Source organism: Anabaena sp. UHCC 0204, assembly GCF_009711975.1.
Classification (GTDB): Bacteria; Cyanobacteriota; Cyanobacteriia; order Cyanobacteriales; family Nostocaceae; genus Dolichospermum.
Map to the genome: position 1 here is coordinate 109,095 of NZ_VIKW01000010.1, position 54,453 is coordinate 163,547.

At 36.6% G+C, this 54,453-nt stretch carries 55 protein-coding genes, 1 tRNA gene and 1 pseudogene; 33 read left to right on the plus strand and 24 right to left on the minus strand.

Going from position 1 to position 54,453, the window contains the following annotated elements:
* From FJR04_RS11015 to FJR04_RS11025, 3 genes are all read left to right on the plus strand, one after another.
* On the plus strand, window positions 1-183 hold a 183-nt coding region (locus tag FJR04_RS11015; protein ID WP_168494544.1), incomplete at its 5' end, for a tetratricopeptide repeat protein.
* 251 nt (window positions 184-434) lie between these two features.
* Window positions 435-722 (plus strand): BrnT family toxin, encoded by a 288-nt coding sequence (locus FJR04_RS11020; RefSeq protein WP_168494663.1) that lies wholly within the window; start codon window positions 435-437, stop codon window positions 720-722.
* Window positions 703-924, plus strand: a complete 222-nt coding sequence (locus FJR04_RS11025; RefSeq protein ID WP_168494546.1) for a hypothetical protein — start codon at window positions 703-705, stop codon at window positions 922-924. Before FJR04_RS11020 ends, FJR04_RS11025 begins: the two co-directional genes overlap by 20 nt.
* Before the next feature lie 28 nt (window positions 925-952).
* Here FJR04_RS11025 and FJR04_RS11030 read toward each other — a convergent pair whose 3' ends face one another.
* Both FJR04_RS11030 and FJR04_RS11035 read right to left on the minus strand, forming a co-directional pair.
* On the minus strand, window positions 953-1,231 hold the full coding sequence (locus tag FJR04_RS11030) for a BrnA antitoxin family protein (protein ID WP_168494548.1): 279 nt from the start codon (window positions 1,229-1,231) through the stop codon (window positions 953-955).
* Entirely contained in the window at window positions 1,194-1,475 is a 282-nt protein-coding gene (locus FJR04_RS11035; RefSeq protein WP_168494550.1) for a BrnT family toxin, read from the minus strand. The genes FJR04_RS11030 and FJR04_RS11035 overlap by 38 nt, the downstream gene beginning before the upstream one ends.
* 84 nt (window positions 1,476-1,559) lie before the next feature.
* Between FJR04_RS11035 and FJR04_RS11040 the strand changes: the two genes are divergently transcribed.
* From FJR04_RS11040 to FJR04_RS11065, 6 genes are all read left to right on the plus strand, one after another.
* A complete protein-coding gene (locus FJR04_RS11040; RefSeq protein ID WP_016953185.1) occupies window positions 1,560-1,769 on the plus strand; it encodes a hypothetical protein in 210 nt (69 codons plus the stop codon).
* A 277-nt stretch (window positions 1,770-2,046) separates the two neighbouring features.
* Entirely contained in the window at window positions 2,047-2,268 is a 222-nt protein-coding gene (locus tag FJR04_RS11045) for a hypothetical protein (RefSeq protein ID WP_168494552.1), read from the plus strand.
* A gap of 109 nt (window positions 2,269-2,377) precedes the next feature.
* On the plus strand, window positions 2,378-2,587 hold the full coding sequence (locus tag FJR04_RS11050) for a type II toxin-antitoxin system HicB family antitoxin (RefSeq protein WP_168494554.1): 210 nt from the start codon (window positions 2,378-2,380) through the stop codon (window positions 2,585-2,587).
* A complete protein-coding gene (locus FJR04_RS11055) occupies window positions 2,580-2,807 on the plus strand; it encodes a type II toxin-antitoxin system HicA family toxin (protein ID WP_168494556.1) in 228 nt (75 codons plus the stop codon). Before FJR04_RS11050 ends, FJR04_RS11055 begins: the two co-directional genes overlap by 8 nt.
* A gap of 79 nt (window positions 2,808-2,886) precedes the next feature.
* Entirely contained in the window at window positions 2,887-3,111 is a 225-nt protein-coding gene (locus FJR04_RS11060) for a type II toxin-antitoxin system HicA family toxin (protein WP_168494558.1), read from the plus strand.
* Complete coding sequence (locus tag FJR04_RS11065) at window positions 3,108-3,335, plus strand: type II toxin-antitoxin system HicB family antitoxin (protein WP_168494560.1); 228 nt, start codon at window positions 3,108-3,110, stop codon at window positions 3,333-3,335. The genes FJR04_RS11060 and FJR04_RS11065 overlap by 4 nt, the downstream gene beginning before the upstream one ends.
* Window positions 3,336-3,535: 200 nt before the next feature.
* Here the strand turns inward: FJR04_RS11065 and FJR04_RS26635 are convergent.
* A pseudogene (locus FJR04_RS26635) lies at window positions 3,536-3,757 on the minus strand (DUF86 domain-containing protein); the annotation flags it as partial.
* Window positions 3,754-4,044: a nucleotidyltransferase family protein gene (locus tag FJR04_RS11075; RefSeq protein ID WP_168494562.1), complete on the minus strand. Its 291-nt coding sequence runs from the start codon at window positions 4,042-4,044 to the stop codon at window positions 3,754-3,756. The pseudogene FJR04_RS26635 and the gene FJR04_RS11075, both read right to left, overlap by 4 nt.
* 119 nt (window positions 4,045-4,163) lie before the next feature.
* On the opposite strand from FJR04_RS11075, the gene FJR04_RS11080 reads away from it, so the two are divergent.
* The 3 genes from FJR04_RS11080 to FJR04_RS11090 all read left to right on the plus strand — a co-directional run bounded on the left by FJR04_RS11080 (window position 4,164) and on the right by FJR04_RS11090 (window position 4,990).
* Window positions 4,164-4,364, plus strand: coding sequence for a hypothetical protein (locus FJR04_RS11080; RefSeq protein ID WP_168494564.1), 201 nt, complete (start codon window positions 4,164-4,166; stop codon window positions 4,362-4,364).
* A 66-nt stretch (window positions 4,365-4,430) separates the two neighbouring features.
* A complete protein-coding gene (locus tag FJR04_RS11085; protein WP_027403705.1) occupies window positions 4,431-4,655 on the plus strand; it encodes a DUF433 domain-containing protein in 225 nt (74 codons plus the stop codon).
* Window positions 4,652-4,990 carry a DUF5615 family PIN-like protein gene (locus FJR04_RS11090; RefSeq protein ID WP_168494566.1) on the plus strand — a complete coding sequence of 113 codons (339 nt, stop codon included), beginning with the start codon at window positions 4,652-4,654 and terminating at the stop codon, window positions 4,988-4,990. The genes FJR04_RS11085 and FJR04_RS11090 overlap by 4 nt, the downstream gene beginning before the upstream one ends.
* 69 nt (window positions 4,991-5,059) lie before the next feature.
* On the opposite strand, the gene ilvB is transcribed toward FJR04_RS11090, so the two are convergent.
* The 6 genes from ilvB to ppc all read right to left on the minus strand — a co-directional run bounded on the left by ilvB (window position 5,060) and on the right by ppc (window position 12,882).
* On the minus strand, window positions 5,060-6,952 hold the full coding sequence (gene ilvB / locus FJR04_RS11095; RefSeq protein ID WP_168494567.1) for a biosynthetic-type acetolactate synthase large subunit: 1,893 nt from the start codon (window positions 6,950-6,952) through the stop codon (window positions 5,060-5,062).
* A 135-nt stretch (window positions 6,953-7,087) separates the two neighbouring features.
* On the minus strand, window positions 7,088-8,344 hold the full coding sequence (locus FJR04_RS11100) for an MFS transporter (RefSeq protein ID WP_168494570.1): 1,257 nt from the start codon (window positions 8,342-8,344) through the stop codon (window positions 7,088-7,090).
* A gap of 31 nt (window positions 8,345-8,375) precedes the next feature.
* Window positions 8,376-8,954 carry a hypothetical protein gene (locus FJR04_RS11105; RefSeq protein ID WP_168494572.1) on the minus strand — a complete coding sequence of 193 codons (579 nt, stop codon included), beginning with the start codon at window positions 8,952-8,954 and terminating at the stop codon, window positions 8,376-8,378.
* Window positions 8,955-9,148: 194 nt separating this feature from the next.
* On the minus strand, window positions 9,149-9,436 hold the full coding sequence (locus FJR04_RS11110; RefSeq protein WP_168494574.1) for a DUF4090 family protein: 288 nt from the start codon (window positions 9,434-9,436) through the stop codon (window positions 9,149-9,151).
* Window positions 9,437-9,496: 60 nt separating this feature from the next.
* Entirely contained in the window at window positions 9,497-9,754 is a 258-nt protein-coding gene (locus tag FJR04_RS11115; RefSeq protein ID WP_168494576.1) for a hypothetical protein, read from the minus strand.
* Window positions 9,755-9,876: 122 nt separating this feature from the next.
* Window positions 9,877-12,882, minus strand: a complete 3,006-nt coding sequence (gene ppc / locus FJR04_RS11120; RefSeq protein ID WP_168494665.1) for a phosphoenolpyruvate carboxylase — start codon at window positions 12,880-12,882, stop codon at window positions 9,877-9,879.
* 646 nt (window positions 12,883-13,528) lie between these two features.
* On the opposite strand from ppc, the gene alr reads away from it, so the two are divergent.
* The 9 genes from alr to FJR04_RS11165 all read left to right on the plus strand — a co-directional run bounded on the left by alr (window position 13,529) and on the right by FJR04_RS11165 (window position 26,795).
* Window positions 13,529-14,716, plus strand: a complete 1,188-nt coding sequence (gene alr, locus FJR04_RS11125; RefSeq protein WP_168494577.1) for an alanine racemase — start codon at window positions 13,529-13,531, stop codon at window positions 14,714-14,716.
* Between the two features lie 111 nt (window positions 14,717-14,827).
* Window positions 14,828-14,909: transfer RNA gene (locus tag FJR04_RS11130), tRNA-Leu, on the plus strand.
* A gap of 172 nt (window positions 14,910-15,081) precedes the next feature.
* Window positions 15,082-15,258, plus strand: coding sequence for a hypothetical protein (locus FJR04_RS11135; RefSeq protein WP_168494382.1), 177 nt, complete (start codon window positions 15,082-15,084; stop codon window positions 15,256-15,258).
* A 315-nt stretch (window positions 15,259-15,573) separates the two neighbouring features.
* A complete protein-coding gene (locus FJR04_RS11140) occupies window positions 15,574-16,047 on the plus strand; it encodes a MerR family transcriptional regulator (protein ID WP_168494579.1) in 474 nt (157 codons plus the stop codon).
* Between the two features lie 37 nt (window positions 16,048-16,084).
* Window positions 16,085-19,108 (plus strand): Eco57I restriction-modification methylase domain-containing protein, encoded by a 3,024-nt coding sequence (locus FJR04_RS11145; protein WP_168494581.1) that lies wholly within the window; start codon window positions 16,085-16,087, stop codon window positions 19,106-19,108.
* Between the two features lie 3 nt (window positions 19,109-19,111).
* Window positions 19,112-19,765, plus strand: coding sequence for a hypothetical protein (locus tag FJR04_RS11150; RefSeq protein ID WP_168494583.1), 654 nt, complete (start codon window positions 19,112-19,114; stop codon window positions 19,763-19,765).
* Window positions 19,766-20,707: 942 nt separating this feature from the next.
* Window positions 20,708-21,205, plus strand: coding sequence for a chemotaxis protein CheW (locus FJR04_RS11155; RefSeq protein ID WP_168494585.1), 498 nt, complete (start codon window positions 20,708-20,710; stop codon window positions 21,203-21,205).
* Window positions 21,206-21,268: 63 nt separating this feature from the next.
* Complete coding sequence (locus FJR04_RS11160; RefSeq protein WP_168494592.1) at window positions 21,269-23,884, plus strand: methyl-accepting chemotaxis protein; 2,616 nt, start codon at window positions 21,269-21,271, stop codon at window positions 23,882-23,884.
* A 28-nt stretch (window positions 23,885-23,912) separates the two neighbouring features.
* A complete protein-coding gene (locus FJR04_RS11165) occupies window positions 23,913-26,795 on the plus strand; it encodes a hybrid sensor histidine kinase/response regulator (protein ID WP_168494594.1) in 2,883 nt (960 codons plus the stop codon).
* Between the two features lie 100 nt (window positions 26,796-26,895).
* Here the strand turns inward: FJR04_RS11165 and FJR04_RS11170 are convergent, their stop codons facing one another.
* The 3 genes from FJR04_RS11170 to FJR04_RS11180 form a co-directional block, all read right to left on the minus strand.
* Entirely contained in the window at window positions 26,896-27,297 is a 402-nt protein-coding gene (locus FJR04_RS11170; protein ID WP_168494596.1) for a hypothetical protein, read from the minus strand.
* Window positions 27,261-27,593 carry a hypothetical protein gene (locus FJR04_RS11175; protein WP_027401341.1) on the minus strand — a complete coding sequence of 111 codons (333 nt, stop codon included), beginning with the start codon at window positions 27,591-27,593 and terminating at the stop codon, window positions 27,261-27,263. The genes FJR04_RS11170 and FJR04_RS11175 overlap by 37 nt, the downstream gene beginning before the upstream one ends.
* Before the next feature lie 125 nt (window positions 27,594-27,718).
* Complete coding sequence (locus FJR04_RS11180) at window positions 27,719-29,875, minus strand: polyribonucleotide nucleotidyltransferase (RefSeq protein WP_168494598.1); 2,157 nt, start codon at window positions 29,873-29,875, stop codon at window positions 27,719-27,721.
* Window positions 29,876-30,571: 696 nt separating this feature from the next.
* Between FJR04_RS11180 and FJR04_RS11185 the strand changes: the two genes are divergently transcribed.
* The 5 genes from FJR04_RS11185 (at window position 30,572) to FJR04_RS11205 (ending at window position 36,757) form a co-directional block, all read left to right on the plus strand.
* Window positions 30,572-30,988, plus strand: a complete 417-nt coding sequence (locus FJR04_RS11185; RefSeq protein ID WP_168494600.1) for a XisH family protein — start codon at window positions 30,572-30,574, stop codon at window positions 30,986-30,988.
* The gene (locus FJR04_RS11190; RefSeq protein ID WP_168494602.1) at window positions 30,976-31,311 is read left to right on the plus strand and encodes a XisI protein; all 336 of its coding nucleotides are present in this window, start codon (window positions 30,976-30,978) and stop codon (window positions 31,309-31,311) included. Before FJR04_RS11185 ends, FJR04_RS11190 begins: the two co-directional genes overlap by 13 nt.
* A 426-nt stretch (window positions 31,312-31,737) precedes the next feature.
* On the plus strand, window positions 31,738-34,929 hold the full coding sequence (locus FJR04_RS11195; RefSeq protein ID WP_168494603.1) for a DEAD/DEAH box helicase: 3,192 nt from the start codon (window positions 31,738-31,740) through the stop codon (window positions 34,927-34,929).
* A gap of 73 nt (window positions 34,930-35,002) precedes the next feature.
* Window positions 35,003-35,917, plus strand: a complete 915-nt coding sequence (locus FJR04_RS11200; protein WP_168494667.1) for a DUF4351 domain-containing protein — start codon at window positions 35,003-35,005, stop codon at window positions 35,915-35,917.
* A 3-nt stretch (window positions 35,918-35,920) separates the two neighbouring features.
* The gene (locus FJR04_RS11205) at window positions 35,921-36,757 is read left to right on the plus strand and encodes an SWIM zinc finger family protein (protein WP_168494605.1); all 837 of its coding nucleotides are present in this window, start codon (window positions 35,921-35,923) and stop codon (window positions 36,755-36,757) included.
* A gap of 123 nt (window positions 36,758-36,880) precedes the next feature.
* Here FJR04_RS11205 and FJR04_RS11210 read toward each other — a convergent pair whose 3' ends face one another.
* Window positions 36,881-37,528: a hypothetical protein gene (locus FJR04_RS11210; protein ID WP_168494607.1), complete on the minus strand. Its 648-nt coding sequence runs from the start codon at window positions 37,526-37,528 to the stop codon at window positions 36,881-36,883.
* A gap of 166 nt (window positions 37,529-37,694) precedes the next feature.
* Window positions 37,695-38,342, minus strand: a complete 648-nt coding sequence (locus FJR04_RS11215; RefSeq protein WP_168494609.1) for a sigma-70 family RNA polymerase sigma factor — start codon at window positions 38,340-38,342, stop codon at window positions 37,695-37,697.
* Window positions 38,343-38,945: 603 nt separating this feature from the next.
* Here FJR04_RS11215 and FJR04_RS11220 point away from each other — a divergent pair.
* Together FJR04_RS11220 and FJR04_RS11225 are read left to right on the plus strand one after the other, a co-directional pair.
* Window positions 38,946-39,176, plus strand: coding sequence for a hypothetical protein (locus FJR04_RS11220; RefSeq protein WP_168494611.1), 231 nt, complete (start codon window positions 38,946-38,948; stop codon window positions 39,174-39,176).
* Window positions 39,177-39,746: 570 nt separating this feature from the next.
* Complete coding sequence (locus FJR04_RS11225) at window positions 39,747-39,965, plus strand: hypothetical protein (protein ID WP_168494613.1); 219 nt, start codon at window positions 39,747-39,749, stop codon at window positions 39,963-39,965.
* 232 nt (window positions 39,966-40,197) lie between these two features.
* Here the strand turns inward: FJR04_RS11225 and FJR04_RS11230 are convergent, their stop codons facing one another.
* The gene (locus FJR04_RS11230; protein WP_168494615.1) at window positions 40,198-40,905 is read right to left on the minus strand and encodes a Uma2 family endonuclease; all 708 of its coding nucleotides are present in this window, start codon (window positions 40,903-40,905) and stop codon (window positions 40,198-40,200) included.
* Window positions 40,906-41,013: 108 nt separating this feature from the next.
* Between FJR04_RS11230 and FJR04_RS11235 the strand changes: the two genes are divergently transcribed.
* The 4 genes from FJR04_RS11235 to FJR04_RS11250 all read left to right on the plus strand — a co-directional run bounded on the left by FJR04_RS11235 (window position 41,014) and on the right by FJR04_RS11250 (window position 44,028).
* Entirely contained in the window at window positions 41,014-41,205 is a 192-nt protein-coding gene (locus FJR04_RS11235; RefSeq protein WP_168494617.1) for a DUF2862 domain-containing protein, read from the plus strand.
* An 86-nt stretch (window positions 41,206-41,291) separates the two neighbouring features.
* Window positions 41,292-42,392, plus strand: coding sequence for an ArsA family ATPase (locus FJR04_RS11240; protein ID WP_168494619.1), 1,101 nt, complete (start codon window positions 41,292-41,294; stop codon window positions 42,390-42,392).
* A gap of 62 nt (window positions 42,393-42,454) precedes the next feature.
* Window positions 42,455-43,489: a chlorophyll synthase ChlG gene (gene chlG, locus FJR04_RS11245; protein ID WP_168494621.1), complete on the plus strand. Its 1,035-nt coding sequence runs from the start codon at window positions 42,455-42,457 to the stop codon at window positions 43,487-43,489.
* Between the two features lie 269 nt (window positions 43,490-43,758).
* Entirely contained in the window at window positions 43,759-44,028 is a 270-nt protein-coding gene (locus FJR04_RS11250; protein WP_168494669.1) for a hypothetical protein, read from the plus strand.
* A gap of 67 nt (window positions 44,029-44,095) precedes the next feature.
* Here the strand turns inward: FJR04_RS11250 and FJR04_RS11255 are convergent, their stop codons facing one another.
* The 7 genes from FJR04_RS11255 to sufB all read right to left on the minus strand — a co-directional run bounded on the left by FJR04_RS11255 (window position 44,096) and on the right by sufB (window position 52,789).
* Entirely contained in the window at window positions 44,096-45,052 is a 957-nt protein-coding gene (locus FJR04_RS11255; RefSeq protein WP_168494623.1) for an alcohol dehydrogenase catalytic domain-containing protein, read from the minus strand.
* A gap of 18 nt (window positions 45,053-45,070) precedes the next feature.
* Window positions 45,071-45,880 carry an inositol monophosphatase family protein gene (locus FJR04_RS11260; protein ID WP_168494625.1) on the minus strand — a complete coding sequence of 270 codons (810 nt, stop codon included), beginning with the start codon at window positions 45,878-45,880 and terminating at the stop codon, window positions 45,071-45,073.
* Window positions 45,881-45,977: 97 nt separating this feature from the next.
* Window positions 45,978-47,411, minus strand: a complete 1,434-nt coding sequence (locus FJR04_RS11265; RefSeq protein ID WP_168494627.1) for a BCD family MFS transporter — start codon at window positions 47,409-47,411, stop codon at window positions 45,978-45,980.
* A 368-nt stretch (window positions 47,412-47,779) separates the two neighbouring features.
* Window positions 47,780-49,045, minus strand: a complete 1,266-nt coding sequence (locus FJR04_RS11270) for a cysteine desulfurase (protein WP_168494629.1) — start codon at window positions 49,043-49,045, stop codon at window positions 47,780-47,782.
* Between the two features lie 121 nt (window positions 49,046-49,166).
* Complete coding sequence (gene sufD, locus FJR04_RS11275) at window positions 49,167-50,483, minus strand: Fe-S cluster assembly protein SufD (RefSeq protein ID WP_168494631.1); 1,317 nt, start codon at window positions 50,481-50,483, stop codon at window positions 49,167-49,169.
* Window positions 50,483-51,268 carry a Fe-S cluster assembly ATPase SufC gene (gene sufC / locus FJR04_RS11280; protein ID WP_168494671.1) on the minus strand — a complete coding sequence of 262 codons (786 nt, stop codon included), beginning with the start codon at window positions 51,266-51,268 and terminating at the stop codon, window positions 50,483-50,485. Before sufC ends, sufD begins: the two co-directional genes overlap by 1 nt.
* Window positions 51,269-51,349: 81 nt before the next feature.
* Entirely contained in the window at window positions 51,350-52,789 is a 1,440-nt protein-coding gene (gene sufB, locus FJR04_RS11285) for a Fe-S cluster assembly protein SufB (protein WP_168494633.1), read from the minus strand.
* Between the two features lie 230 nt (window positions 52,790-53,019).
* On the opposite strand from sufB, the gene sufR reads away from it, so the two are divergent.
* Complete coding sequence (gene sufR / locus FJR04_RS11290) at window positions 53,020-53,691, plus strand: iron-sulfur cluster biosynthesis transcriptional regulator SufR (protein WP_168494635.1); 672 nt, start codon at window positions 53,020-53,022, stop codon at window positions 53,689-53,691.
* 203 nt (window positions 53,692-53,894) lie between these two features.
* Here the strand turns inward: sufR and FJR04_RS11295 are convergent, their stop codons facing one another.
* Window positions 53,895-54,170, minus strand: coding sequence for a hypothetical protein (locus FJR04_RS11295; protein ID WP_168494637.1), 276 nt, complete (start codon window positions 54,168-54,170; stop codon window positions 53,895-53,897).
* Window positions 54,171-54,453: the final 283 nt, after the last annotated feature.

The window sequence follows — 54,453 nt, forward strand, 5'->3', positions numbered from 1 at the left end:
GGTGCAATTGATGATTTTACTCAAGCTATCACAATTAATCCTCAATATGCCAAAGCCTATAACAACCGGGGACTTGCTAAATCTGATTTAGGAGATAAAATAGGTGCAATTAAAGATTTAGAAACTGCAAAACAACTCTATCAACAACAAGGTAATACACAAAATGCTCAAAAATCACAATAATTATTGAAAAAAATTACAGGAATTACTGAATAAATTGTAACTTAATATTCTCATCCCTGAATTTACCTTCTATTCTCTACCAATGCGTTAAACTAATCAAAAACAACCAAACTAACACCACAACGACTAGCTGCTGCTGCTAACCGAGAATCAAGAATTGCTAATGATGTATAAATCTCTATAGCAGTTAACAAATAACACTTCAACATCAAGTATAATTTTAATGATAAAAACTTGAATGATAGGTTTATATAAGGGTAAAATTTGAATGGGATGAAAATAAAGCGCAAATCAACATCAACAAACATGGAGTGAGTTTTGAGGAAGCAAAAACAGTATTTGATGATCCATTTGCCTTGATATTTGATGACTTAGCTCATTCTTTCGGAGAAAAAAGAGAGATTATTATTGGTTATTCAAATCAAAATCACTTACTTTTAGTTTGTTTTACCGAAAGAGAAAGTAATTTAATCCGTATTTTTAGCTGTCGTTTAGCCACTAAAAAAGAGAGACAAGACTATGAACAAAACACCAATTAATCAGCAAGATGATTTTGATGCTGATGATTTATTACCAGAGTACAATTTTGATTATACTAAAGCTCGTCCTAATCGTTTTGCTACTACCTCAGAAAAGAGAATTACAGTAATTCTTGATCCCGATGTCGCTAAAGTTTTTCAAACATCAGAAGCAGTAAATCGTGCTTTACGTTGTTTATTATCTGCTATCCCTGAAAAATAAAGCGATTAATTAATTGATTGAACATAGATTAGGATTGGTGTGTTTGCATATAATCTCTCAATAAAGCATTAATTTGATTTTGATAAGATTCTCCCTGAGATTTAAACCACTCAATCACGTCTTTATCAATATTTAACATTACTGGTTCTTTTTTTGGTATAGATTTTGTCCGACGATGGACTGTTGCTTTGGCAAATTGAGAGGGGGTAATCTCTGGACAATCAGAAAAATCAATATCTTCATCTTCCATTGTCTCTAATCTTTGCCAATCAGTTAGCGATTTGTTCAAAATAGGTTCGTTGTTCATATTTGGTGGCTTTCCTAGCTGATATAATTCTGATGATATCCTCACGTTCAGTATAAACAATAACTATCACCCATCCCTGAAGAAGTCCTAAAGCAATAAATCTTTGTTCATTATAGTTAAAACGATCATCTTCTATAATAACATTGTCATTTTCAAAAATGATCACGGCATCTACAAAATCAATGCCATGTTTACGAATATTATTTAAACGTTTGTTTTCATCCCATTCAAATTGTAACGCCATAATTTATTGATTAATGCCATTATAAATTAGAGTTATAAATAGCCATCATAAACCCAATTGATTATATTAGGAATAATGAAAACTATGGAAATCAATAATATCATGGATGATACAGAAATTAAAATCAAAGGCATCAAAGCACTATATGAATCTCTTGGTTCAGCAGCAGCTATGCGTTTTTTAACGTTGCTACACAAAACCCCTACTGATTATGTAGAAATCTCAAAAACGATATATCAAGATCAAAGTATTGAGGAAATTTTTGCTAGAGCAAAACAAAATTGGCAAGATTAATTATATCAATAGTTTATAGGGGTTTAGCAATCCTAAATCCCTACCTTTTATGTTATAATAGAGTACAAAAAAAGAGTCCTTTATCAGATTATTCAAAAATATGAAAGGATATATCCAAAATCAAACAATTATTCTCCAAGACAGTTTACCCGATACCTTACACAATGGTGATGAAGTGGAAATTGTCATCATTCCCCACATATAATATTAAACATTTTCTGAATATTGAAGGTTTAAACCCTATGATACCAGATAATATTTTATCAAAAATAAGACTATGAACAAAACACCAATTAATCAGCAAGATGATTTTGAATCAGATGATTTATTACCAGAGTATAATTTTGATTATACTAAAGCTCGTCCTAATCGTTTTGCTACCACCTCAGAAAATAAAATTACTGTAATTCTTGATCCTGATGTTGCTCAAGTTTTTCAAACTTCAGAAGCAGTGAATCGTGCTTTACGTTGTTTGTTATCTGCTATTCCTGAAAAATAAAGCCATTACAGCATTGAATATGATTGATATTCTGTAAGAGTTTAGCAATCCTAAACCCCTATTATTAATGTTAAAATAAACCTAGATGTAAACCTCAATAACAAGACCTATGAAAACTCACAGTTTTACAGTGATTGTTTACAAAGAAGATGATATGTATATCGCTGAATGTCCAGAAGTTGGTACAGTAGATCAAGGAGAAACAATAGAACAAGCAATAATAGGTTTAAAAGAAGCAACACGACTTTATTTAGAAGAATTTCCTTTACCAGAAACCTCTCCTAGATATGTGACTAGCATAGAGGTTACTTGTGCCTAAATTACCACGAATTTCTAGTAAAGAAGCAATTCGGACTTTAGAACGTCTGGGATTTTATCAAATTAGACAAACAGGTAGTCATGTAATCATGAAAAAACAAACAATTAATGGTGAAGTTGGTTGTGTTGTTCCACTACATCCAGAATTAAAAGTAGGTACATTAAGCGGTATTCTTAAACAAGCACAAGTCACACCTGAAGAATTTATAGAAAATCTCTAAAAAGTATATCTCTAATTTAGACAAAGAAAAGATTGATGAACTATTAGCACCTACAAAAATATAAGATTTCTGTTGAAAAATGCCTAAAAAAATTAGAGAATTAAAAAGTTTACTCAAAAAAGCTGGGTTTATTAATCGTTCAGCAAAAGGAAGTCATACCCGGTGGTATCATCCTTTATTACCTAGTGATCCGATTACCATATCTGGTAAAGATGGAGATGATGCTAAACTATATATAGAAAAAGAAGTTACCGAAAAATTAGCTAAATTAAAATCAATTCAAGAAGAGGATTCAGCAGAATGAATTTACCTTACACCATAATTATTCAATGGAGTAGTGAAGATAAATGTTATTTAGTTCATTTACCAGAATTTCCTACTCAAAAATATCATACTCATGGTGATACTTATGAGGAAGCTGTTAAAAATGCTCAGGAAGTTATAGAAATGCTAATTGCCGAATATCAAGAAGATGGTAAAACTTTACCTCTAGTTAAATCTTTAGAACAATTAACCAATGTGGCTTGATTAATTTATCATCAAAAAAACCATGCGTAAACAAACTATTCAATATACATCACCATTAGATGCTTTATTTGCCGTTACTAAACGACTAAGTATATATGAAAATCAACAAAACATGGATTCTGAAGAATTTTTCCATCAATATGTTCAATAATTTGCCAAACTAAATTAAGATTCACCTTTAAATAATCATGAATTAAAACATCTCGTAAACCCGCCATTTGTTGCCAAGGAACATCAGAATATTTACTTCTCAACTCAGGTGATAATCTTTTTGTTGCTTCCCCAATGATTTCAAAATTGCGAATTACAGCATCTTGAATCATTTTGGTTTGCATAAATTCCTCTTTACCCGCTTTCGTATATTCTTCTATTCGTTCAATACATTCTTGAATATTACTTAAATATAAACGCTCATCTTTCATAACGGTACAGCCTCACTTAATACTTTATCTCTAATTAATTCATGTAAATTGCCAGGTTCAGCAATATCTACTTTTCGTCCTAGCAATGCTGCTAAATCCTGCATTAAGGCAATATAATCAAATAAACTACTTTGCGGTTTTAATTCTACTAAAAAATCTACATCACTATCTGGTGTTGCTTCACCTCTAGCAACTGAACCAAAAACCCTCATATTATAAGCACCATATTTAGTGGCAATTTTTAATATTTCTTCTCGAAATGGTAGTAATAATTCTTCAATTCCCATAAACCATAAGTTATTTTAAAAACATTAACCGTCTCTATTTTATTAGATTGGACAGTATTTTGTCAATTTCAGACAACAATAAATTATACTAACAATATTACCTCAACTCCTTGAAAAATATGAAAAGATACATCCAAAATCAAACTATTATTCTCCAAGACAGTTTACCCGACACTTTAAAAAATGGTGATGAAGTGGAAATTGTCATCATTCCCATCAAAAAACGTAAGTATCATTTTCCTACATTTAAACTGGATATCAAAGAAGAATATTTAGACAGAGAAAAGATTTATGGACTACGAACACCCAGTAAAATATAAGATTGCTGTATCGCTATACCTAAAATATGCTAAAATATCTTTTAGTATGACCTTTAATTAATTATTATGAATGAACTATTAACTCGTATTACACAAATACCTGGTCAATGTGGAGGTCGTCCTTGCATTCGGGGAATGAGAATTAGAGTTAGCGACATTTTAGAAATGTTAGCAGAAAATGTCAGTGTAAATGAAATTTTAGAAGACTTTCCCGATTTAGAACTAGAAGATATTCAAGCTTGTCTGATATTTGCTGCAAGACGTACTGATTTTGTTAGATTAACAGCATGAAAATTTGGATTGATGCACAGTTACCTCCAACATTAGCAGATTGGATTATAAATACTTTTACTATCGAAGCATTTTCATTAAAAGAAATTGGTTTACGTGATGCTAAAGATATTGATATTTTTGAAGCTGCAAAAATAGCTAATGTGATAATTATGACAAAAGACAGTGATTTTGTTGACCTGGTTTGTCGGTTGGGTACACCTCCGCAAATTATTTGGTTAACTTGTGGAAATGTGACTAATCGTAATTTGCGTCAACTTCTGAATTTCACTTTAGATGATGCGTTGGAAAAATTACGCCAAGGAGAAATGATTGTAGAAATCAATAAATCTTGATCCTGATGAAGAATAAAGTGAGCTTTACTGTAAGGGTAAAGCATAACGCTAAACCCCTACAAAATCTAACTACAACTTTGTCCCACACTCACCACAAAAATTATGACTGGGGAGGTTTTGTGTCCCACAATTGCTGCAAGAAATTGATTCAACAGCGGTTCTGGGTATAGGCTTAGGCAAACCAACCATTTGCGAATTATTCTTACCCGGAGCTACCATGGGATAGCAGTTTTCATCTCTGGTAACGTGGACATTCACAATCACTGGTCCATTGTGCGCGAGCATTTCGGCAATTTTATCTGCCAATTCTTCCCGCTTGGTAATTACCATCCCCTTGATGCCATAAGCCTGTGCTAGAAGCTCAATATCAGGCATTCCGACTTCCATGTTAGAAGATGAATAACGCTGTCCGTAGAAGGCTTCTTGCCACTGTCGCACCATGCCTTGCCAACCGTTATTTAAGATTAAAGTCTTGACATTAATGCCATATTGTGCTAATGTTCCCAACTCCTGCAAGCACATTTGGAAACTGGCATCACCACTGATACAGATCACCTCATCATCAGGGAATGCTACCTTTACACCCATAGCCGCAGGGACACCAAAACCCATTGTTCCTAAACCGGCACTAGAAATCCAGCGTCTTGGTCCATTTTTGAGGAATTGGGCTGCCCACATTTGATGTTGACCCACATCTGTGGTGTAAAATGCTTGGGGGGCTTGAGTACCGACTTCCACAATTACCTCTTGGGGGGAAATGCTGTCGGCATGATGGGGGACAATTAAAGGATAATCTTGCCGCCAACTGTTAATTAAGTTTAACCATTCTTGGTTTTGGTTAGGTGTGGCTTTGGTATTTGCGTCTTTACATCGCCGTAATAGGTCTTTTAAGACGTTTTTAACATCACCAACAATGGGAACTTCGGGAACACGGTTTTTACCGACTTCTGCGGGGTCAATATCAATATGAATGACTTTAGCTAAAGAGGCAAATTCATCTAATTTACCTGTAACTCGGTCATCGAATCTAGCACCAACGCAAATTAATAAATCGCAATCTGTAACGGCAAAGTTGGCATAAGCTGTACCGTGCATTCCCAACATTCCCAAGGAAAGGGGATGATGTTCGTCAAATGCACCGATACCCATTAAGGTAGTGGTGACAGGGAGATTAAATAATTCTGCTAGTTGTTTAATTTCTTCGTGGGCATTAGCAGCGATCGCTCCTCCCCCAACATACAACAATGGGCGGCGACTTTCCTGAATTAATTGAATGGCTGCATTAATTTGGCGGGGATTTCCCTTCACAGTAGGACGATATCCCGGTAATTTAATTGAACCTGGTTCTACAGGGACATAATCAAATTCTTCCAAAGCCACATCTTTGGGAACATCAATCAAAACGGGTCCGGGTCTACCAGTGCTGGCAATATGAAAAGCTTCAGCAACAATCCGCGCCATATCTTTGGCATCACGGACTACATAAGAATGCTTAACAATGGGTAAGGTAATCCCGTAAATATCTGTTTCTTGGAAAGCATCTGTCCCAATAGAAGCCCTGGGGACTTGTCCCGTGACTACAATCATGGGAATAGAATCCATATAGGCTGTAGCAATACCTGTAACTAAGTTAGTTGCCCCAGGTCCAGAAGTACCAAAGCATACTCCCACTTTACCAGTAGCACGGGCGTAGCCATCAGCGGCGTGAGATGCACCTTGCTCATGTCTAACTAAGATATGCTGAACCGTACCCGTTGCTTCTATTTTATAGAGGTCATCATAAATCGGGAGAATTGCGCCACCGGGATAACCAAAAATATGCTCAACACCATGACGGAGGAGACTATCTATCAAAGCAAAACCGCCAGATGCCCGTTGGGGTGCGGTAACTGACGATTTAGAAACAGGAGACTGCTGATTATTTTCAGATTTTGGGAGACTGATTTGAGAAGAAGATCGCACGGTTAACCTCAAAATATAGCTAAAATTAACGCTTAAATTCTGTCTTTAAGACTTCATTTTAATTTAAAAATTCTCACAATTGTAGAGAAAACTGCATTGATCAGCATTGAGAATAGACTATAGATTGTACAGTTTTTAGATTACATCTTGCAATACTCTGCGAGTATTTTGCCAAGACCAAACACCGACAACCCCAACTACTATACACATTCCCAATAACACTGCCGATAAACCAAAGCCATTAACTAGCTTTGTTGTAATTAATAAAGGTGCAGTGAGAGCGATATTAATAGCATGATTTTGAAAGCCAAAAACCTTACCGTGCATTTCTGGTGGTGTTTGTTGTTGAATTAAAGTTTGCATTGGCACGTTAACAAAAGCTGCACCCACACCTAAAAAGATACAAAGTCCTAATGCTACGGGTTGATTATTCACAAAAATGAACAAACCCAAGGAAAATGCCATCATCAAAAACCCAATTAAAGGTAAGGGTTTGTGATGGAATCTATGGCCAGAATGTCCCAAAATAGCCGCACCTATCACCATACCGACTCCAGCCGCAGCCACGAAAGAGCTAAATTCTTCTGGTGCTAAGTTTAATCTTGCGGCCATACCAATTGCTAATTCTATCAATGCGGCAAACACGCAATATAAAGTCACAATTTGCAACATGGCATTCCACACTAGCCGATTTCTTTTGAGGTAGCGCAGTCCTTGTAAAAATTCAGCCCAGGGATTAATTGCCGGTGTAGTTTTATCAGTATCTCTGTGTTCTTGAAAATGAATCGGCATCATAATCAAGGCGGAAAGTATGTATAAACAGCCAACTACCAATTCTTTACCAAAGCCTTTGTTGAAGCTTTCCACCCAATTTAACATGGGATTAGCCACGGCATTACCGATAATTAATGCTGCCATCATTGTGCTGCTAAATAAGGCATTGGCAGCCATTAAACTCTCTCTTTTTACCAACAGTGGAATTGAAGCTTGTTCTGCTGGGGCAAAAAACTGGGTGATGGTGGATATGCTAAAGGTGAAGAGTAACAGAATGGCAAATTCTCGTGGTAAGAAGGGAATTAACAGCATTAATACCCCACGCACTGCGTCTGAACCTACCATAACCAGTTTTTTTGGTACACGGTCAACGATAACACCACCAGCCGAGCCAAACAACATGGCTGGAACGGTAAATGCCATATACAAATAAAAGCGTCCGTCTCCTGCTACATTATCAGTAGGTAAGTAGAGTTGGAGTAAGGCAATCATTAAGACAAAGAATACCTTATCTGCCAGTTGAGAAATAAGTTGACCAATCCATAGGAGCATAAAACCCCGGTTTTTGAGCAGTGCTGTAAAACCGTTATTAACAGTGGTAGGTTCAGTGGGAAACATCAGATACTTGGGAATGGGGAATAAATAATCACTATTTCTCTTTATAACGTTCTAATAGACGATTGAGAAATTCAGATGCACTCAGGTAGTTTTTGGGTGGAGAGAAGCCAACAGAAGGGTTTACCCATTGGCCTTGGACAGATTGGGGGGAGTGCCACATTGATAAATGGTCAACTGCTGGCTCGGCGTAAAAGTTATTTTCTCCTAAACCAAGATAAGCTGAAGTCCAGTGAGTAAAATAATCATGACTTAAACGATGAATAGGGAAGTTACCCGCAAGAGGGACTCCCCAACCATCAATAGCAATAAAGGCTTGAACATGACCTCCCAAAAGTTGCCACCCTGTAGCCGCACCTATACCTCCAACTACACCAGCACTAAAGCAAATGAATATAACAGGCGATTCTAACTTATTACCGAGGCGATAGCTAGGCGCTCCGAAGGAATCGCACAAAAAATGTAAAATATGAAATGTTGATAAAGTTAAATAACCTTGTCCTGGATAAATCAGTATATCTACTGCCTTTGTATGGTCTTTATTTAAGCATCTTTGAATAAAGCTGACCGTTAATTCTGGTTCATGAATTCCCGGACAAATAATTATGGGCATTTACTTTTGACGAAGTTATGATCTTTTGTCAGTTGTCAGTTGTCAGTTGTCAGTTGTCAGTTGTTAAGAAGTTTTTCCTGCTCCCCCGCTCCCCTACTCCCCTGCTCCCTTGCTCCCTTGCTCCCCTGCTCCCCTGCTCCCCTGCTCCCCCGCTCCCCTGCTCCCTACGTTGCTTCAACGACTATTTTAAACACCTACTTACCACCGTAGAAGAAGGCAATTTCTTTTTCTTTCAAAGGGGCAAAACCAGCATCAACCAGTTTTTGATCAAGTTCAGTTTGGGGAATATGTTTAGCACCAATGCGGACAATACGAGAACGCATAGTATTAGATACACCGCTACGTTGTCTATTGCCTTCTAATCCCATAACTTCTTCATACAAGTCTAACTTAGCTATGGGAATAGGAGAACCATCAAAATCAATACCGCGATCAATTGCTCTATCGATCGCACCAGCACCTGTGGTAGTTTCAGTAGTCATGGCAACTTATTTTCAAAGATATGGAAATATTTTACCAGGGAAGAGGCAGGGAGAGGAATTTTACCAATGGCTAGATTTACGAGTGATTAACCCACCGACAAATGCCCCTAAAATTGTCCCTGTCCATAGTCCCGTTGTGCTACCTTGCCAACTTGCTCCCGGAGTTACTAAAAAACTGCACATTTCTTTTAATCCCCAAGCCTGGTTTTGACATTTTTGGCTATGGAGAATAACGGTAATTTGTCCAGCTATTAAACTACCAAAAAAACCGGAAGAAAGTGCTAAAAAGGTACAAATAAGAATGCGTTTTTTGATCATATTAATTAGGAAACAGGGAACAGGAGGAAACAGGGAACAGGGATCAGGAAACAGAGAGATATTTATTAAACTTCTTGTCTTCTTTTTACTGTCACCTGTCACCTGTAACCTGTCACCTTCCATCAACCTGTATTTCTCATGCCGGCGGCAATTCCGTTAATGGTTAATAATGCTCCTCTGAGTAATTCTCCTTTGCTGTAACGAGAGTGAATTACGCCTGTTGTGGGGGCATTTTTGGATTGACGTAGACGTTTGAGCAGGGAAACTTGGATAAATCCTAAAGGCACAATTGTTCCGTTTCGTAGTTGTACAGAACGCTGTAATACTGGATCACCATCTAAGAGTTTTTCATGTCCAGTAATTTTTAGAACTAAATCTCTAGTTAGAAAGAATTCGCTGGAAATTTGTCCAAACACATTCTCAAATCGAGGTTTGTCTTCTGGGTTAGACAATTCATCAACATAATGACGTGCCATTTCCATGTCTACTTTTGCTAAAGTCATTTCGGCTTTAGAAATTACCATTTTGAAGAATGGCCATTTGAGGTAGAAATAGCGGAGTAATTTCAAATGTTGTTCTGGTTCTTCATCCAGAAATTTTTGTAAAGCTGTACCAATTCCATACCAAGAAGGTAGTAAAAAGCGGGTTTGTGTCCAACTAAATACCCAAGGAATTGCTCGCAGACCACTTAAATCTTTTTTACCAGATGGACGACGGGCTGGACGTGAACTAATTTGCAATTGGCTGATTTCTTCTATGGGGGTGACTTGATGAAAGAAGTCAATAAAATCAGGTTGCTCGTAGATGAGATTACGATAGTGCTGACGCGACGCATGAGCTAACTCTTCCATAATCTCGTTCCAAGGTTCAATATCATCAAACCCTGTTCCTAGTAAACTGGCTTGAATTACTGCTGTAGTGATGGTTTCCAGGTGATACAAAGCCAAGTCTAACAAGGAATATTTAGAAGCTAAGACTTCCCCTTGTTCAGTAATTTTAATCCGGCCACTAATACTGTGACCTGGTTGCGCTAAAATCGCTTCATAAGCAGGACCGCCACCACGTCCGACAGAACCGCCTCGTCCGTGGAAAATCCGCAGATTTACACCGTAACCTTCGGCAATTTTTTGGAGTGATTTTTGGGCTTTATGAATTTCCCAGTTACTACTTAAAAAACCAGAGTCTTTATTACTATCAGAATATCCCAGCATGACTTCTTGTAAGTTGGGATTGAGGATAGAAATGGATGGTGGTGCTTGTTCATTACTGTCCATGGCTGCATAACCACCTGCTAACATTGCCCGATATAAAGGCAGTTCAAACAGTTGGCGCATCACGCCTCTAGAGCGTTGCAAATCTTCTACTGTTTCAAACAAAGGAACGACGCGAATTGTTCCTACTGCAATCACAGGATCAAATAAACTCGATTCTTTGGCTAATAGTAAAACTTCTAGTACGTCGCTGACTTCGCGGCACATACTAATAATGTAAGTTTGACAGATGTTGATGCCAAATTCTTGTTGGAGCGATCGCAAAATTCGGAAAGTTTCAATTACATCATTGGTTTTTTCCGAAAATGGTAATTCAGCGGGAATCAATGGCCTGCGAGTTTGCAATTCTCCTGTTAACCAAGCTATTCTTTGTTCTTCTGATAGTTCGTTGTAGGGTTGGGGTAAAATCTGCAAATATTCGAGAATTTCATTCAACGCATCAGCATGACGGGATGATTCTTGACGAATATCTAATTGGGTAAGATTAAAGTCAAATATTTCGACTTGACAAATCAGATTTTCCAATTCTCGACAACTTAAACCTGTTTCTGTTAAGTTGCGTTGAATTAACAATAATTCTGTTAAGAATTCCGAACCCGAACGGTACATGGGTGCATCTTCATTCTGTGGCGTTTCCCGATTATACAAAGATAAATTGCGATCGCGGGTATTTTCTAGCCGTCTGAGAATATAAGATAACTTGAGACGATAGGGTTCTTGGCGAAAACGCAACGCCAAAGCATCATAAACATCACTTAATTGAGATTGATCTAACTCTAAAGATTCTAGTAAATCTGGGAGAACATCACTCCAGTGCATAGATACACTCAATAATGTCACTAGCTCTTTGATTGACTTAATATACCGCTCTAACACCATTTTCCGCTGATAACAAGCGGTTTTCCAAGTTACTTCCGGTGTCACTGATGGATTACCATCTCGATCTGAACCTACCCAAGAACCAAAGGAGCAAAAATTTGTACTTGGTGGTTGTAACCAGGGAAAGGTTTCCCCCAGAGAATATTTGAAGCGTTTATATAGTTGCGTAATTCCATCAAATAATACTTCTTGGAAGTAGTGAAGAGCATAATCTACTTCATCTAAAACTGTCGGTTTAAATTGATGAAGTTCATCAGTGCGCCACCAGAGGCGAATTTCTTCCAGTAATCTTTCCTTGATTTCTAATGTTTCCCAAGGATAGCTACCAGCGCGGGTTTGTGCTTCATCCATTTTTTGTAAAAGATGTACCACCTGACGCTGTTTATCTCGGATAGTATGACGGACAATTTCTGTAGGGTGAGCCGTGAAAACTAACCGGATATCTAGTTGAGAAATGAGGCGTTGAATTTGTTGAGGCGGAACATTCAACTGAAATAATAGGGGAAATAAAGCTGCAAAAGTCCCTTTCTGTGCAGTTTCTGCTGTCAGTAAGTCGCTACCTATTTCTTTCGTAATCGGTAGATCTTCTTCTCGTTGGTTAGTGGCATAAATGATACTAGGGAAAACCCCCTGATCAGGTTGATCAGCGTAGCGGTTTAATTGCTGCTTTTGTTCATATTCCTGCTCAACAATGTTAATCAACTGAAAATATAGAGCAAAAGCACGTGCAGCGCGAATTGCTTCATTGATATTCAATTGTTCGATTAGTTCAACTGCTGATGCGGCCTGGTCATTTGTAGCTTGTCCTTCTGGCGAACATAGATCCCTAAGTTGGCGTAAAAGCTCCACCATGTTTTGCCCGCATTCTTGCCGGAGGACGGTTTCCCACAAATCTTCTACTACCTGTAGACGATGACGTAAGAATAATTCCGAGTGCAGCACCGGAAAATCAATATTTTCAGCTTTCATACTTTTCATAATACTCATAAAGATACTCAAAACGCCTCATTCACTTTATTTGAGCATCTAATATCAAGCTGTTAGCTTTTTTAGACGATACTCACAAGTTACTCATTTTAACTTTTAACTGCTTTTGATTCATTTTGAGTAGGAAGACCCTATTAAATACAAGATACGAAATAAATTAAAAAATCTTTTTCGTTCTTGCGTTCTACCTGAATCATCATGAATTATTTTGATGCACTTAGGTATTCTTTCCAATAGTATTACTATTTCCGAAATGCCTACTAGCTATTTTAGAATAAAGCTCACCTATTCCCGCAAGGAGGCTCACACTGTATGCGAAGCATACAGTGTAGGTAGTTTACTCAATGCTAGACCGGAGAAAACACAAAAGAAGACAATGTTAATTGTTATGTAGGAGTATGGCTGATACTACACTGCGCGATTAGAAGTTAAGTATGGATGCAGGAATTGTGGAGTAGAGCTTGTGTCACCTAGCACCAATGTAATTAGTAATTACTCCCGATTACCTATTTCCTCATCTAGTGGGACGACTATCTTGTTCCCCGTCCCGGATCAGAGTTAAACTTCCTGATTAGAGTGATATAAGCTTCTAGGGGATCTGAGAAGCTAGATATTGGTGTGATAGGAGTGAAAAGCAATGTTAAGTGGTAAGCAAACCCCCATTTTTGCTGATTCTCAGGAGAGTGATACTTATGCCTGGTTTTCTCAGCGGGCTTGGGTAGAAATTGATTTAGGGGCGTTGTCTAATAATGTCAGGCAGTTGGTAAAATTTTTATCACCAAGTACCGAATTAATGGCTGTTGTCAAAGCAGATGCCTATGGACATGGGGCGCTAACAGTTGCAAAAACTGTTTTAGCAGCGGGTGCTACTTGGTTGGGTGTAGCGACAGTTCCTGAAGGTATACAGTTAAGAGAAGGTGGCATTAAATCCCCGATTTTAATTTTAGGGGCAACTCATACAATAGAACAAATTCAGGCGATCGCCCATTGGCAACTTCAGCCTACATTATGTAGTCCTAAGCAAGCTTTAGAATTTTCTAATACATTAGAAACTATTAACTATAATTCTCCCCTACCTGTACACATTAAATTAGATACAGGAATGTCTAGATTGGGTACAAATTGGCAACAAGCAGCAGAGTTTGTCCAGTTGATACAAGGATTACCCCATTTGGATATTGCTAGTATTTATTCCCACTTTGCCACCGCAGATAGTCCAGATCCAACAATCATGCAAGAACAGCATAGACGATTTGAGGAAGCGATCGCTCAAATCAAAGCTAGAGGCATCAAAATTCCCAGTTTACATTTAGCTAACTCAGCCGCTACCCTCGCAAATCCAAAATTACACTATGACATGGTACGAGCAGGTTTAGCTATTTACGGACTCTATCCTGCACCCCATTTAAAAAATAAAATTCAACTGCAACCTGTTTTACAACTCAAAGCGCGAGTTACCCAAGTTAAAACAGTGGAAGCAGGAACTGGAATTAGCTACGGACATCATTTTATAACTTCTCAAGAAATGCGTGTTGCTGTCGTAGGTATTGGTTATGCAGACGGAGTTCCCCGGAATCTTTCTGACAAAATGCAAGTATTAATCCGTGGTAAGCGTGTTCCACAAATTGGCGCAATTACCATGGATCAAATCATGTTAGATGTCAGTTCTATCCCCGATTTGCAAGAAGGAGAAATAGTCACCTTACTGGGAGAACAAGGAAAAGAACACATATCCGCAGATGATTGGGCAAAGCAGTTAAACACCATTTCTTGGGAAATTCTCTGCGGCTTCAAGCACCGTCTACCGCGTGTAGCTATCATGTAGAAGATGGGGAATATGGGGAAAAATCAACAATACCCCATCCCTATAATTTGAAAATTTGACTTTTTTACCTATTGCCATAACTAATTTATTATGCTAACATAAGTAATTAATGCGGATATGGCGAAATTGGCAGACGCGCTAGATTTAGGTTCTAGTTCCGAAAGGAGTGAAGGTTCAAGTCCTTTTATCCGCACTTTTAATGAATAGTTTAGCTGAAAAAGCACTGAGCAAGATATGTACAGTGACTAATTAGTGTCGTTGTTATTTATCTACAACATGAATTGCGGACAAATAACAACGGCTTGGCTGTCCTGCAAAACGAGGATCAGTTATTAGAGGTTGGCAAAGTTGACTAACAACGGTAGATGGAAATTTGCCAACTGGCGGAATTTGACCAGCAAGCAGCATTAGAGGCACTTAGTCAGGGACAAAGTGTGATTCCTTTTTGGGGCGATCGCGAAGCGATGCTGCAAGCAGTTCGCGTGCATCAACAATTGGGAGATAATCTCAAAAGCTTTAGCAATGTTGTAGAAAATTATTAATTCATATTTTCCTAACTACATAGTATTCAATACTTAATTTTAAGAAATAATTGTTACTTAAAATGAGTTGCTTAACCGCTGAAAATTCTCTAATTTGCATACCATAATTTTACGTAACTCTTGTGGGGTAGTCGTCCTGTCCTTCCTGGATGTGCAAATCAGAAGCGCGACAGCTTGAACCGGCATTAAAGTTAACATTTTTAAACAACTAGTTAAAAAAATCTTGTTTTAGGGTATGTTAAAAACAAGTGTTTAAAATCTAACCTAAAATTTAAACAAAATAGTTCTGTATGTTATATGGAGTACAAGTTTTTTATGGCTAGTGGATTTACTAGACAAGAAACCATCGCTTTGACTAGCATAAACTCTGGCAGACTAAGTTACTTAGACCGCACTGGGTTAGTAGTACCAGAGAAGTTTGGTAATCCTCAGCACCCTAAAGTCGTTTATAAGTGGCAGCAAATTCTAGAAATTAAAACTATTGAAAGATTGAGAGAGAAACTTTCATTACAGGAAATTAGAAAAGTTTTAGATTTTTTAAAGTCAAGAAATTATGAATACTCATTTTTTCAGCATCGGCTAGTTTTTGTTAATTCCCAACTTTATCTAATTGAAAATATGCAAGATTTCGGGTTGATGATTTTAGAAACATCTGGAAAAAATCAGGGACAAGTCGTAATTAACGAAATTGGAGAAATTGGAGATGTAATGACAGAATTAGCAATAGAAGCTGAAAAACATCATGTTTTAGATTTTGACAAACGCACAGGAATAGTTTTAAAGAGGTAAGAGAAACACATACAAGAAGGGTAAGGAGAAACCAGTAATGAATTCTAACATAGCTGCAAATGAAATATATCAGCGAGTAATGGAGCATACTGGCTTCTATCGTCATGGTTTACCAACTACAGGAGTTATAGAAGCGGAAGATATTCGCAAGAATTTAGAAAAACGTATTAAATACAGTGCAGTAATTAATCCTGAGCAAATTAACGCTACAGCAATATATGAATTATCTGGTTCACCTTGTATTTATTTTACTCAATTAAATGAAGCTAACCCTATAGAGTTAGCTAGATTACATAAACTTTGTTGGAATCATGGTTTAGCCCCAATGTTGTGGGTAATTACTCCTGATGAAGTTTTACTTTATAACTCTTATTCTCAACCTAAACAACAAGATAAAATTAATCTAAATCGGAATTTAATTGAGAGATTTGCAACAACAGAAAGCGACTTAAAACGTATGAATAAATACGCTAGTCGTTTGCAAATTGAATCTGGTGAATTTTGGCAGTGGGAAAAAGCCAAGCAAATTGATCGTCAACAAAGAGTAGATTCAGTTCTTGTCAAAGATTTAAATGTCGCTGAGAAAGAATTGACCGAAAATCAAAAATTAGATCGTCAATTTGCTCACGCGCTTTTAATACGTTCTGTTTTTGTTGCTTATTTGCAAGATAGAGGTATTTTAAATCAAGACTTTTTTAGCAATCGCTTTGGAGTAGAATCGTTTAACACATTACTAAATAATAAAATAGCAACTTATAATTTGTTTGAGTGGTTGCAAACAATTTTCAATGGAGATTTATTTCCTGTTTCTCCAGAAGAAAAAAATGCTGTAGACAAAAAACATCTTGAAGTTGCACAAAGTTTAATAGGTGGTGTAGAAGAAATAGCAACAGGACAACAACGTTTATGGCAATTTTATGATTTTAAAGTCATTCCCATAGAGTTGATTAGTTCAATTTATGAAAGTTTTATTTATGCTACAGATGCTAAATCAGCAAAAGCAAATAGTACCCATTATACACCTCTTAATTTAGTTGATTTGGTGCTGTCTGAAGTATTTAGAGAACTAGATGGTAATGCTAAAGTTCTAGACTTGTCCTGTGGTTCAGGTGTATTTTTAGTTGAATCTTTGCGGAGATTAGTTGTTAAGCGTTGCGGTAATGGAGAAATACCGACTCGTCAGCTAATTCGGGAAACTCTCTATAATCAAATTTTTGGTGTAGATATTGAACAAAAAGCGGTTCAAATTGCTGCTTTTAGTCTATACCTCACTGCTTTAGAATTAGATTATGAATTAGAACAAAATCGTCAATTAACACATGATTTGAAATTTGAAAAGCTGATTGGTAAAAATTTATTTACTAGTGACGTATTTAATGAAGAAGCAGAATTTAATAAAGTAGAAGTATTTGCACAAAAACAATTTCATGCAATTGTTGGAAATCCACCTTGGACAAAATCAACATTAAACAAATTAGCAGAAAAATATTGTAAGCGTAAACGTCCTGATTCTGGTTATCCAAATGGCTATCCTACGGCTCAACGTACACCTCCAGATCAAGCATTTTTTTGGCGTATTGGCGACTTTACCAACGATAAAACTTGCATTGGTTTAATTTTGCATGGTAAACCATTTTTTAGTAATGATGAAGCAGCTAAAAAAGCAAAAGAATCCTTGTTAATGAGGTTTAAGCCAAAAGTGATTGTTAATTTATCTAAGTTGCGTTTAGATAAATTATTTCCAAAATCTAAAGCTCCAGCAATGATTTTCATAGCAGAAGGGAAGCGTTCAGAACAGAGAGATTATTTTTATTTTGTCTGTCCAGAACGTTCGATAGATTTCCGCCGACATGGGATTGTAGAAATTGGTGCAGAACATATTAAAAAGCTGCCAGTTTTTAGCACAGCATTGGACTCAGATATGCTGAAACTTGCTACTTGGGGTAATGCTAGAGATATGTACTTAATTCAAAAATTAAGCTCACTTTCCAAAATTGAAGAAATAGCAGAAAATTATCCTAAGAGTGGATTTTTCCCAGGTAATGAAGAAAGTGAAACTCCAAAGGAATTACTTGGTAAAAAATGGCTACCTTCTGGTAATATGCCTAGATACGAAATTGATGCGACAGAATTGGATATCTTACCATATAAAAAAATAGATGCTCCACGTGATCCTAAAATTTACAAAGCACCCTTAATTATTATTTCTGAGAAAGTAAAGTATAATAGTATTTGTGCTGCCTTTAGTGAAGAAGATATTGTTTATACAAAAAGTTATTCAGGAATACCATTTTCCAAAAATTTAGTACATTTAGCTCATTATTTGAATGGAGTGATTAATTCATCAATTGCCAGTTACTTTATCTTCATGACTTCTTCATCATGGGGTATAGAACGTGAAACAATTATGACACAGGATTTAGTACAACTTCTTGTTCCTAAACCTAATGAAGATAATGAAGGATTGATTACTCAAATTATTAAGATAGAAGGTAGATTGCGCGAATCTCCCAGTAAATCTGTTGAAAAAGATTTTAAAAAACAACTTGATAAAGCTGTATTTGATCTCTATGATTTAAATGATGATGAACGTATTTTAGTTGAAGATACAACGCAAATCACGATTGATTTATATATGAATCGTGAAAAATCAGCAGCATTAAAAAAACCTAAAGCTAGTGATTTAGAAGCATACACTTTGAGTTTTATGAGTGTGATTGAACCATTTTTTGACACGCTCAAAGAAAGAAGTATAGCTGCGGATATATTTGATATTGCTAATACACCATTACAGGTGGTTAAATTTAGTATAGTACCATATCCAGGTCGTGAACAAATTGTACAAACTATTCAGGCTGAGGATTTGATAACTGTGCTGCAAAGTATTGCGAAACAACTACCACCAAAATTTGGTGATCGTGTTTTTACACGACGCAATTTAAAAGTTTATGTAGGTGAAAATATATATATCATTAAACCTTGTCAACTTCGTTACTGGAGTCGTTCTGCTGGGTTGAATGATGCTGATTCTGTTTTACTTGAAAATTTAAGGATGAAATAAGTTATGTTCCCATTGGATGATTCAGGTACTGTTGGACAACCATCATTTATTAACCGAAGAGACATTATTGCAACAGTATTTGATATTATCCAAGCAGCTTGGATTCAAGTATGTCAAAAACCAGAGATTAATATTAAAAGTGATGAACCAATCATAGCGGGAGCTTTACATAATCAAATGTGGATAGAAAAGGAAAATCGTGAGATAAAAGGACCCCCAATAATTGTAAATGAAGCTGCAACAAGACGTTCTCAACGCAGTCTTAAACCTGATGGTTTTATTGATTTTAAAATGGTTTATTCCTGGGATATGGAAGATTATTTTGGTATAGAGTGTAAGCGAGTTAGCAGTACAAAACCAAATAGACATTTAGCAAAAGATTATGTTATAGAAGGTGTAAAAAGATTTGTTGAAGGAACATATAGCATAGGTCATGACTATGCAGCAATGTTAGGTTTTGTGATTGACGGGAAAGTTAATGACTGTATTGATTTAATTTGCGATCGCCTGAATAAATATAAAAATGATATATGCTTAAAAGAAGATTGGGTTGATGAGCAAAGTTTTGGAACAACACAAAATATATATCGTACTCGTCACCTGCAAAATGGACAAGATATAATGTCTATCCTCCATTTATTTCTTGTCGTTAGTTAATTCTGATACTTCCAGCCTGATAGTCACAGATAGTTGGTAACATTAGAGTGTTCTGGGGCGATCGTATCCCCCCGTTTCCTTAAACTGCCACTCAATCTGGTGACAAGGCGTTTCCGCATAACAAGCTCCAGGTTCATGCTGCATACCTTAATGGGTGGTAACATCTCCGCTAACCTCTGAGCATCTACTTCGGGCTTGCTGACTAGGACGAGGATTAAAATGAAACCTTTCCCACCGTGTTACTACAGCAGCAATCCCAGCCAAATTACCCAACCCAGCAGCAGATAAATAATTAGCCCTAAATCAACCTAGAAAATGGCTCAGGCTTTCCCCTGGATAAGGTTGGACGATAAAAACCCAAGGCTATTGGATAAGTAATTGATAATTTGTGATAGGTGATTGGTGATACAATTCCAGTCTTAATCCTGTACATCCTTAAATCCAGGATATCCTGATTCTGACAATTTCTCTAACTAGCAACTTACGTTAATAAAATTACATACTATGTATAAATTGAACAGTAAAAATGAGTAAATAAAGAATTTGTAGCAAATCAAAACCTATGATTTGATAATCTTGAATTAACCTGTTAATCTTGAGTTTTACCTGAAAATAGAAGACAAGGGTATGACTTAGATCAGGCTATCAAAATAAATTAGATATGGTTTTATACCATACTGAATGGAAGAACGACTATAGACACAAGAGATTTACCTTGATCAATTGTGACATCTGATGAATACATTCAGATTCATCAATCAGAAACTCATCTTTTGTACTAATTGTTATCCGTCAATCTATGCTTTATCCTAAAACTTGAGTAATTTAAAATACATAAATAATTACTGAGCAGAGTTGGACTAATCAACAGTTGCAATTGATACTCAAAACAGAAAATAAAACTTAGTGATTAATTTATTTTCATAAAAATAACATTTAACCATGCAAAAACTACAAATTGATTTTAGTCATCAAGCCATATATAACAGTAGAGAAGATAGCTATCTTAAATTTCAACTTAATCAACAAACTGGTGCAGTTTTATCTATTACACATACCCAAGAAGCAATAGTTGTCCCGGTTACATCAGTTACAGCTATTCCAAATATGCCAGCTTGTATATTAGGATTAATGAATTGGCGTAGTCATATAATTTGGGTAGTTGATTTACCCAAAATGTTTAATTTAGAATGTCTTGATCATCGGTTGCGTCAGTATAATATCATTGTTATTCAAATAAAATCAATGATTTTAGGGTTAGTTGTTCAAGAGATTAAAGGAACGACAAAGTTTAGTTCTGATGATATTGGTTCTCCTATAGGACAAGTAGCATCAAGTTTAGTACCTTATTTATGTGGATGTGTAGTGCAGCAAGAAGAAATATTATTAGTATTAGATGCAGCGCATATTTTAGAGTCAGGGATTATTCGTATTGACTAAAATTTAATCCCCAGAGAAATGGGTTTAAATAGTTTAATTTTATAGATGTAGTGTGAGGAATGTATGTTGAATAAAACTGATCTCAAACAAAGTAGTGATTCTCAAAATAAAGCATCTTTGATTCCTACAGAAAAAGTTATTGATAGTAAAATAAAAAACTCTCGTCATGATCAAGCTTGGGAACATGGAGTGCAATATTTACGACAATTCAAATTGACAACAAAAGCCGTAATTTTATCCATAGCCATTGGTACATTACCAGTATTGGGGATTGGAGCGATCGCTTATATTTTTGGTAGTAGACTAATTACCAAGCAAATTATTACATCTCAAGAAACTACAGCCATTAGCTTCAGTGATAGTATTAATAGTTTAATTGGACAACACTATGGAGATATTCAGGTATTGTCTAATTTAGCCTTGTTGAATAAAAATAACCTAGAAAAAAAAGCAGAACTAGGAAAATCTAACAACATTGATATCAGTAAGATTAATCTAGGCACACAAGCAGCCTTAAATCGCTTAATGAAAGCTAGTAAATTGTATGATAGTGTGGCTGTTTTTGATCTTCAGGGAGAAGTAATTATTCAATCAGCCGGAGCATCTTTAAAGCCAGAAAAAAAACGTATCTATTTTCAAGAAGTAATTAAACAAAATAGTCCTATTATTAGTCAGCCAGAAATAGTTAAAAATATAGGTGCAGTAATTTATATGGCTGCACCAATCAAGGATACAGTTAACGGTAAAACTATTGGAATAGTCAGAACAAGATTACCTTTGAAAGCTTTAGAAGCAGTAGTTAGAGATTATATAGAGGATACTTATAAATATTATTTTCTAGATGAAAAAGGAAGAATTATAATAAGTTCCCATGAGGATTTATTCAATCAAGAAGCAATAGATGTATATCCTCATCTAGTTAATGTTTTGAGTGCTAAAAATATTGATACATTTACCGAAATTGCCAAAGAGACTGAAAAGCAGCAACTAATTAGTTATATACCATTCCGAACAATATCAGATTTACCAGATATAAATTGGCAGTTAATTTTGGCAAAAGATACGAAAATTGCCTTTAAACCACAAAGAGAATTTTTGACATTAATTGCTAGTACAACACCACTAATTGCATTATTAATGACATTATTTATAGCTTGGTTAAGCCAACGGGTAAATAGCAAAATTGTTAATAAAACCATAGCAGAAAATAATGACAATCAAGAACAACTATATCGGAGTGTAGTCAATAAACAAGAGTATCAACAAAGAGAAATTGAAGGATTACATTTACTGCTAGATATTACCAAAAAAATTCGGCTAAATCTTCAGCCTGAATATATTTATCAAACAGCAATTGCCGAAGTTAGACAGATTTTACAAGCAGATAGAGTAATAATTTATAAACTACATCGTAAAACGCACACTGGAAAAATAATTGCTGAATCAGTAATTGGTGATTGGCAAAAAATGTTGGGAATATATAATAATAATTCCCATTGGCGAGAACTTTACGAAAATGGTAAATTAGAAGTAATATCAAATATTGAACAATCACCGACTTTAACTGCTAGTTACATTGAGTGGCTACAGCAATATTCTGTGCAAAGTAGTTTAACTATACCGATTTTGATTCATGGAGAAATTCAAAGTTTTCTAATTGCTCATTATTGCCATAGTTCCCATATTTGGCAACCTCAAGAAATTGATTTATTGACACAAATTGCTGTACAAATTGGCTATGCTATAGAACAATCTCATCTCATGAGAGAGATAAAAAAATTAAAAGCCAATAATAAACTAAATACTCATCAAGATACTGTAGAAATACAAGAATTCCAAAATATTCTTCAGCAAATTGTCTACCAAATCCAACAAGCTGTGAGTGAAGTAAATTTATCTCTTCATAAATTCACAACAGAAGCAATCATAGAACCGGAGGCAATGAACTATAGTTTAGAAACAATTGACAATATGACTACTGCTATTCAATCTATAGCTGATATAGCACAGCAAGCTGTCACTATTGTTAATAATGCCAATGATACAGCAACTAAAACAGGAGAAGCAATGGATTTAACATTGCAAAATATTTCCTTTGTGCAAGAAACAGTTGGTGAAATCACTAAAAAAATCAGACGCTTAGGAGAATCTTCTCAACAGATTTCTCGTGTGGTTTCTGTAATTAATCAAATTGCTATGCAAACAAATTTATTAGCAATTAATGCCGGAATTGAAGCTGCCAGAGCCGGAGAAGAGGGACAAGGTTTTGCAGTAGTAGCTGAAGAAGTAGGAGAATTAGCGGCTAGAAGTGCAGCCGCAACTCAAGAAATTGAGGAAATAATTGCCAAAATTCAACGAGAAACAGGGGAAGTATTACAAGCAATGACAATGGGAAATAATCAAGTTGTTGCTAGTAGTCATAGTATCGAAAATGCCAAGCTGAGTTTACAGCAAATTGTGGAAATATCACAACAGATGGATCATTTAGTACAGTCAATTTTTATTGCTACGACATCTCAAGTACAAACTTCACAAACGGTAAGTCAAACTATTAAAGATATTTCCCATATTTCCGCCCGTAGCAGTGATAATTCCCGCCAAATTTCCCAATCTTTACAAAAAGCAGTAGATATTTCGCAGGAGTTGAAAGAGACTGTAGATACTTTTCCCGCTAATTGATATTTTAATTTGTAAGGACTCATAACTAATGACTAAAGATAAAGAATTAGAAATCCAGATGCAATTTCTGGAAGAAGCAACTGATTATTTGAATACATTAGAAGGGATTTTACTAGAAATTGACACTAGTAAACGGATTGAATTAGAAAATATTAATGCTGCTATGCGAGCCGCCCATTCTATTAAAGGTGGAGCAGCAATGATGGGATTTCGCGTTTTAAGTGATTTGGCTCATCGTTTGGAAGATGCTTTTAAAGTTCTCAAAACTCAAAAAAATCACGTAGAAATAGATACGCATTTGCAAAGTTTATTGCTATCGGGGATTGATTGGCTAAGGCAGATTGTGGAATTACTTGCCAAAGGAAATGATCTGGATCAGAGTTGGTTAAGAACATTGTGCTATCCGATTTTTGATGAACTTTATGATCGTTTAGGTGAGCCTGCTCCAGAAGATATTACAACATTACTATCGTCAGAAGATGGACAAGAATTTATTCCCTTATTATTTGAAACAGAAGTTGAAGACTATTTAAAACGTCTGGAATCTCGATTAAAAAATAGTAATAAATCAGGGTTAAGAGCAGAAGTGCTAGTAATGGCAACAGAGTTAGGTGGTTTAGGAGAAATGCTCAAATTACCAGCATTTACTCAGCTATGTGCATCAATTAGCCATTACTTAGAAACTTGCCCTGAACGTTGTGTAGAAATTTCTAATTTAGCTTTGCAAGCATGGAGGCGATCGCAAGCTTTAGTATTGAGTAATCAACGGGGGAATTTACCAACAAAAATTGATTTTGCTGAAGATTCTCCTCAACCCATTATGGGAGAAAATCAAGAAAATAATATATTGAGAAAAACGAATATTCCGGATTTTCAACTTTTAGAAAATGTCGAATTATCTCCTGATGTCAACAATATTGATTCTCTTGATAGAGAGATAATTCTCAATTCGGAAAATTCATCCGTAGATTATAAATATACAGAACATAAAACTGATATTAATTCAGCTATTAAAGAAAGTCACGAAAATACAGTTAGAGTTCCTAGTAAACATTTAGAAAAAATTGATGATTTATTTGGGGAAGTTATCATTCAAAGAAATGGGCTGAATGTGCAAATGGAAAGATTACGGAAATTGGTTCGTAGTCTGAGTCAACGAGTCCAAATTCTTGATCAAGAAAACCAAGAACTGCGGACAGCTTATGCAAAAATGATGACTTATAATCATCAGCTTGAAGAGTCAGAAATTAATACCTTAGAACAAGATTGCTATCAAAAATTAAATTTGTTATCTCAAGATGTCATGGAAACTATTGTCCAAGTTGCCGAAGTTACCAGTGATATTCAATTGAGTGTTGATGATACAGATCAAATAGCGCGGAAACTAAATAAAACTTCTAAACAGTTGCAAAGACAATTAACTCAGGTGAGGATGCGTCCTTTCTCGGATTTGGTGGAGCGTTTTCCTAGAGCTATTAGAGATTTGAATGTGGAATATGGAAAAAATGTCCAGTTGAAAATTGAAGGTGGTAATACCTTAATTGAAAGAAGTATTTTGGAAGCTTTAAATGAGCCTCTAATGCACTTATTACGTAATGCTTTTGATCATGGTATTGAAGATCCTGCTACTCGTCAAGCTCAAGGAAAACCAGAACAAGGGTTGATTGAAATGAAGGCGGCTTATCATAGTAATCGGACGATTATTACTATTCGTGATGATGGGAGAGGGATTTCTTTAGAAAAAATTCGTCACCGGGCTTTAACAATGGGTTTGGATGATGCTTTATTAGCAAGTGCTAGTGATGATGAATTACTATCATTAATTTTTGAACCAGGGTTTAGTACCTCAGAACAGGTAACAGCTTTATCTGGCCGGGGAGTGGGAATGGATATAGTTCGTAATAACCTCAAACTAGCGCGAGGTGATGTTAATGTTGATACCCAATCCGGGGTGGGAACAATGGTGACTTTATCAGTACCATTTACATTATCAGTAGCGCGAGTTTTATTAGTAGAAAGCGATCGCTTACTGTTAGCATTTTCAACAGATGTAGTAGAGGAAATTTTCTTACTAGATCAAGATCATATCTTCTTTCAGGATGGGAAAGAATTTATTAATTGGCAAGATACTCAATTACCATTACTGCGTCTAAATCGTTATTTTGAGTTTAATTGCTCCCGCTACAATAGCTTGGAATTAGAAACTCTACCCGTAATTAATGCGACGAGTGTATTAATAGTTAAACATGATCATCAACAAGTTGCCGTCCAAGTAGAACGCTGTTGGGGTGAACAGGAAGTTGCTATTCGTCAAGTAGAAGGTAATATTCCTCTACCTAGTGGTTTTAATAATTGTACAATTCTTGGTAATGGCCGGGTAGTTCCCCTCGTTAACACTAACGATTTAGTATCATGGGTGACAACTGGTGAACGTCCTCAAGTTAGTAATAAGTTACCGACAACGAGATTACAAACTGCTTTCCTAAAACCGCCCAAAGTACCAACTCCTCCCCAACCTAGCCGCCAAAAAGGGATGATTTTGATCGTTGATGACTCAATTAATGTGCGGCGTTACTTAGCCCTCACCCTCGAAAAAGGTGGGTATCAAGTAGAACAAGCGAAAGATGGTCAAGATGCTTTGGAAAAACTGGAAAGTGGTTTACAAGTGCAAGCAGTAATCTGTGATATTGAAATGCCACGTATTGATGGTTATACCTTCTTGGAGCGCATCAACACTAATGCAGAGTTCAGAAATATTCCTGTAGCGATGTTGACTTCCCGCAGTAGCAGCAAACACCGTGAATTAGCAATGCAACTAGGAGCAAAAGCTTATTTTTCTAAGCCGTACAATGAGCAAGAATTATTACGGAAATTAGAGGAGATAATTTTCCAAGTCGCAGAAACAGCATAGATTTAGCTCCACCACCGCACCACCTTTGACTGCATTCACCTAACTCCACACTCGATGCTTGCCCAAAAGCTGAGTTACCCAGATTTCTATGCAGATTAAATCAGAGGGAAATATCAAGATTAGTTTTTACCCAATCTACAAAATCTACAAATGTCATTTCTTCAGTTAAAAATAGCTGATTTTTATCATCTTGATGTAAATGAGGAATATATTCATTTGCGTATTGTTTACCAATACGACCATATTTCAAACGAATAGCACGAGGATCGGGACTATTATCAAAACCAGCTTCAACCCAATCACCTCGCAAAACATAGTATCTATATTTTCTTAGTTCATCACTGAATAATTCTGTAATTAAAATCCGATATTCTCCATACTGTCCTTCTAAACGCAGGATGGAACGTTTTGGAGTAGTATCTATTGTATAATTAACTTGCTGAAAATTAACTTCAGCGATTTTTACTATGTCAGTAAAATAGTCTGTAATTTTTGTATCCAATCTTCAACTCCTTGATGACAGAATTCCCAGTCAGCTAAATCAATCTCCCATGTTTTACTTACTAAATTTTCTACTTGTTTGATAAAGTCTTCATCTTCATATATTTGCTGACAAAATGTAGAATAATCTAGCTGATATTTTTCTTGATACTTAATATCTCGTTGACGAAGTTCGGCAATTTTTAAGGCTATCTTATCAAGAGTATATTGTTTAAGAGCCAAATCCATTGATTCTTGTAAATCTCCTAGTGCAGATAAAACTTCAATGTATTCATCTTTAATTGATACTGTTACCATAATCTTTACCTATTTTGTATATAAAATCCTACTGAAATCACCGTAGCGATGCCTACTAGCCAGGCATCGCGGATTTTAGATTTGTGATTTATCCGTAATCTAAAATCTAAAATCCAGCAAGCGATTTAACGGTTTACTGCTGCTGCTTCCCGTGCTGCTGCCGCTTGATCTGGGTGAATACCTAAGCGTGTTAGGTTAATTCGACCCTTATTGTCAATTTCTCGCACTTTGACAATCACCTCATCACCAACAGCTACTTCATCTTCAACCTTGCCAACTCTGTAGTCAGCGAGTTGAGAAATGTGAATCATCCCTTCTTTACCGGGCAAGAATTCCACAAAAGCACCAATAGGTATAATCCGAGTCACACGACCGATGTAAACATCTCCTTCATGGAGCTTACGAGTCATGCCCTGAACGATGTTCCGCGCTCTCTTGGCCTTATTTTCATCAACTGCGGAAATGGTAACAGTACCATCGTCTTGGATGTCAATTTTTGCACCAGTCTCTTCAGTAATACCCTTAATGGTTTTACCACCAGGTCCAATAACCAGACCAATCATGTCAGGATCAATCTTGATCGTTAACAAGCGTGGGGCATAGGGTGAAGTTTCTTCTCTGGGTGTGTCAATAGTCTGGAGCATTTTTTCCAGAATATGTAACCGCGCAGGTTTGGCTTGGTTGACAGCTTGGGCAATTACTTCTAAAGGCAAACCAGATATTTTCATATCCATTTGCAAAGCGGTAATTCCAGTATCTGTACCGGCAACTTTGAAATCCATGTCACCTAAGAAGTCTTCAATGCCTTGAATGTCGGTAAGGATTCGCACTTCGTCCCCTTCCTTAATCAAGCCCATTGCTGCACCACTCACAGGTTTGAGAATGGGGACTCCGGCATCCATCAGGGACAGGCTAGAACCACAAACTGAACCCATTGAAGTCGAGCCGTTAGAAGAAAGCACTTCCGAGACTACGCGAATTACGTAGGGGAATTTGTCTTTGGGTGGTAATACAGGTAACAATGCCCGTTCTGCTAATGCACCATGTCCGATTTCTCGTCTACCAGGGGCGCGTAATGGTTTGGTTTCGCCTACGGAGAAGGGAGGGAAATTATAGTGATGCAGGTAACGTTTGGTTTGTTCTAGTTGCAAGTCATCGTTGAGGTTTTGGGCATCTCCAGGAGTCCCAAGGGTACAAATTGAAAGTACCTGGGTGAGTCCTCGGTTGAATAAGCCGCTTCCATGTACTCGTTTGGGTATAATCCCAACCCGACACGATATAGGACGAACTTCATCAAGTTTACGACCGTCAACACGCACATCATCTTCAACAATTTGGAGGCGCATGAAGTATTTGGTAATGCTTTTGAAGGTATTACCCAGGGCTTTAGAGTTTGCTGTAGCAGCCATGCGAATCGGATCTTCTTCCGATAAAGCAGCGATTTCAGCAGAGATACTATCTTTAACTGCATCTAAAGCAATATCACGATCAGTTTTAGTTAACTCAAATTGCGCCAAGATTTTCTTAATCTCATCACTAGCGCGATCGCGGATATAGTTTTCTAAAGTTTGATCTACTGCCGGTGGTGCTTCTTGCACAAGTTTTAGACCTAGTTCATCCAGCAAATCTAGCTGGGCTTGAATTAAATCCCGGACTGCTTCATAGCCAAAATCAATCGCCTCGATAATATCTCTTTCTGGCAACTGATTTGCACCAGCTTCCACCATGATCACTCCATCTGGTGAACCGGCGACAATTAAATCCAAATCCCCCGCTTCAATTTCTGCGTAGGTAGGATTAATAATAAAATCATCACCCACTAAACCAACCCGAACTGCGGCCATTGGTCCATTAAAAGGGATTTGGGCAATCAAGGTAGCAATTGAAGCACCCGTTACTGCTAATACATCGGGGGGAACTTGCTCATCCATTGACATAGTTAATGCCACAACTTGCAAATCATCCCGCAACCATGAAGGGAATAAAGGACGGAGTGGACGGTCAATCAGACGACTGGTAAGAATTGCCTTTTCCGGTGGACGACCTTCCCGGCGCATAATTCCTCCCGGAATTCTTCCCGCTGCATACAATCTTTCTTCGTAATCTACGGTCAGTGGCAAAAAATCAATGCCTTCCCGCGCTGCTGACCTGGTAGCTGTCACTAAAACAGTTGTATCGCCTGATTGTATCAAAACCGACCCACCTGCTTGGGGGGCTAGTAGGCCAACCGTTAGTCGAATATCCCGTCCATCAAAGGATATTGACTTTTCAAATTCTGCCATTCAGTTTTTTTCCCTTCTCTTACGCTATTCTCACTCTGTGGCAATCCTAACATTTATGGACTCTAGACGGCTTCTGTAACGAATAAACATAAAACAAAATTCCTGAAGTTACCCTGACAACAGGCTTCATATCTGGGTTTTTCATCTAAGTTCTATTTTTGCTGAACCATGTTAATAATATTAAATCAATCAATTAAGATGCAATTAACTGTATAATGATTCCCAAAAATTGTCCGATGCTTTACTCTGTCATTAAAAAGGAATGATAAAAAAACTTATGTCATTTTCTTGACAACTCTTTTCTAAGTCCTGGATCATAAATTCTTGTTTTGTTGACAAAAAAGAAAAGTATTCATCTGTTATATTAAAATATTTCAGAGCAGTATTTCTTCCCTATTGCCTTCAGAAACAACCGGATGGGAGATATGTAGTTCTTAATAGGCGATACAAGCCACTGGGTTTTAATACCAGAGAACATATAGAGTATGAAGACTATCCTATTTGTGTTAAATTGAAAGGTATAGGTTCAGCAACGGCAGCAAAACTATCTTGGAATTGTGATTCAAATACAGACATAATTTATCTGTACAACGATGATTGTTTTCCAACAAAAAGTTCGGAAGATATGCAAAATTATCTTAAACGCTTAGAGATATTAGCAAAACTTAAAGTTGATTCGTGAGGTAATAGTAATTAGTGTCTGCAAAAGATATATTTCACGACGCAGTAAAGAAAGCTTTACAAAAAGAGCAGTGGGTGATTACAGATGATCCACTAAAATTTAAATTTGGCAACGTCAAATTCAATATAGATTTAGGTGCTGAGAAATTAATTGCGGCTGAAAGAGAAAGTGAGAAAATAGCAGTAGAAATCAAAAGTTTTATTAATCCTTCCGCTATTACAGACTTTTATGCTGCTTTAGGTCAGTTTCTCAGCTATCGTCTGGCTTTAGAAGCTCTTGAACCAGATCGTATACTATATATGGCAATTCCATTGGAAGTTTATCGAACCTTTTTTCAGCTTGAGTTTACACAAGTCGCACTAAAAAGATATCAAGTGTTACTAGTAGTATATGAACCAGATAATGAGGTGATTGTAGAATGGATAACATAGCCAAATATCGAGAATATATTCAAAGATTACTCACAGATTACGCCAAGGATGATATTTGCACCAACGAAGTAGATGTTGAACTCATCTTTGATACAGAACGCGACCATTACCAGTGGATGAATGTTGGTTGGGAACATTTAAATCGCGTTTATATGACGGTGATTCACTTCGATATTAAAAACGGCAAAATTTGGTTACAACAGAATTTAACAGAAGAAAATCCCGCCGAAGATTTAGTAAAAATGGGTGTTCCTAGAGAAGATATCGTGTTGGGTTTACATCCTCCTTATAAACGTCCATATACAGATTATGGAAGGGCTTAGAGAATGCGGTTGTACCATCTTTTCCAACCAACCGATAAACCGCAAACTCAACCGGGGTAAAAGATGACGAAAATTAATTAAATAGGGGTCATCTTCATCTTGTAATTGATCTATTTCTGTTGATTTAATCCCTATAAGTTAATATTTGTTGCTAACCAAGTAATTCTACCACCTTCGCGGTTGCGTCCTAGTTCTCTAATAAGCTGATAGCCTTGTTCTTGGAAGCTGCTCATATTTCTAAGAAAGAATAAGTATAATAGTGTATTTTGATTTTACTATAAGTAGGGGTAGTTAAAAATCAGGCTGTAAAAGTTTTGGTTCAGGCTAAGGTTTGTTACTATTTAAGTTGGAGGGACAGATTCAGGATCTTCCGCTCTAGTTTAAGATGCGACATAAGAATCCAAGAAATAATTAGTATATTTAAACATGGCAACTTTACACGGAACTTGGGTAATAAATCATCAAACTAGCTATTTCTTTATTTGGGGAGAAACTTGGCGTTCTTCACAGGTACATACTGAAGTGTCTGCTGAGATTCCTTTACATCCATTGGCTATGACATCAGGGGAATTAAATGAATGGTTAGAAGCATCTAATTTATCAATTGCTAATTTAATTCAGCCTGCTACTAATAGTAAACAAAGAGTTAAAACTAAATCAGCAACCGAAACAAAATTACCTCTTCATTCACAAATAGTTTCTTTACCAACTAATTTTTTAGAAAATAATAAATCAAAACAAATAGCTATTTCTCCAGCACATTCTGTCAGCGTTGGTATAGACTCCCCCTCTTCACAATACTTACATCCTTGGAAAATTAATGGTTTTTGTCTTCCTCCAGCATTAGCAATTAAATTTCTTTCATCTTTACCCCTAAGTGAAACTGATAGTAAAACAGCTTTATTAGGAGCAGATATTCGTTTTTGGGTACATATCTACCGCTGGCATTTAGATTTAATTTCTCGTTGTAAATTTTTACCAACAATTGAAAAACAAGATAGTAATTTAATAGCGAAGTGGCAGGTAATTTTAGATAGTGCTGTAGATGTCACCAGGTTAGAAAAATTCGCCTCACAAATACCATTAGCTTGTCGCACATATCAACAAAATACCGAAAATATAGCAACTGATTTACCATTAGCACCTCAAGAAATAATATTATCATTTCTCAACATAATTACAGATCATCAATTGCGGTTAATAATTGGTTCTCAATCTCCCCTTGAACCAAGAATGATGATGTCTTTACCAATTGCATTACAGCAATGGTTACAAGGATTAATTAATGCAAATAATACAATTGATGTAACAGGAGGAGAACGTCTAGAAGCCACATTAAAAGCTTGGACTTTACCACTACAATATCAACTTACAGGCAAAGCATTATTTAGAACTTGTTTTCAATTACTTCCTCCAGAAAATGAAGAACCAAATTGGATTTTAAAATATTTTCTTCAAGCCGCAGATAATCCAGAATTTTTAATAGACGCAGCCACAATTTGGCATCAACCTGTAGAAAAATTAGTCTATCAAAATCGTACAATTGAACAACCCCAAGAAACATTTTTGCGAGGTTTGGGTTTAGCTTCTCGATTGTATCCCATAATTACACCCAGTTTAGAAAGTGAATCTCCCGAATTTTGTCACCTGACACCCATGCAAGCTTATGAATTTATCAAAGCTGTAACTTGGAGATTTGAAGATAGCGGTTTAGGGGTAATTTTACCTCCTAGTTTAGCTAATAGAGAAGGTTGGGCAAACCGCTTAGGTTTAAAAATTAGTGCCGAAACTCCGAAACAAAAATCTGGACGTTTGGGTTTACAAAGTTTATTAAACTTCCAATGGAAATTAGCAATTGGTGGACAAACAATTTCTAAAACTGAATTTGATAAACTGGTAAAATTAAATAGTCCTTTGGTAGAAATTAACGGTGAATGGGTAGAATTGCGTCCTCAAGATATTAAAACTGCTCAAACCTTTTTTACTTCCCGCAAAGAAGAAATGTCACTTTCCTTAGAAGATGCTTTACGCATTAGTAAAGGAGACACCCAAGTAATTGAAAAATTACCTGTTGTCAGTTTTGAAGCTTCTGGTGCATTAGAAGAATTAATAGGGGCATTAACTAATAATCAAGAAATTCAACCTTTAACTACACCTCAAAGTTTTAGAGGAGAATTACGTCCTTATCAAGAAAGAGGTGCGGGTTGGTTAGCTTTTCTAGAACGTTGGGGTTTAGGTGCTTGTCTTGCAGACGATATGGGATTAGGTAAAACGATCCAATTCATCGCTTTTTTGCTTCATCTCAAAGAAGAAAATGTATTAGAAAAACCAACTTTATTAGTTTGTCCAACTTCGGTTATGGGCAATTGGCAAAAAGAAGTAAAGAAATTTGCCCCGACGCTCAAAGTTTTAGAATATCACGGTGATAAACGCCCCAAAGGTAAAGCATTTACAGAAGCTGTTAATAAACACGATTTAGTTATTACTAGCTATTCACTTATTCACCGGGATATTAAATTATTAAAAACAGTTGAATGGCAAATAATTGTTTTAGATGAAGCCCAAAATGTCAAAAATTCAGAAGCGAAACAATCACAAGCAGTCAGACAATTAGAAACAACGTTTCGGATTGCTTTAACAGGAACACCTGTAGAAAATAGATTACAAGAATTATGGTCTATTTTAGATTTCCTCAATCCTGGTTATTTAGGTAATAAACAATTTTTCCAAAGACGGTTTGCCATGCCGATTGAAAAGTATGGTGATGCTGCTTCTTTAAATCAATTACGTTCTTTAGTTCAACCTTTTATTTTGCGTCGGTTAAAAAGTGATAAAGATATTATTCAAGACTTACCAGATAAGCAAGAAATGACGGTTTTTTGTGGATTAACTTCCGAACAAGCTACACTATATCAACAATTAGTAGATGAATCTTTAGTAGAAATTGAATCTGCGGAAGGATTACAACGTCGGGGGATGATTTTAGGATTATTAGTGAAGCTAAAACAAATCTGTAATCATCCGTCTCAATATTTGAAATTAGCAACTTTAGAAAAACATAATTCAGCTAAATTACAACGACTAGAGGAAATGTTAGATGAGGTGATATCAGAAGGCGATCGCGCTTTAATTTTCACACAATTTGCTGAATGGGGTAAGTTACTCAAACCGCATTTAGAAAAACAACTAGGACGGGAAATATTCTTTTTATATGGAAGTACCACCAAAAAACAAAGAGAAGAAATGATTGATAGATTCCAACATGATCCCCAAGGACCACCAATTATGATTTTATCTTTAAAAGCTGGTGGCGTCGGCTTAAATTTAACTAGGGCAAATCATGTTTTTCACTTTGATAGATGGTGGAATCCCGCAGTCGAAAATCAAGCTACAGACCGAGTATTTAGAATTGGTCAAACCCGCAATGTTCAAGTTCATAAATTTGTCTGTACTGGAACTTTGGAAGAAAAAATTAATGACATGATTGAAAGTAAAAAACAACTAGCAGAACAAGTTGTAGGTGCGGGTGAAGATTGGTTGACAGAAATGGATACAGACCAACTTCGTAATTTATTAATATTAGATCGGAATGCAGTTATCGAAGAAGATGAAGTTTAAAAGATCACAAAGTAGTGACAATTACATTGCTGATGATGTATATTCCCTAGTAAATCCTAACTTAGATAACAAGATGAGAGAAAATATAGACCATGACCGCTTATTCAAAGAACTAATATCAACCTTTTTTATAGAATTTATAGAATTGTTCTTTCCTCAAGTTTTGGAATATATAGACCACGAATCAATTACATTCTTAGACAAAGAAATATTTACTGATGTCACCGTAGGAGACAAATATGAAACCGACTTGATAGCCAAAGTTAAATTTTTAGGTCAACCTTCTTATTTTGTGATTCATATTGAAGCAGAATCAGGTGCTAGACCAAAATTTAATCAAAGAATGTTTCGTTATTTTGCGAGATTAGATGAAAAATTGGACTTGCCAATATATCCGATAGTTATATTTTCCTACGACTCACCCAAAACCGTAGCCGTGAATAACTATCAAATCAACTTTCCTGATTTTGAAGTGCTAAAATTTAATTATCAAGTAGTGCAACTCAATCAACTCAACTGGCGAGACTTTTTAACCCGTCCAAATCCAGTTGCATCGGCTTTGATGTCAAAAATGAGCATAGCGCCAGAAGATAGGCCAAAAGTCAAAGCGGAATGTTTAAGGTTATTAGTCACCTTAAAATTAAATCCAGCCAAAATGCAATTAATATCAGGTTTTATTGACACATATCTGAGATTGAATAAGATAGAAAAAGAGAAATTTCAAACAGAAATAGGCACATTAATCAAAGAAGAAAAGGAGGAAGTTATGCAAATTGTCACCAGTTGGATGGAAGAAGGAATTGAAAGAGGAATTGAAAGAGAAAAAAATTTAATTCTTCGTCAAATTAATAGAAAATTTGGACAAATTAATCTAGAGTTGGAAACCAAAATTAGAAATTTAAATATAGAAATCATTGAAGCTTTAGCAGAGGCAATATTTGATTTAGATACTGTGGAAGATTTGCAAAATTGGTTAGATAATCTTTGATATATGAGTAATGAAACCTTACAAGCGAGTCGGGAATGGTGGTCACAAAGGTGGCTAGATTTACTGGATTCTTACCGATTTAAAAAGCGATTAGAACGGGCAAGAAATTATTCTCGACAGGGAAATGTTCTGAGTATTAAATTTAAAGGTGCAAAGGTATTAGCGAAGGTGCAGGGTAGTGAAATAGAACCTTATAAGGTTTCTCTCTCGCTTGATGCTTTTAGTGATGAAGAATGGGGTTATGTTGTGGAAACAATGTCCCAAAAGGCACTTTTTGCTGCTAAATTACTGGCAGGGGAAATGCCACAAAATATTGAAGACGTTTTTATCAGTAACGGTTTATCATTATTTCCATTTACTCTAGGTGATGTTCACAGTAAATGTTCTTGTCCTGATAAAGCAGTCCCTTGTAAACATATAGGTGCAGTATATTATCAATTAGGCGATCGCTTTAGTGAAGATCCTTTTGTATTATTTCAATTACGTGGACGTACCAAAGAGCAAATTATCAGCGATTTACGCCAATTACGCAGCACTAAAAATGTAGAAAATATCCAGGAAACAGCGGAAATTCAAGCAGAAATTTCTGAACATCAATATCCTGTTAAAATAGATGATTTTTGGCAATATAATGAGCCATTAGAATCGTCTTTAGTGGTAATTTCACCTGCTGTAAGTGAAACAGTATTAGACACATTAGGAACAATCCCTTTAGCAAAAGATGAGGAAAATACAACTAAATCACCAGCAAGTGAATTAGTGATGAAATATTTGCAAACAGTTTATCAAGATGTCAGTCAAAAAGCTTTCTTAGCAGCGATGAATGTGGGAGGAAGTTAGTCAAGTATTTGCTATTTTATTTTCATACAAATAGCAACAATTACATTTTAATTTAATACTTACTTATTGGTTCAGGGAGAAAGGCAAAGAAAAAACCTTTAACCTTTATCCAAATCAACTTAACTAATTATCAAATTTCAGGTCTTGCTCTAATTGCAATGCTTCATTTAATAATGAATTAGTAAAGTTAATACTTTTTAAGTAAGTTTCACAAGCTGCAACTGGTACTGTCAATATATCGCTCCAGTCTTGTTCTGCTTTGTGAAAACCTTGAATTTTTAAGCTATTTGCAGAAGATAAATCCCCACATATTATCCCTAATTCTTGGATTGGTGATATTATTAATAATTCATCAACTAACCCATAATAATAATCTCTAACTGTTAGCAAATAGTCATAAATATGACGTGATAATCTGTTACCAACTCGTCGAACTAAATTACAAGTTAGTGCGGGAATAATATGCCACGTTTCAGCTAAAAAATCTTGTTTTAATCCAGATATTTGCGAAGGAATTAGCAAATCAACATCACTAAGAAAATCTATTTCTTCTGATAGCAACATCACAGAAACAATCAGCCATTGATCATTTGTATCCATGAGTAATTCAGGTTCTTTAACAATCATTACATAACGTGGTGGTGAGTTGCCAGCTAAAAAATTTTGTGCTAAGAACGAGTAAAAAGTCTGTTGTTCTTCATCTGAGAACTTGAGGGGACTTTGTACTAAGCGACTCACTTCCCAAATTTCTCCGGGTTGTGGGGTTAACATATTACACCATTACCTACTTAAAATTTAGATTCACTCAAGTTTACACCCATATCTTTAGTTTCCCAACAGAAATGAGTGATCAACTGGCTTATATTATTTAACGTATGAACGCTTGCAAATATCAGGATTTTCTTTAATTTTGATGAGAAGGTGACATTGTATTAACTTACCATTGCTTTTTCGAGCGATCGTATTCTCTCTTTTGCTGACGAGTTTCTGGCAATTGATGCTTGACATCTTCAACTTTAAACAATTCTAATGACTCGGCAATCCGTGCTAAAAGTTCCTGCCATCGCTTGGATATTTCACTCTGACTAACTCTTAATTCACCAGCTAGTTGAGTCTGTGTTTTTCCATCAATTTTACCTTGCCATAATTTGAGATAATTTTGGCGCGGATAGCGTTGTTCTAGTTGATAAATTGCCTCGATCGCTTTAAAAATTAAATCTGCCCGTTCTGCTGCTTCTAAGATGTTAAATTCATCAGAAATAGTATCTAAGAGAGTGATATCTGTGCCAGGAATGTTGCAATCTAAACTTTGGCAGTTTCGCAGATTTTCTTGACGAATAAAATCAATGATCGCATATCGAGCTACAGTCGCAGCCCAGCGATAAAATTTTTCTAATCCTCCTTCTCTGAACTTTCCAGATTGAAGGCACTGGAAGACTTTTAAATGGGCAGTTTGAATAGCATCTTCCCAAGAGATACTTGTACCCCTAGTATATTTGCGAGCAATTTTTTCTAATCTCTGAAGATAGTTTGAGTCAAGGAAAATCTCTGAAGGATAAGACCATGATTTTTGAAATGGTAACATACAATACATCCTGGTTTAATAAGCTAATATTTAAAATTCGCAAATTACTGAATAAAAGGATTATTTTTGTGACAATTGGAGCGTAAATCAAACTTAATTAAATAACGCCATCACCAACAAATTTGTAAATTCAGTATTTATAGTTTTTTAAACTAAGGGGATATAAAGACTGTTAATTAACACCATATAAATTTATGGGTTTTAAACCAAATCTTTCTTCCCTAAATTTTTACCCTACACTGCATATCTCACAACAACCTCGTAGATGGGTTGCGGTTTCTTTCACGTTAGGGCTTGGTCATCATCAAATATTCAATCATTGCATTTAGCAAGATAATGCTTCACTGAATATTTTTCTTTCGATTCTTCCTATTTAAGTCCCAAGGCCAAGATAGCTAACATCGTCTAAACAGTAGAGATGATATTTATACTTTTTTTATTACTTCAGATAGAGGAAAAATATAAATTATATGATTATTCGGAAATGCGCTCCAAGAAATTTTCTAATTTCAGAATATTTTGCGTCGAGTATTCGTTATAGAAAGTAGGAACAGTTGATCATCTAGTTCATATTTACTCTTCTGTTAAGTAAGGAAAAACATCATGCAAGTTATCAAACACGCTAAATTGTTTAGCACAATCTCTGATGAAGACGCGGCTGATATTAATGGTGGAAATCTCTCATCTGCTGCGAATTATACTACTGTAGCTAAGGAATTTGGTATTGGAGGTTCTGATCTTCTGAACACTACATTACTGTTTACAATTGGCGCAATAAAAGTTGAAAAGTCAGGAGGTTCAGGCTCAGGTTCAGGCTCAGGTTCAGGTTCATGATCAGGAGAGTCTGGTGAGGAATAAGTAGGTAGATGCTAATCAACCCAACTATGTAACGAACTGTAAATTACCCAAAACTCTTGGGATTGCTGCGTTCCACTCCGTTCCACTCGCAATGACATAGTTATAAGTTTTCCCACCTACCTACTTAATCGTTTCGTTGCCTCTAGTTAGCTTGTTCATGAAATATGGAGAGATATGTGATCAAGTCTCTCCAACTAAGAATAAAGCGGATCTATGGTTACGCTAGGCAAGCTATCATCAAGAAACAGTATTAGTTGTTCAGTCCCTCTTTATCTCTAAAATAAATTAAGTTCTGTGGCAATATTGTAGAGTGGAGGAGACTGAATAATTACTTACTTTTCTAGCTATAAATTAGCGATCAATACCTATTATTCACTTTTTTTCATATTTTTGTTACTAGTACCGCAGGACGGAATTAACAATTAAAAAAGCTTTGCGTAGATTTTTAATTGTTGGGTTATTTATGCCGTTATGTACTAGTTGGAGAATATTGTGTATTGAGTGTTTTTTCTCCTTCTCAATTCTGTGAATTCAACAGAACATATTATGCAAATCATCACTCCCACAAATAAAGAACTGTTCAGCGACATCTCTAATCAAGAATCTGCTAACATTAATGGCGGTGGTCTGCTGACTGCGGCTGCATATATTATCGTTTCAGATCTCATTCCTCAATTAGCAGGTAGTCCTGAACAGGCAAATACAGCTTTGTTATTCACAATAAATGCCATACCAGGACCAGGAGGCAACTACAATAGTCCATAATATTGTCTATATAGGAATCTTTAACTCCAGAAAAAGTAAATATTTTGATTCACTTAAATATTAGCATTCACTTACGTATACTCCCCTGGCTGAACAAATCTTGCTTATTTGTTTCTCAGGGGATTTTTATGACTATTTTGATCTCTTTCTAATTCTGTCTCGGTTACTCCTAACCCTAAAGAAAAGACTTTTATGGCTGACGCTACGCTATCAGCAAGCCTTACATATTTGCTTACTTTAAACTATCAGGATCTATACCAAGCGATCGCAAATGTGCTGCCAAAATTTGTACTTTCTCTCTTTCATCTGCTAACTGCTGTTCCGCTGCAAGAGCTTGATTTTGGATCTTTGTAGCAGCTTCTTCTGGTGTTGGTACTAACTCACCTTCAGATGTAAAATAGCGGAGCTTACCATTAGCCACGCCTAAATATAAATTCAGGACTTTACTCCAAAGCAATCCCTGTTCATTGGCGATAATTTCTTGATATTGATTTCCTACGAGTTTAAACCCCACAAATTCTAAATTTTCGGGACTAAACCAAAAATATTCTGGGGTATGAAAGCGACTTTCATAGAGAACTTTTTTGAGATTGCGGTCAACTTTTGCTGTACTATCTGACAGTAATTCAATAATCAAATCGGGATAACGTCCGTCTTCTTCCCACACAACCCAAGAAGTGCGGGGACGTTTTTCTGTATCTTTGACTAAGAAGAAATCTGGACCCCTAAATTCTCGATTTTTTAACTGTTGACGACTAAAATAAATAGTTAGATTTGCACCAATAAAGAAATCATTTTGATCACGCCATAACCACTCCAAGCTAGTTACTAGCATTAGTAACTGCATATAATGTAAAGAACTTTCCATTTCCGGCTCATCACTTAACAACTGAGTCGCGTCGGGCATTTGTTGTTCTAGCTGTTGGGCTGTAACAAACATAAGAGTATACCTACTTGCTTACTGATTTAATTTTAAGCGATGAGCAATGAAAACTGAGTACCAGATTCCGCTACACTGAGATTTGGATTATTGCATTGTAACTAGATCATGGAAATTGGACAGAAGGTTAAAGTAATTCGTTTGCGCGATCGCGTATCCTCTACTATCGCTCAAAAACTTGGAAAAGTTGGTATTATCGAAGGCTACAAAGTCACTGACGGGGCTGGAATCGGTGTGGTGGTCAAGTTTGACGACAAATCCTCCACCTGGTTTTTTGAAGATGAAATCAAACCAGCTTAGTCAAAACAACTTATAGCAGAGGCTAAGAAGATTGGTTGAGTGCTAAGTTGTAATTGAAAAGATAGGTGATAATTGGAAATTGAGTAATGGCCTTGATACTGACATTTTTGGGCAAAAACGGCATAGCTCGCAGTAAAATAGCGATCGCCGCAGCCATTAGTTTGGCAACACAAGGCAAGCGGGTACTCCTAGCAGGACTAGCAGATCCAACATTGCCAATTCTACTCAATACTGCTCTGACTCCTGACCCCCAGGAAATCTCTCCCAATCTGCAAGCAGTACAGTTTCAAGCATCTGTACTGCTCGAACGTAACTGGGACGAAGTGAAAAAATTGGAGGCTCAATACCTCCGTACACCTATTTTTAAAGAGGTTTATGGGCAAGAACTGGTAGTATTACCAGGAATGGACAACGCCCTGGCTCTCAATGCTATTCGTGAATATGATGCCAGTGGCAAATATGACGCGATTATCTATGATGGTACAGGTGACGCTTCTAGCTTGCGAATGTTGGGAATGCCAGAATCTTTAAGTTGGTATGTTCGACGATTCCGGCAATTGTTTGTTAACTCCGATTTAGGGAAAACAATTACAGAATCTCCCTTTCTTCAACCTTTAATTGGTAGTCTTTTCAATGTGAATTGGACTGCTGATAATTTTGCCCAACCTACTAACCAAGTTAATAATTTTCTTGAAGAAGGTAAAGCTGCTTTAGCTAATCCCCAGCGTGTTGCCGCTTTTTTGGTGACAACTTCAGATCCCATTGATGTTGCAAATTCCCGCTATTTGTGGGGAAGCGCCCAACAAATTGGTTTAACTATTGGTGGAGCAATCTTAGTTGCTGGTGGAGAAAATACCAGTTTATCTGAGGAATTTGCACCTCTACCTGTGAGCATAGTTCCTGATGTCTCCAATGGTGAATGGCAACCTCTCATAGATGCTTTACCCAACTTTGTTGAGCAAGCATTACAAGCTAACCAACCAATTGAAATTGACGTACATAATCGCCAAGTACGCTTATTTTTACCTGGTTTTGATAAAAAGCAAGTCAAACTCACCCAGTACGGTCCAGAAGTCACAGTAGAAGCCGGAGATCAAAGACGTAATATCTTCCTCCCCCCGGCTCTCAGTGGTAAACCTGTTACTGGTGCAAAGTTTCAAAATAGTTATTTGATAATTTCGTTTTAGGTGATTGGTAATTGGCAATTATCAATTGTCAATTATCAATTGTCAATTATCCATTACACCTTATGCCTGAATCAACTCCCATTAATCCAAATCCGCAGCCTAATGAGGCTATAGAATCTACAAATCCAGAAGTTACAATCACAGAAGACCGCAATGCGAAAACTCGGCAATTGCTGGGAATGAAAGGTGCAAGTGCGGGAGAAACTTCTATTTGGAAAATTCGCTTGCAATTGATGAAACCGATTACCTGGATTCCCCTGATTTGGGGTGTAGTCTGCGGTGCGGCTTCTTCTGGAAACTATACCTGGACTTTAGAAAATGTTTTGAAGTCTGCTCTTTGTATGTTGCTTTCTGGTCCCTTGTTGACAGGTTATACCCAAACCATCAATGATTATTATGACCGGGAAATTGACGCGATTAATGAACCTTATCGTCCCATACCTTCTGGGAGAATTTCGGAAAAGCAAGTAATTAGTCAATTTGTGCTTTTACTATTACTAGGATATGGTGTAGCTTATACCTTAGATTTATGGGCAGGTCATCCAGTTCCTACTGTTTTGCTGTTGTCTGTTTTTGGTAGTTTCATTGCTTATATCTATTCTGCACCACCATTGAAATTAAAACAAAATGGTTGGTTAGGAAACTATGCTTTAGGTGCAAGTTATATTGCTTTACCTTGGTGGGCTGGCCATGCTTTATTTGGAGAATTGAATTGGAAAATTGTGATTCTGACACTATTTTACAGTTTAGCAGGTTTAGGGATTGCCATTGTCAATGATTTTAAGAGTGTGGAAGGCGATCGCCAATTAGGTTTACAATCATTACCAGTTATGTTTGGGATAAAAACTGCGGCTTTGATTTGTGTAGTCATGATTGACTTATTTCAAGGTTTGGTTGCAGGTTATTTGGTGAGTATTCATGAGAATTTATACGCAGCAATTCTCGTTTTATTAATCATTCCCCAAATCACTTTCCAGGATATGTATTTTCTCCGTGACCCCATAGCGAATGATGTCAAATATCAAGCTAGCGCCCAACCTTTTTTGGTATTGGGAATGTTGGTAACAGGTATTGCATTAGGTCATGCTGGGGTTTAAGTAAGAGGAAGGTTTCGCGCAAAGGCGCTAAGGAGCAAAGACGCAAAGGAAGAAATTCATTATTTTCTGGTTGTTGTCTAAATAGGTTAGGACTTATGCACAAGTCACGGAATAATGAACCACGAAGACACGAAGGAAAGAGAGTTTGAGAGATATTTTGCGTAAGTCCTATAGGTGAGACTTTTGTAATATATCTTTAGCTAGTGGTAATCAATGAGGGGTTAGGATTTATATTAATTTCTAACTCCTCTGTTGTATTAGTAATTGCCATGTTGAATTTTATATCTTTCCTAATTCAGGGAATACAACCATTTTTAGTGCCAATTTGCTTTGTTATAGCTTGGACTGTGATTATTCTGGTATTTTTGAATTTATGGGCAGCAACAAAAGCAACTGTGAAGACTGCTCAAAAAATGCACAAAGTCCCTTGTCATAATTGCCAATTTTTTACTAATAATTACCGTCTTAAATGTACGGTAAATCCTTATGTTGCGAATACAGAAGAAGCAATTGGTTGTAAAGATTATCAATCAAATTAATTATTATCTTCCTGTCAAAATCATCCTGAAAATCCTTAAATCCTGGATATCCTGATTCTGACAATTCTTACAAATTCATCTCTAACAAAATTTTTAAAACTCCTTTGGTTTTTGCCTTTTCAAAAGCTTCTAACCCTTGAGAAAGGGGATAATGAGCATGAATTAAAGATTGGATATCTACCTTTTCTGTTGCTAATAACTCCAACGCTGGAAGAAAGGGACCACAACGAGAACCAATTAGGGTAATTTCATCTACCACTAAAGAAGAAGCATCTAAACTGAGATTTCCCGCATAAGTGCTTTTTAAGATTAATGTCCCACGAGGACGTAAAGCCCGACGTGCAGTAGAGAATCCTTCGGGATTTCCTGTACAATCAACAGAGATATCAAAATATTTATCAATGACGCTATCAGCTAAACCAGTTTTAATTCCTCTGGCTGCTAAATGTTCTAATTTATCTTGATGTCTTCCTACTACTAATAATTCACAACCAGTTAAAGCTAAAGTTTGAGCTATTAATTGTCCTAATTTACCATCTCCTACTACTAATACTCGATCATTTTTACATATTTGCATTTGTTCTTGAATTTCTAATGCTGCGGCTATGGGTTCAGTAAAAGTTGCAGCTTCTGTAGAAACATTTTCGGGAACAATATGCAAATTTTCAATAGGTAAAGATAGATATTCTGCAAAAGCACCATTACGGTTAACAATACCTAAAACTGTGCGATTTTCGCAATGAGTTGGTTGTCCCCGAAGACAAAAGCGACAATAACCACAAGCAGCGTTAATTTCACCAACTACTCTTTGATTAATTAACTGTTCTGGACCTTTTTCCACCACACCAACAAACTCATGGCCGATAATGCCAGTATAGGGATAATAACCTTTAATTAATTCTAAATCAGTATTACAAATCCCCGCAGACAAAACCCGCACTAAAGCCTCTCCCGGTGGTGGTTCAGGAATAGGAATATCGGTGCGTAGTTGTAATTGATTATTTTCTAACCAAAGTCCTTTCATAATGTTGTCAATTGTTAGTTATGAAAATTTCATACTTTCTAGAAACGGTGTAAATACCGGAATCAAATCTGAATTACTTACAACCATTGTCGGAAAAGAGCGATCGCTGTAATCCATTCCCGGTGATAATGGAAAAGACTCAGAATTCAGAGATACCCATGTACCTCCAGCAGCTTGAACTATTACCCAAGCACCTGCAATATCCCATACCTTTGGTGTCGCTTCAATTCCTCCCAAAACTGCACCAGTTGCGACTGTAAGAAAGTTATAACTAGCAACTCCTAACATTCGCAATTTACAGGGAAAACCCGGTTGAATAATGCCGGTACTGCGAGAACAAAGATTAAAAAAGTGGTTTTTGCTGGGAGCATCACTACTTGTATGAATGGGGTGATGATTTAAAAATGCTCCCGTTGGTGTTGTTAAGCCTGATGAACCCGCCCAAAATCCATGAAATGCTTGATTTAATGGTGGCGCGTAAACGTAGCCAAAAATGGGTGTTCCTCGATAAAGTAAACCCAGAGAAATAGACCAAATCGGAATTCCTCTTGTAAAGTTGGTTGTACCATCTAAAGGATCAATAACCCAACACCATTCTTTATCAGGAAAAGTCTGGTCACTTTCTTCACTCAAAATACCGTAACCTGAGAAAGTAGAAACAATGGCATCTCGAATTTCTTGATCTGCCCATTTATCTGATTTTGTAACTAAACTACCATCAGCTTTTTGCGAAGCTTGGACTTGTCCAAAATCCTGCATTAATTGTTTTCCCACTCTGGTAGTGGTAGTTTCAGCAAAGTCTAAAATCGTATCCCAAAAATCGTTCATTTTTATTAGTCAGTTGTTAGTTGTCAGTTGTCAGTTGTCAGTTGTCAGTTGTTAGTTGTCAATTGTCAATTGTCAATTGTCAATTGTCAATTATTAATTAATCTAAATCACTTTCTAAAACAGAAGCTAAAGCTTGTTTAGTATTAGTTTGAAATTCTGTCACATTGACACGATTTAAAAACCAAATTGATATCAACATTCCTGTAGCTTCTAAAGCAAATACTAACCCATAGGCTAATACTAAATTATCTGGTAACAATCTGCGCCCTACATCTAAAAGAGTACCACCAATTACTGTGGCAATTCCTCTAGAAATAGACTGAGCAAGTCCCCAAGCACCAATAAATGTACCTGCGGCTTCAGCAATGGTTAAATCTAGCATTAAACTAACTGCTGCGGTGGTAACAAAACCAGTCGCTAAACCAAATAAAACTAAAGTTGATTTGAGGACAGATGGATTTGCAGAAAATCCTGAAAACCCCAGTAATAAAGCCGCAAATGCCACTAAAATACAACCTAGCTTGATAGTTCTGCGTTTACCTAACCGGGGAACAATGAAAAAACCTGTAACACCATAGGAAATTAATATACCTGTACCATAAAAAACGTTGAGTTTGGTACTTTCCGCTAAAGGCATATTAAAGACTTGTCCCGCATAAGGTTCTAAAATAGGATCTTGCATAAACAAGCTAATAGTCATCACTAATAAAAAAGTGAAAAATAAACCTGTTTGCGGACTAGCTGTTAAGATTTTCCAAGCACCTCTTAAAGTAATACTATCTTCTCTATTTCCCACATTGGAACGATTAAAGAACCGAGAATATTTTTTTTCAACTCCCACAGTTGCGACAATTGCTAAACAAAAAACTATTCCGGGAACAATTTGAAATAATTTATTAATTGCTGCTTGTAAAGTTTCTAGGGGTGCGTCTGTGGTTAATTGCTGCAATAAGCTAGAACTAATAATTGCTCCAACTATAATCCCTACCATCAACATTGACCAAACAATACCAACAACTTGAGAACGGTTGTCTTCTTCGGAGATATCAACTAATAAAGCTGCAAATGTAGTACCACTAGCACAAATTGCTAATCCATAAACTGCGAAAACTAAACCTAAAACTGCTGTCCAACCAATTGTTTGGGTAGTCCATACCCAAGTATCTCCAATATTAGCGGCATTTAACTGCCACATTACTTGTACCGCTAAAAAGGCAGCGATCGCAAATATTCCTGCTCCTACCCATACATAAGCTGTACGATGATAACCTAACAAGGGTTTAGAATCGGACATTTGTCCAAACAAAATCCGCGTTGGGGCTACAAATGAAGGTAATGCTAACACCAAAGCCACCAATGTCGCGGGAATTGCGATTTCCTGAATCATGACTCGGTTCAGTACCCCCAAAGTCAAGATAGACATCATACTCAACCCCATTTGAAACAATCCTAGCCGGAACATGGTGAAAATGTTGACTTTTGGTAGAGTTAGAGATTGATTTGGGGTATCAAATGTATCGTCAATTGCCATAGTTACTTGTTCGTATGGGTTACAGAATTCAATTTCTAATTTACTTTAAATTTAATCAACGAAATTGACATTATTGGATTATAATCAATATATTAGATATAATTAGTAAAATATGGAATTATCTCAGATTTGATTATTTTAGAATCGGCTTTGCTAGGTTGAAAGTATGAATTTCTTTCACGCCCAGACGCAGAGTCTCAGAGTTTAGAGAATAGAGTTTGTCAGAATATAAATTTTAATTCATATTTTGCATTGATTAAATCAAGTGGAAAAATATATTAATTTAAAATATTAATTTTAATTATAAATATTGTATTGCTCTAGAGAAAGCTATAAATCAAAAAAGGTGGGAATTACCCACCCTGTATTTACTCAGCAAACACACTAGCAAAAAAGTCCAGCGTTTCCTTTAATGCTTTGATAAAAACATCAATTTCTTCATGGGTATTGTAAAAGGATAAACTTACCCGTGCAGTTCCCGCTAAACTTAAATAACGGTGTAGTGGTTGTGTACAATGATGTCCAGAACGTATGGCCACACCTTCTTGATCTAACAAAGTTGCTAAATCATTAGCGTGAACATCTTCTGCTGTAAAAGCTGCTAATGCGGCTCTACCTTCCCCTTCAGCATTAGGTTTTGGTCCGTAGATTCTGATTTGGGGTATTTGCGCTAATTGCTCGAATAAATAAGCAGTTAATTCAGCTTCATAAGCATGGATTTTATCCATACCAATATTAGTAAGATAATCTATTGCTGTACCAAGTGCGATCGCTTCCCCAATAGCCGGAGTACCAGCTTCAAATTTATGGGGTAATTCAGCATAGGTAGAATGGTCTAAAAATACCTCTGCAATCATCTCACCACCACCGAAAAATGGCGGCATTGCTTCTAGTAATTCCAGCTTACCATACAAAAAACCAATACCAGTGGGAGCGCACATTTTATGTCCAGAAGCCACTAACCAATCACAGTCAATTTCTTGGACATCAATAGGCATATGGGGGACACTTTGGCAAGCATCAAGTAAGAATTTCGCACCGTATCTGTGAGCAATTTCAGCTATTTCTTTGGCTGGATTTATACAACCCAAAGTATTAGAAACATGAGCCACTGACACCAGTTTTGTTTTTTCAGAAATCAGTTTTTTAAACTGTTCCAAATCAAAAGTTTCTTCGGTCGTCAATTCCACAAATTTCAGAACTGCGCCTGTTTTTTGAGCAACAAATTGCCAAGGAACAATATTACTATGGTGTTCCATTACCGAGAGAATAATTTCATCTCCTGGCTGTAAATTGCCCATTCCCCAACTGTAAGCAACTAAGTTAATTGCTTCACTAGCATTGCGGGTGTAAACAATTTCTTGACGTGATTTTGCATTAATGAATTTAGCAACTTTATCCCGTGCGGCTTCATAAGCATCTGTCGCTTTTGCACTTAAAGAATGTGCGCCACGGTGAACATTAGAATTATATTGTTCGTAATAATCACGCCAAGCATTTAATACAACTAAAGGCTTTTGAGAAGTAGCCGCATTATCGAGATAAACCAGGGGTTTACCGTGAACTTCCTGATGTAAAATTGGGAAGTCAGCGCGAACTTTATCACCGAGAGATTTGGTAGAAGTGATGACCATTTTGTAGAAGAAGTTCAGAATAATATCTATAATTTAGAAAGTTCGTAGTTAGGACTTTAGTCCTAAAAATTATGCATTTGAGCGATAAATCCCTCACTACGAACTAGCAGAAAAACCACAATTACTTATTCGTGAGACTTGTGACAGTTCTCAACAAACTTTCTCGCAAAGAAGCAACAGGGATAAAGTTAATAATTTCCGTTGCGAAAGCATTAACTAATAACTTGCGGGCATCATTTTCATCAATACCGCGACTTTGCAGGTAGAATATTTCATTATCCTCCAACTGACTGACAGTAGCACCGTGAGCGCATTTAACATTATCAGCAGTGATTTCTAATTGAGGTTTGGTATCAATTCTCGACTTAGATGATAACAGCAAATTGCGGTTTAATTGAGATGCGTCAGTTAACTGCGCCAGTTTAGGAACAAAAACCTTACCATTAAATACACCATGAGCGCGATCGCCTATAATGCACTTATGTAACTGTTTACTCACACCATGAGGATGATTCAAAGATAAAGCACTGTGAGTATCAGCCAACTGACTATCAGCAATAACAGTCAAACCATTCAGCGTCGTTTCCGTTTGCTCACCAGTTTGCAAAATCTCCAAATTGTGACGTGATATTTTTCCACCAACCGTCACCGCATTACAATGATAACGACTATATCGCGCCTGAGTAACAGCAGTTTTTCCCACATGAAAAGCCGCCGCACCTTCCCGCACAATTCTATTATGACTCACCTGAGCATTTTCATTTACCCAGATTTCCGTCACACCATTAGTAAAGTAAACACCCTCATTTTGTGAAGATGAAATATACTCTTCAATTAAAGTTACTTGAGAGTTACTTTCAGCTACCACTAAAACGCGAGGTTGGGAAATAGTCGCAGACTCACCAACAACAGAAACAAATAGTAAATGAATGGGATTTTCAACCACCACATTTTTACCAACCCATACCACAGCAACATCATTTAAAGCCGCAGTATTCAGAGCAGTAAAAACTTCCTTCTCACCTTCAGCTTGCGCTAAATATTCCCGTATAACCTCACCGGGTAAAACATCTAAATTACCAACAATTAACCCAGCAGGTAAATTTTCAGTATTAGATAAATGAGGTGCATAAACACCATTTACAAATACTAAACGTTGAGAAACTTCAGGTAAAATAAAATCTTCAACAGACGTTTCATTAAACGTCCCTAAATTAAATTCTACCTTTTTTAGTGCTGATAAATCAGTAAAACGCCATTCTTCCTCGCGGGTATTGGGGATAACAGAATGACGAACCCAATTAACAGCACCGTCGCGCAAATCTTGTAACCAACCATCTGATTTTGTTGTAGTTACCCGACTTAACAAATCACTTAAAAAAGCATCTCTATCTAATAGAGACTCAGGAATAGAAGTAAGAGAAACTGGAATAGACATTACACACCCACTCCCAAAGCTTCCTCTAGAACCCAATCATAACCGCGAGATTCTAACTCCAACGCCAACTCCTTACCACCACTTCTAATAATTTGTCCCTGCGCCATAACGTGAACAAAATCAGGAACAATATAATCGAGAAGACGCTGATAGTGAGTAATCATAATTGTGGCATTTTCGGGACTTGTTAATTGATTAACCCCATTAGCGACAATTTTGAGAGCGTCAATATCTAAACCCGAATCAGTTTCATCTAAAATAGCTAACTTTGGTTCTAAAATCGCCATTTGCAGAATTTCATTCCGCTTCTTTTCTCCACCAGAAAAACCCTCATTCACACTGCGGTTAAGAAAAGAAGAATTCATCTTCACAATATCCAACTTTTCCTCAACCAAATCATCAAAATCGAAAGCGTCAACTTCCTCCAAACCCTGAGCCTTCCGACGAGAATTATAAGCAACTCGTAAAAAATCCAAATTACTCACACCGGGAATTTCCAGAGGATATTGAAAAGCTAAAAACACACCACCTCTAGCTCTGTCTGCTGCTTCCATTTCCAAAAGATTTTGTCCTTGGAAAATCACTTCCCCTCCAGTAACAGTATAAGCTGGATGTCCCGCTAACACCTTAGAAAACGTACTCTTACCAGAACCATTTGGTCCCATAATCGCGTGAACTTCCCCAGCCCGAACCTCCAAATTTAACCCCTTCAAAATCGGAGTTCCATCAACATCAGCCGTCAAACCCTTAACCGACAAAATCAAACCACTATTCTCAATAATCATCTTCTCTTCCTTCTTATCTTCTTTCTTCGCTTCCTTCGTGTCTTCGTGGTTCATTAAAAAAAGAACCTCAACGAAAACAGATCAACCCACACTACCTTCCAACTTCAGACTCAACAACTTATCAGCCTCAACAGCAAACTCCATAGGAAGCTGATTAAAAACATCCTTACAGAAACCGCTAATCATCATAGAAATAGCATCTTCCGAAGAAATACCGCGTTGAGCAAAAAAGAACAATTGATCTTCACCAATTTTAGAAGTAGAAGCCTCATGCTCAACCTTACCCGTATTATTCTGAACTTGAATATAGGGAAAAGTATTAGCTTGAGCATTATCACCAATTAACATCGAATCACATTGAGAATAATTTCTCGCACCCTTAGCAGTAGGATTAATCTTCACCAAACCCCGGTAACTATTACTAGACTTCCCAGCAGAAATTCCCTTAGAAATAATAGTGCTGCGGGTATTTTTACCAACATGAATCATCTTACTACCAGTGTCGGCTTGCTGCATATTATTTGTTAATGCAACCGAGTAAAATTCACCCACAGAATTATCACCAACCAAAACGCAACTAGGATACTTCCAAGTAATAGCAGAACCCGTTTCTACTTGAGTCCAAGAAATCTTAGAATTGACACCTTGACACAAACCACGTTTAGTCACAAAGTTGTAAATTCCGCCTTTACCATTGACATCACCAGCGTACCAGTTCTGCACAGTAGAATATTTAATTTCCGCATTATCTAAAGCCACCAATTCCACAACCGCAGCGTGTAATTGGTTGCTGTCATACATGGGTGCTGTACAACCTTCTAAATAAGAAACATAACTCCCTTCTTCGGCGACAATTAAAGTTCGTTCAAACTGTCCTGTATCACCAGAGTTAATACGGAAATATGTAGACAATTCCATTGGACATTTTAGTCCTTTAGGAATATAAACGAAAGAACCATCACTGAACACAGCCGCATTTAAAGCTGCAAAATAATTATCAGCAATGGGAACAACGCTACCCAAATATTTTTTAATTAGTTCTGGGTGTTCTTGTAGAGCTTCCGAAAAAGAACAGAAGATTACGCCTTCTTTAGCCAGTTTTTCTTTATATGTAGTGGCGACAGAAACACTATCAAAAATCGCATCAACAGCAACATTAGTTAATCGCTTTTGTTCATTTAAAGGAATACCTAATTTAGCAAAGGTTTCCAATAAAGTGGGATCAACTTCATCTAAACTGTTGAGTTTGGCTTTCTTTTGTTTCGGTGCAGAATAATAAATAATATCCTGATAATTAATAGGTGGATAATTTACATGAGACCAAGTTGGCTCTGTCATTTTCAGCCATTGGTGGTAGGCGCGGAGGCGATATTCCAACATGAATTCCGGTTCATTCTTTTTAGCGGAAATCAGGCGAACAACATCTTCGCTTAACCCACGAGGGATAGTATCGGCTTCAATATCGGTAACAAAGCCGTACTTGTAAGGTTGGTTGACTAAGGTGGTGACGGATGCGCTCATCGTTTCTTTTGTTTTCTCTTTAAAGGACGGCCGACGGGTTGCATAACGCTGACTCCCGTTTTGTGTTACCGATCGCTAACAGGACTGCTAGAATAGGTTTAACGACTAAAACAACTCGGCTGTTGTTTAATCTATTTTCATTGTACGATAGATTAACAACAACAATGTTGTTTAAGTCAAATTTTCAGAAAAAATTTTTTGGGACGTTTGCGAAGCGTCTAATAAAGAAGATGACGACTACACAGCAGACTTCAACAAAGCACGATATTTTAGAGTATTTATTGAAACACTCACAAGCAACGGCTGTTGAGTTGGCTAACTCTTTTGATGTCAGTCCCCAAGCGATTCGCCGCCATTTAAAGGATTTGGAGACGGATGAATTAGTTATATACTCAGTATCAGAACAGCCGAGTATGGGTAGACCACAGCACGTTTATCACTTGAGTAGGCGAGGAAGACAACATTTACAAAAAAGCGTTAATTACTTAAATGATAGTTATGGCGATTTTGCTGTTTCTCTTCTGGACACCTTAGCGGAAACGGTGGGGCGTGATCAAGTAAAATCTATTTTACGGAAACAGTGGGAACGCAAAGCCCAGGAATATCGGGAACGGGTGGGTAATGGTTCTTTGCAGGAACGAGTAGCAAATTTGGTAGAATTGCGAAAGGCTGAAGGTTTTATGGCGGAGTTTCACGCTATGGAATCAGATCCTAATGGTGCGGAGAGATTCATTTTTATGGAACATACCTGCGCTATTTCTAATGTTGCGGAATCTTTTCCTAGTGTCTGTGGTCATGAATTAGAAATGTTTGCGGCTATTTTACCAGATTGTACTGTAGAAAGAACCCATTCGCTGATTCATGGTGAACATCGTTGTGGTTATTTGGTGGAAAAAAGGTAGAAATAGTTGAACGCAGATGAACGCGGATAGACGCAGATAAGGAAGTCGGTTATTTTTGTTGTGGGTATTGGATGAAAATAGATGATTTGACAATGAATTGATTGGGTTTTTGCGGTGCTAAACTCCTACAGTTTAAGAATTGAAAGGGTGTGAATTTTTAGATTTTATGGATATTTCAGCGAAAAATTACCAACACAATTTATCTAAAGTCTAATATTATCCCAATTAATAACTGCAACCCAAATATTCTCTTCTGGAGAATGTTTAACCATTCCCTCTACTTCTAAATCTTCGCTATAAAAGGTCAGTGTTTGACCATCTTGTAATTCAACTTTTTGACGTGCTAAATCTTCAATTGTGCCAATACAATTTAAACGCAACCAACTTTCTTCATCAGCATTATTAAAGTCTGCAAAAATTCTCAATTTATTATTCAAATTTCGTTGATTGATCTCATTTTGAGTGTTGAAAAAATTCATTGGTGTATTCTATAGATCATCTATATAAATATTATAACTTTATAAGTTTGGTTTAGGAATTGTAGGTGTAAGCATATTACTAATTTGTTCTGGATTTAAACCAGTTAATGTTGCATGATAACCCCTCCCAGAAATTCTGATTACATTAACTACTGTATCTATATCTACGTCTCTAAATACATATTGACACCCTTTGTAGCAGAATTTCTCTTTGCAGATACCCGCTATTAGTCTGCTTTTATTGCCCAAGGATTACAATAATATGATTTAATAGTACAATACC

Coding starts and splice junctions, on each gene's coding strand:
- FJR04_RS11025 (WP_168494546.1), top strand. CDS start 703: ATGAACAAAACACCAATTAATCAGCAAGATGATTTTGATGCTGATGAT.
- FJR04_RS11030 (WP_168494548.1), bottom strand. CDS start 1,231: ATGAACAACGAACCTATTTTGAACAAATCGCTAACTGATTGGCAAAGA.
- FJR04_RS11035 (WP_168494550.1), bottom strand. CDS start 1,475: ATGGCGTTACAATTTGAATGGGATGAAAACAAACGTTTAAATAATATT.
- FJR04_RS11040 (WP_016953185.1), top strand. CDS start 1,560: ATGGAAATCAATAATATCATGGATGATACAGAAATTAAAATCAAAGGC.
- FJR04_RS11045 (WP_168494552.1), top strand. CDS start 2,047: ATGAACAAAACACCAATTAATCAGCAAGATGATTTTGAATCAGATGAT.
- FJR04_RS11050 (WP_168494554.1), top strand. CDS start 2,378: ATGAAAACTCACAGTTTTACAGTGATTGTTTACAAAGAAGATGATATG.
- FJR04_RS11060 (WP_168494558.1), top strand. CDS start 2,887: ATGCCTAAAAAAATTAGAGAATTAAAAAGTTTACTCAAAAAAGCTGGG.
- FJR04_RS11065 (WP_168494560.1), top strand. CDS start 3,108: ATGAATTTACCTTACACCATAATTATTCAATGGAGTAGTGAAGATAAA.
- FJR04_RS11075 (WP_168494562.1), bottom strand. CDS start 4,044: ATGGGAATTGAAGAATTATTACTACCATTTCGAGAAGAAATATTAAAA.
- FJR04_RS11080 (WP_168494564.1), top strand. CDS start 4,164: ATGAAAAGATACATCCAAAATCAAACTATTATTCTCCAAGACAGTTTA.
- FJR04_RS11085 (WP_027403705.1), top strand. CDS start 4,431: ATGAATGAACTATTAACTCGTATTACACAAATACCTGGTCAATGTGGA.
- FJR04_RS11090 (WP_168494566.1), top strand. CDS start 4,652: ATGAAAATTTGGATTGATGCACAGTTACCTCCAACATTAGCAGATTGG.
- FJR04_RS11100 (WP_168494570.1), bottom strand. CDS start 8,344: ATGTTTCCCACTGAACCTACCACTGTTAATAACGGTTTTACAGCACTG.
- FJR04_RS11105 (WP_168494572.1), bottom strand. CDS start 8,954: ATGCCCATAATTATTTGTCCGGGAATTCATGAACCAGAATTAACGGTC.
- FJR04_RS11110 (WP_168494574.1), bottom strand. CDS start 9,436: ATGACTACTGAAACTACCACAGGTGCTGGTGCGATCGATAGAGCAATT.
- FJR04_RS11115 (WP_168494576.1), bottom strand. CDS start 9,754: ATGATCAAAAAACGCATTCTTATTTGTACCTTTTTAGCACTTTCTTCC.
- ppc (WP_168494665.1), bottom strand. CDS start 12,882: ATGAAAAGTATGAAAGCTGAAAATATTGATTTTCCGGTGCTGCACTCG.
- alr (WP_168494577.1), top strand. CDS start 13,529: ATGTTAAGTGGTAAGCAAACCCCCATTTTTGCTGATTCTCAGGAGAGT.
- FJR04_RS11135 (WP_168494382.1), top strand. CDS start 15,082: ATGGAAATTTGCCAACTGGCGGAATTTGACCAGCAAGCAGCATTAGAG.
- FJR04_RS11140 (WP_168494579.1), top strand. CDS start 15,574: ATGGCTAGTGGATTTACTAGACAAGAAACCATCGCTTTGACTAGCATA.
- FJR04_RS11145 (WP_168494581.1), top strand. CDS start 16,085: ATGAATTCTAACATAGCTGCAAATGAAATATATCAGCGAGTAATGGAG.
- FJR04_RS11150 (WP_168494583.1), top strand. CDS start 19,112: ATGTTCCCATTGGATGATTCAGGTACTGTTGGACAACCATCATTTATT.
- FJR04_RS11155 (WP_168494585.1), top strand. CDS start 20,708: ATGCAAAAACTACAAATTGATTTTAGTCATCAAGCCATATATAACAGT.
- FJR04_RS11160 (WP_168494592.1), top strand. CDS start 21,269: ATGTTGAATAAAACTGATCTCAAACAAAGTAGTGATTCTCAAAATAAA.
- FJR04_RS11165 (WP_168494594.1), top strand. CDS start 23,913: ATGACTAAAGATAAAGAATTAGAAATCCAGATGCAATTTCTGGAAGAA.
- FJR04_RS11175 (WP_027401341.1), bottom strand. CDS start 27,593: ATGGTAACAGTATCAATTAAAGATGAATACATTGAAGTTTTATCTGCA.
- FJR04_RS11180 (WP_168494598.1), bottom strand. CDS start 29,875: ATGGCAGAATTTGAAAAGTCAATATCCTTTGATGGACGGGATATTCGA.
- FJR04_RS11190 (WP_168494602.1), top strand. CDS start 30,976: ATGGATAACATAGCCAAATATCGAGAATATATTCAAAGATTACTCACA.
- FJR04_RS11195 (WP_168494603.1), top strand. CDS start 31,738: ATGGCAACTTTACACGGAACTTGGGTAATAAATCATCAAACTAGCTAT.
- FJR04_RS11200 (WP_168494667.1), top strand. CDS start 35,003: ATGAGAGAAAATATAGACCATGACCGCTTATTCAAAGAACTAATATCA.
- FJR04_RS11205 (WP_168494605.1), top strand. CDS start 35,921: ATGAGTAATGAAACCTTACAAGCGAGTCGGGAATGGTGGTCACAAAGG.
- FJR04_RS11210 (WP_168494607.1), bottom strand. CDS start 37,528: ATGTTAACCCCACAACCCGGAGAAATTTGGGAAGTGAGTCGCTTAGTA.
- FJR04_RS11215 (WP_168494609.1), bottom strand. CDS start 38,342: ATGTTACCATTTCAAAAATCATGGTCTTATCCTTCAGAGATTTTCCTT.
- FJR04_RS11220 (WP_168494611.1), top strand. CDS start 38,946: ATGCAAGTTATCAAACACGCTAAATTGTTTAGCACAATCTCTGATGAA.
- FJR04_RS11225 (WP_168494613.1), top strand. CDS start 39,747: ATGCAAATCATCACTCCCACAAATAAAGAACTGTTCAGCGACATCTCT.
- FJR04_RS11230 (WP_168494615.1), bottom strand. CDS start 40,905: ATGTTTGTTACAGCCCAACAGCTAGAACAACAAATGCCCGACGCGACT.
- FJR04_RS11235 (WP_168494617.1), top strand. CDS start 41,014: ATGGAAATTGGACAGAAGGTTAAAGTAATTCGTTTGCGCGATCGCGTA.
- FJR04_RS11240 (WP_168494619.1), top strand. CDS start 41,292: ATGGCCTTGATACTGACATTTTTGGGCAAAAACGGCATAGCTCGCAGT.
- chlG (WP_168494621.1), top strand. CDS start 42,455: ATGCCTGAATCAACTCCCATTAATCCAAATCCGCAGCCTAATGAGGCT.
- FJR04_RS11250 (WP_168494669.1), top strand. CDS start 43,759: ATGTTGAATTTTATATCTTTCCTAATTCAGGGAATACAACCATTTTTA.
- FJR04_RS11255 (WP_168494623.1), bottom strand. CDS start 45,052: ATGAAAGGACTTTGGTTAGAAAATAATCAATTACAACTACGCACCGAT.
- FJR04_RS11260 (WP_168494625.1), bottom strand. CDS start 45,880: ATGAACGATTTTTGGGATACGATTTTAGACTTTGCTGAAACTACCACT.
- FJR04_RS11265 (WP_168494627.1), bottom strand. CDS start 47,411: ATGGCAATTGACGATACATTTGATACCCCAAATCAATCTCTAACTCTA.
- FJR04_RS11270 (WP_168494629.1), bottom strand. CDS start 49,045: ATGGTCATCACTTCTACCAAATCTCTCGGTGATAAAGTTCGCGCTGAC.
- sufD (WP_168494631.1), bottom strand. CDS start 50,483: ATGTCTATTCCAGTTTCTCTTACTTCTATTCCTGAGTCTCTATTAGAT.
- sufC (WP_168494671.1), bottom strand. CDS start 51,268: ATGATTATTGAGAATAGTGGTTTGATTTTGTCGGTTAAGGGTTTGACG.
- sufB (WP_168494633.1), bottom strand. CDS start 52,789: ATGAGCGCATCCGTCACCACCTTAGTCAACCAACCTTACAAGTACGGC.
- sufR (WP_168494635.1), top strand. CDS start 53,020: ATGACGACTACACAGCAGACTTCAACAAAGCACGATATTTTAGAGTAT.
- FJR04_RS11295 (WP_168494637.1), bottom strand. CDS start 54,170: ATGAATTTTTTCAACACTCAAAATGAGATCAATCAACGAAATTTGAAT.